Source organism: Candidatus Flexifilum breve, assembly GCF_016713355.1.
In genome coordinates this window covers 807,401-865,071 of the sequence record NZ_JADJPI010000037.1, presented here as the reverse complement: position 1 = coordinate 865,071, position 57,671 = coordinate 807,401, and the positions used below count along the sequence as shown (strand labels likewise).

General features: G+C 58.3%; 46 protein-coding genes and 2 pseudogenes (2 of these 48 running past the window's edge). 27 read left to right on the top strand and 21 right to left on the bottom strand.

From position 1 onward, the window contains the following. The 7 genes in view from IPK17_RS34710 to IPK17_RS34680 are tightly spaced (at most 14 nt apart) and all read left to right on the top strand, a layout consistent with a single transcriptional unit that may run on beyond the window. A protein-coding gene (locus IPK17_RS34710; protein ID WP_343422301.1) for a DUF8034 domain-containing protein crosses the window boundary here: on the top strand, nucleotides 1-818 show its 3' portion. It extends 1,138 nt beyond the left edge of the window; 818 of the gene's 1,956 nt are visible here — the last part of the coding sequence; its start codon lies off the left edge, out of view; the stop codon is at nucleotides 816-818. Between the two features lie 2 nt (nucleotides 819-820). Further along, nucleotides 821-1,792 (top strand): aldo/keto reductase, encoded by a 972-nt coding sequence (locus IPK17_RS34705; RefSeq protein ID WP_343422300.1) that lies wholly within the window; start codon nucleotides 821-823, stop codon nucleotides 1,790-1,792. Beyond that, nucleotides 1,789-2,574: a ribonuclease activity regulator RraA gene (locus tag IPK17_RS34700; protein WP_343422299.1), complete on the top strand. Its 786-nt coding sequence runs from the start codon at nucleotides 1,789-1,791 to the stop codon at nucleotides 2,572-2,574. The genes IPK17_RS34705 and IPK17_RS34700 overlap by 4 nt, the downstream gene beginning before the upstream one ends. Beyond that, nucleotides 2,547-3,377, top strand: coding sequence for an amidohydrolase family protein (locus tag IPK17_RS34695; protein ID WP_343422298.1), 831 nt, complete (start codon nucleotides 2,547-2,549; stop codon nucleotides 3,375-3,377). The genes IPK17_RS34700 and IPK17_RS34695 overlap by 28 nt, the downstream gene beginning before the upstream one ends. Further along, nucleotides 3,374-5,593, top strand: coding sequence for a WD40/YVTN/BNR-like repeat-containing protein (locus tag IPK17_RS34690; RefSeq protein ID WP_343422297.1), 2,220 nt, complete (start codon nucleotides 3,374-3,376; stop codon nucleotides 5,591-5,593). Before IPK17_RS34695 ends, IPK17_RS34690 begins: the two co-directional genes overlap by 4 nt. Then, complete coding sequence (locus IPK17_RS34685) at nucleotides 5,590-6,849, top strand: MGH1-like glycoside hydrolase domain-containing protein (protein ID WP_343422296.1); 1,260 nt, start codon at nucleotides 5,590-5,592, stop codon at nucleotides 6,847-6,849. The genes IPK17_RS34690 and IPK17_RS34685 overlap by 4 nt, the downstream gene beginning before the upstream one ends. A gap of 14 nt (nucleotides 6,850-6,863) precedes the next feature. Further along, entirely contained in the window at nucleotides 6,864-8,957 is a 2,094-nt protein-coding gene (locus IPK17_RS34680; RefSeq protein ID WP_343422295.1) for a glycoside hydrolase family 3 C-terminal domain-containing protein, read from the top strand. An 84-nt stretch (nucleotides 8,958-9,041) separates the two neighbouring features. Here the strand turns inward: IPK17_RS34680 and IPK17_RS34675 are convergent, their stop codons facing one another. The 7 genes and pseudogenes from IPK17_RS34675 to IPK17_RS34645 form a co-directional block, all read right to left on the bottom strand. Next, nucleotides 9,042-10,073 carry a glycoside hydrolase family protein gene (locus IPK17_RS34675; RefSeq protein WP_343422294.1) on the bottom strand — a complete coding sequence of 344 codons (1,032 nt, stop codon included), beginning with the start codon at nucleotides 10,071-10,073 and terminating at the stop codon, nucleotides 9,042-9,044. A gap of 3 nt (nucleotides 10,074-10,076) precedes the next feature. Next, complete coding sequence (locus tag IPK17_RS34670; protein WP_343422293.1) at nucleotides 10,077-11,693, bottom strand: FAD-dependent oxidoreductase; 1,617 nt, start codon at nucleotides 11,691-11,693, stop codon at nucleotides 10,077-10,079. Between the two features lie 6 nt (nucleotides 11,694-11,699). Continuing rightward, a pseudogene (locus IPK17_RS34665) lies at nucleotides 11,700-12,558 on the bottom strand (carbohydrate ABC transporter permease). Between the two features lie 22 nt (nucleotides 12,559-12,580). Continuing rightward, entirely contained in the window at nucleotides 12,581-13,543 is a 963-nt protein-coding gene (locus IPK17_RS34660; RefSeq protein WP_343422292.1) for a carbohydrate ABC transporter permease, read from the bottom strand. 6 nt (nucleotides 13,544-13,549) lie between these two features. Continuing rightward, a complete protein-coding gene (locus IPK17_RS34655; protein ID WP_343422291.1) occupies nucleotides 13,550-14,842 on the bottom strand; it encodes an ABC transporter substrate-binding protein in 1,293 nt (430 codons plus the stop codon). Between the two features lie 103 nt (nucleotides 14,843-14,945). Continuing rightward, nucleotides 14,946-15,995, bottom strand: a complete 1,050-nt coding sequence (locus IPK17_RS34650) for a LacI family DNA-binding transcriptional regulator (RefSeq protein WP_343422290.1) — start codon at nucleotides 15,993-15,995, stop codon at nucleotides 14,946-14,948. A 118-nt stretch (nucleotides 15,996-16,113) separates the two neighbouring features. After that, on the bottom strand, nucleotides 16,114-17,220 hold the full coding sequence (locus IPK17_RS34645; protein ID WP_343422289.1) for a substrate-binding domain-containing protein: 1,107 nt from the start codon (nucleotides 17,218-17,220) through the stop codon (nucleotides 16,114-16,116). On the opposite strand from IPK17_RS34645, the gene IPK17_RS34640 reads away from it, so the two are divergent. Beyond that, a complete protein-coding gene (locus IPK17_RS34640; RefSeq protein WP_343422288.1) occupies nucleotides 17,207-19,372 on the top strand; it encodes a glycoside hydrolase family 31 protein in 2,166 nt (721 codons plus the stop codon). The two genes, IPK17_RS34645 and IPK17_RS34640, sit on opposite strands and share 14 nt — an antisense overlap. Nucleotides 19,373-19,537: 165 nt before the next feature. Here IPK17_RS34640 and IPK17_RS34635 read toward each other — a convergent pair whose 3' ends face one another. Both IPK17_RS34635 and IPK17_RS34630 read right to left on the bottom strand, forming a co-directional pair. Next, a complete protein-coding gene (locus IPK17_RS34635) occupies nucleotides 19,538-19,837 on the bottom strand; it encodes a hypothetical protein (RefSeq protein ID WP_343422287.1) in 300 nt (99 codons plus the stop codon). A gap of 519 nt (nucleotides 19,838-20,356) precedes the next feature. Continuing rightward, nucleotides 20,357-20,716, bottom strand: coding sequence for an NAD(P)-binding domain-containing protein (locus IPK17_RS34630; protein ID WP_343422286.1), 360 nt, complete (start codon nucleotides 20,714-20,716; stop codon nucleotides 20,357-20,359). A 238-nt stretch (nucleotides 20,717-20,954) separates the two neighbouring features. Here IPK17_RS34630 and IPK17_RS34625 point away from each other — a divergent pair, with 238 nt between their 5' ends. From IPK17_RS34625 to IPK17_RS34615, 3 genes are all read left to right on the top strand, one after another. Continuing rightward, nucleotides 20,955-21,188, top strand: a complete 234-nt coding sequence (locus IPK17_RS34625) for a hypothetical protein (protein WP_343422285.1) — start codon at nucleotides 20,955-20,957, stop codon at nucleotides 21,186-21,188. Between the two features lie 668 nt (nucleotides 21,189-21,856). Continuing rightward, a complete protein-coding gene (locus IPK17_RS34620; RefSeq protein WP_343422284.1) occupies nucleotides 21,857-24,022 on the top strand; it encodes an ADP-ribosylglycohydrolase family protein in 2,166 nt (721 codons plus the stop codon). Between the two features lie 381 nt (nucleotides 24,023-24,403). After that, a complete protein-coding gene (locus IPK17_RS34615; protein ID WP_343422283.1) occupies nucleotides 24,404-25,822 on the top strand; it encodes a phytoene desaturase family protein in 1,419 nt (472 codons plus the stop codon). A 244-nt stretch (nucleotides 25,823-26,066) separates the two neighbouring features. Here IPK17_RS34615 and IPK17_RS34610 read toward each other — a convergent pair whose 3' ends face one another. From IPK17_RS34610 to IPK17_RS34590, 5 genes are all read right to left on the bottom strand, one after another. Further along, a complete protein-coding gene (locus tag IPK17_RS34610; protein ID WP_343422282.1) occupies nucleotides 26,067-28,055 on the bottom strand; it encodes a DUF5107 domain-containing protein in 1,989 nt (662 codons plus the stop codon). Nucleotides 28,056-28,057: 2 nt separating this feature from the next. Continuing rightward, nucleotides 28,058-28,945, bottom strand: a complete 888-nt coding sequence (locus IPK17_RS34605; RefSeq protein ID WP_343422281.1) for a carbohydrate ABC transporter permease — start codon at nucleotides 28,943-28,945, stop codon at nucleotides 28,058-28,060. Nucleotides 28,946-28,956: 11 nt separating this feature from the next. Then, nucleotides 28,957-29,844: a carbohydrate ABC transporter permease gene (locus tag IPK17_RS34600; RefSeq protein ID WP_343422280.1), complete on the bottom strand. Its 888-nt coding sequence runs from the start codon at nucleotides 29,842-29,844 to the stop codon at nucleotides 28,957-28,959. 132 nt (nucleotides 29,845-29,976) lie between these two features. Next, nucleotides 29,977-31,281 carry an ABC transporter substrate-binding protein gene (locus tag IPK17_RS34595; protein WP_343422279.1) on the bottom strand — a complete coding sequence of 435 codons (1,305 nt, stop codon included), beginning with the start codon at nucleotides 31,279-31,281 and terminating at the stop codon, nucleotides 29,977-29,979. 76 nt (nucleotides 31,282-31,357) lie between these two features. Beyond that, on the bottom strand, nucleotides 31,358-32,431 hold the full coding sequence (locus IPK17_RS34590; protein ID WP_343422278.1) for an SIS domain-containing protein: 1,074 nt from the start codon (nucleotides 32,429-32,431) through the stop codon (nucleotides 31,358-31,360). A 218-nt stretch (nucleotides 32,432-32,649) separates the two neighbouring features. Here IPK17_RS34590 and IPK17_RS34585 point away from each other — a divergent pair, with 218 nt between their 5' ends. Beyond that, complete coding sequence (locus IPK17_RS34585; protein ID WP_343422277.1) at nucleotides 32,650-33,426, top strand: DeoR/GlpR family DNA-binding transcription regulator; 777 nt, start codon at nucleotides 32,650-32,652, stop codon at nucleotides 33,424-33,426. Between the two features lie 24 nt (nucleotides 33,427-33,450). Beyond that, nucleotides 33,451-34,524, top strand: coding sequence for an amidohydrolase family protein (locus IPK17_RS34580; protein WP_343422276.1), 1,074 nt, complete (start codon nucleotides 33,451-33,453; stop codon nucleotides 34,522-34,524). 63 nt (nucleotides 34,525-34,587) lie between these two features. Here IPK17_RS34580 and IPK17_RS34575 read toward each other — a convergent pair whose 3' ends face one another. Beyond that, a complete protein-coding gene (locus IPK17_RS34575; protein WP_343422275.1) occupies nucleotides 34,588-35,541 on the bottom strand; it encodes an ROK family protein in 954 nt (317 codons plus the stop codon). A gap of 5 nt (nucleotides 35,542-35,546) precedes the next feature. Next, the gene (locus IPK17_RS34570) at nucleotides 35,547-36,581 is read right to left on the bottom strand and encodes an SIS domain-containing protein (RefSeq protein WP_343422274.1); all 1,035 of its coding nucleotides are present in this window, start codon (nucleotides 36,579-36,581) and stop codon (nucleotides 35,547-35,549) included. A 436-nt stretch (nucleotides 36,582-37,017) separates the two neighbouring features. On the opposite strand from IPK17_RS34570, the gene IPK17_RS34565 reads away from it, so the two are divergent. The 4 genes from IPK17_RS34565 (at nucleotide 37,018) to IPK17_RS34550 (ending at nucleotide 40,047) form a co-directional block, all read left to right on the top strand. Next, nucleotides 37,018-37,614 (top strand): TetR/AcrR family transcriptional regulator, encoded by a 597-nt coding sequence (locus tag IPK17_RS34565; protein ID WP_343422273.1) that lies wholly within the window; start codon nucleotides 37,018-37,020, stop codon nucleotides 37,612-37,614. After that, nucleotides 37,615-38,016: an ABC transporter permease gene (locus IPK17_RS34560; RefSeq protein ID WP_343422272.1), complete on the top strand. Its 402-nt coding sequence runs from the start codon at nucleotides 37,615-37,617 to the stop codon at nucleotides 38,014-38,016. Nucleotides 38,017-38,055: 39 nt separating this feature from the next. Continuing rightward, entirely contained in the window at nucleotides 38,056-38,895 is an 840-nt protein-coding gene (locus tag IPK17_RS34555) for a DUF6544 family protein (RefSeq protein ID WP_343422271.1), read from the top strand. 303 nt (nucleotides 38,896-39,198) lie between these two features. After that, nucleotides 39,199-40,047: a hypothetical protein gene (locus IPK17_RS34550; RefSeq protein ID WP_343422270.1), complete on the top strand. Its 849-nt coding sequence runs from the start codon at nucleotides 39,199-39,201 to the stop codon at nucleotides 40,045-40,047. A 290-nt stretch (nucleotides 40,048-40,337) separates the two neighbouring features. Here IPK17_RS34550 and IPK17_RS34545 read toward each other — a convergent pair whose 3' ends face one another. The 4 genes from IPK17_RS34545 to IPK17_RS34530 all read right to left on the bottom strand — a co-directional run bounded on the left by IPK17_RS34545 (nucleotide 40,338) and on the right by IPK17_RS34530 (nucleotide 44,675). Continuing rightward, nucleotides 40,338-41,651: an ABC transporter substrate-binding protein gene (locus IPK17_RS34545; protein ID WP_343422269.1), complete on the bottom strand. Its 1,314-nt coding sequence runs from the start codon at nucleotides 41,649-41,651 to the stop codon at nucleotides 40,338-40,340. 90 nt (nucleotides 41,652-41,741) lie between these two features. Next, the gene (locus IPK17_RS34540) at nucleotides 41,742-42,587 is read right to left on the bottom strand and encodes a carbohydrate ABC transporter permease (RefSeq protein ID WP_343422268.1); all 846 of its coding nucleotides are present in this window, start codon (nucleotides 42,585-42,587) and stop codon (nucleotides 41,742-41,744) included. A 1-nt stretch (nucleotide 42,588) separates the two neighbouring features. After that, entirely contained in the window at nucleotides 42,589-43,635 is a 1,047-nt protein-coding gene (locus tag IPK17_RS34535) for a carbohydrate ABC transporter permease (protein WP_343422267.1), read from the bottom strand. Nucleotides 43,636-43,640: 5 nt separating this feature from the next. Further along, nucleotides 43,641-44,675, bottom strand: coding sequence for a LacI family DNA-binding transcriptional regulator (locus IPK17_RS34530; protein WP_343422266.1), 1,035 nt, complete (start codon nucleotides 44,673-44,675; stop codon nucleotides 43,641-43,643). Nucleotides 44,676-44,846: 171 nt separating this feature from the next. On the opposite strand from IPK17_RS34530, the gene IPK17_RS34525 reads away from it, so the two are divergent. Then, nucleotides 44,847-47,564 (top strand): alpha-L-rhamnosidase, encoded by a 2,718-nt coding sequence (locus tag IPK17_RS34525; RefSeq protein WP_343422265.1) that lies wholly within the window; start codon nucleotides 44,847-44,849, stop codon nucleotides 47,562-47,564. Nucleotides 47,565-47,613: 49 nt separating this feature from the next. Further along, nucleotides 47,614-48,915 carry a Gfo/Idh/MocA family protein gene (locus IPK17_RS34520; RefSeq protein WP_343422264.1) on the top strand — a complete coding sequence of 434 codons (1,302 nt, stop codon included), beginning with the start codon at nucleotides 47,614-47,616 and terminating at the stop codon, nucleotides 48,913-48,915. Nucleotides 48,916-49,508: 593 nt separating this feature from the next. Here IPK17_RS34520 and IPK17_RS34515 read toward each other — a convergent pair. Next, nucleotides 49,509-50,267, bottom strand: coding sequence for an SDR family oxidoreductase (locus tag IPK17_RS34515; RefSeq protein WP_343422263.1), 759 nt, complete (start codon nucleotides 50,265-50,267; stop codon nucleotides 49,509-49,511). Nucleotides 50,268-50,329: 62 nt separating this feature from the next. Here IPK17_RS34515 and IPK17_RS34510 point away from each other — a divergent pair. From IPK17_RS34510 to IPK17_RS34475, 8 genes and pseudogenes are all read left to right on the top strand, one after another. Beyond that, nucleotides 50,330-50,689 (top strand): annotated as a pseudogene (locus IPK17_RS34510) (PAS domain S-box protein); the annotation flags it as partial. Between the two features lie 112 nt (nucleotides 50,690-50,801). Then, entirely contained in the window at nucleotides 50,802-51,014 is a 213-nt protein-coding gene (locus IPK17_RS34505) for an aquaporin (protein WP_343422262.1), read from the top strand. 523 nt (nucleotides 51,015-51,537) lie between these two features. Next, on the top strand, nucleotides 51,538-52,266 hold the full coding sequence (locus tag IPK17_RS34500; RefSeq protein WP_343422261.1) for a GntR family transcriptional regulator: 729 nt from the start codon (nucleotides 51,538-51,540) through the stop codon (nucleotides 52,264-52,266). A gap of 14 nt (nucleotides 52,267-52,280) precedes the next feature. Then, nucleotides 52,281-53,390 (top strand): aminotransferase class I/II-fold pyridoxal phosphate-dependent enzyme, encoded by a 1,110-nt coding sequence (locus IPK17_RS34495; RefSeq protein ID WP_343422260.1) that lies wholly within the window; start codon nucleotides 52,281-52,283, stop codon nucleotides 53,388-53,390. Between the two features lie 6 nt (nucleotides 53,391-53,396). Further along, nucleotides 53,397-54,548 carry a pyridoxal phosphate-dependent aminotransferase gene (locus IPK17_RS34490; RefSeq protein ID WP_343422259.1) on the top strand — a complete coding sequence of 384 codons (1,152 nt, stop codon included), beginning with the start codon at nucleotides 53,397-53,399 and terminating at the stop codon, nucleotides 54,546-54,548. Nucleotides 54,549-54,706: 158 nt separating this feature from the next. After that, nucleotides 54,707-55,699: an Ldh family oxidoreductase gene (locus IPK17_RS34485; protein WP_343422597.1), complete on the top strand. Its 993-nt coding sequence runs from the start codon at nucleotides 54,707-54,709 to the stop codon at nucleotides 55,697-55,699. A gap of 65 nt (nucleotides 55,700-55,764) precedes the next feature. Next, a complete protein-coding gene (locus IPK17_RS34480) occupies nucleotides 55,765-56,772 on the top strand; it encodes a succinylglutamate desuccinylase/aspartoacylase family protein (RefSeq protein ID WP_343422258.1) in 1,008 nt (335 codons plus the stop codon). 13 nt (nucleotides 56,773-56,785) lie between these two features. Then, nucleotides 56,786-57,671: the 5' portion of a TolB family protein gene (locus IPK17_RS34475; protein ID WP_343422257.1), read on the top strand. It continues 377 nt past the right edge of the window; 886 of the gene's 1,263 nt are visible here — the first part of the coding sequence; its start codon is at nucleotides 56,786-56,788; its stop codon lies beyond the right edge, outside the window.

Below are 57,671 nucleotides of genomic sequence, written 5' to 3'. Positions count from 1 at the left end.
TTGTCGTCCCCTACCGCTACCGCGATTCCGGATGGTTCGACTATCAATCTCCGTCACCGATTTATCCGGTCGCGTTGTGGGTGCTGTCGCACGCTGCGGCGGATTGGGAGCGGATAGAGCTCATTCGGCACAACAGCCGGGAGGACTGGCGCGAGGTCAAGCCGTTCCGCTCGAAAGAGGACGCGGGCCATGAACAGCCTTGGCTGTGCTATCTCCAAGGCGACAACCCATCTTACCCGGAAGCCATTCTAAGCGAAGCCTACGCAAAAGTTGGACGGCGCATGGCGTTAATCCGCGGTGATCAGAGCGATCTCGCACAGGTGAGCATCCATCACTGGCAGGAACTCAACCCGGTCACAACAGAAGCCCTCGTGCAGTTGACGCTCGGCGCGCCGCAGATTATCTACAACGGCGGTTTGCTCCATGCACAAGTCCGCTATTTTGATGTTGATCGCCGCCGTCCCGGTTTACCGCTCGACGTAGCGGCACTGGTCGAAAAGATTGCTCCGAATCACGTCATCGTGCATCTGGTTAACCTCAGCGTGTTCGGAGTGCGAACGCTGCTCATTCAAGCGGGCGCCTTCGGAGAGCACCAGTTTATCAGTGCGACTTACGAACAGCGGATCAGCGACTATCCCGGTGTACAGGGGCCCGGTGGCTATGCCGCGCCGCCGCTCCAAACCGAAACGCACACCATCCCGATTGATGATTCACTGCTGCGCGTAGAGCTGCCACCAACCAGCGAAATCACGCTCACGCTCAAGGTAGCGCGCCATGTCAACCCACCTTCGTACCGTCTCCCGTGGGATCGGCTGTAGCCATGCCCGACCTGCACAGCCGAACCCGTGTTGGCAAATCAACGCTTGAAGTGCCGCTGCTGGCCTTCGGGACAGCCCCACTCGCCACTGCGCCTGCCTGGAATCCCGGCGATCCGATCTCCGAAGCGCAAAGCCGCGCAGCGCTCACTTATGCGTATGAGCAGGGAATCCGCTGGTTTGACACTGCGCCGAATTACGTACACGGGCTGGCAGAAACCCGCTTAGGGCAGGTTGTTTCCGCCCTGCCCCGCAATCAGATTGTCATCGCCACCAAAGTCGGCTTTGACATCAGCGGCGCGGAGAGTATGCGCGATTACACCCGCGACGGCGTGCGGCGCAGTCTGGACAGCAGTCTCAAACGACTCGGCGTCGATGCGGTTGATCTGCTGTATGTGCATGACCCCGACGATTACACGCAGCAAGTCTTGGACGTAACCTTCCCCGCGTTGGCCGAGTTGCGCGCGCAAGGTGTCATCAAGGCGATTGGCGCGGGCATGAATCAATGGCGGGTACCCATGGAATTCGCCCGCCACGCCGATTTCGACTGTTTCATGATCGCAGGACGCTGGACGCTGCTCGAACAAGAGGCTTTGCCCCTGCTCGACCTGTGCCAGCAGCGCGGAATCGCCGTCTTCGCCGCCAGCATCTATAACAGCGGCATTCTGGCGACCGGCGCCGATCATCCGAACGCGCGCTACAACCACGCCCCGCCGAACCCGGCTGTACTCGCCCGCGTCCGTGCCCTTGAAGCAGTGTGTCGCCAGTTTGAGGTTCCGCTGCATACTGTCGCTACCCAGTATCCGCTGGCACACCCGGCAGTGAAGGCCCTTGTCGTCGGTTTTCAATCAGTGCGGGAAATTCAGGCTTGCCTCCAGGCGCTCGACCAGCCCATTCCGGCGGCGCTGTGGGAACAATTACGCGACGACAGGCTAATCGTATCCGAAGCACCCTTACCAAAGGTTGTCACTTCATGACCGCAAATATCCTCCCCCGACCGGACAATATCACGCTGCCCATCAACGGCGGCGCCTTCTCACGCCCGGATCCGCTGTTGATCGAGCAATTACGCGGGGTCAGCAGCGCGACCGCCAGCGCCATGCTGCATCGCATGGGCATCCGGCAAACCTTCATCGAAGGCCCCAAGTCTGCCGCGCCGGGGACAAAGATCGTCGGCAGCATCATCACGCTGCAATTCATGCCGCAGCGCGAAGATGTGGCCTCCGGCATCGCGCAGGAATATAGTGAGAAGTACAGCGCGCTGTGGGCGGTCCTGGGTCACATTCACGCGGGCGATGTGCTGGCGATTCAAGCCTTTGGCGACCCCTATACCGGCTGCTTGGGCGAAATGTTGATCACGTATTTCAAGGCGCAAGGCGGCGCAGGCATCGTAGTTGATGGCTTCATCCGCGATGCGCCGCGTGTGCAAAAAATCGGCGTCCCGTTGTGGGTGCGCGGTTTCACGCCGAATTACGCCTCACAGGCGACGTTATTCCCATGGGCGTTCAACGTCCCAATTGCCTGCAGCCGGGTACTGATTTTGCCGGGCGACATCATGATCGCCGATGACGACGGCGCGGTGGTCATCCCCTGCAAAGTGGCGCCAGAGATCGCGCGGCTGACGCTCGAACACGAGGATTGGGAAGCCTTCAGTCGCATGAAGATCACGGACGGAGGCGCGCTGCTCAAATACTATCCCTTGAGCGAGGAAGGGCGGCAGGAGTACGAAGCATGGCGGCAGCAGCAGAAACCGGAGTGATCGACGCGCATGTGCATATCTGGGATCGGTCACGGTTTCACTACCACTGGCTGGCTCCCGGTTCGCCGCTGGATCACGATGTCAGCCTCGAGGATATCCGCGCCGAAATGTTAGCTCGGAATGTACAGGGCGGAATCCTGATGGAAGCGACTAACACAGCAGCTGAAATCGCATGGTTGTTGGACACCGCCGACGCTGACTCACTGAATTGGGGTGTGATCGGCTGGCTAAATTTGGAGCATCCTCATTCAATCCTTCAGATAGACCAATTTTCGCAGCATCCGCGCTTCAAAGGGGTGCGCCTCAACTGCCTGACGCCGCGCCCTGAGCCCGAAAGTCTCTATCCCACGCTAAGGGCACTGGCGGCGCGCGGGTTGGTCGTGGAGGTGCTAGCCGAGCCGGATCAATTGGGAACAGTTGCGGAACTGGCGCGGCGCTTTCCCAACCTGACCTTTGTGCTGAATCACTTCGGCGGTTGGACGCTGAACCAAACCAGCATCAGCGCGTGGTGTGCTGCCCTGCAACCGTTGGCGGTGCTCCCCAATGTGACGCTCAAACTTAGCGGCTATGCGGCATCTGATCTAGCCACGCTGCGCGCCTACACTTATGCTGCCGCTGCCCTATTCGGTGGGCAGCGCTTGATCTTCGGCAGCAACACCCCTTTTTGCCCGCACGGTTACAGCGCGGCGATTCACCTGCTGATGGCCGCCTGCGCCGATCAATCCGAAGCGTGGCGCGGCGCAGTCTTGCGCGACAACGCCCGCGCCCTGTATCGCCTGTTCCCCAACGGAGTTTCAGTATGAGCGGTTACCAGTGGCAGCAATCCACCCTGAATGGCGGCGGTTTCATCGCTGGCCTTCTGCAAGACCCGATCAACCCTGACATTTTGTACGCCCGCGCCGATGTCGCAGGCGTATTCAAAAGTGTGGACGGCGGTCAGTCGTGGACGGCGAAAAATAACGGTATGATGGAGTGTCATCAGCACGATGTGCGCAGTTTCGCTCTCAGCCCCCACGATCATCACCTGTTGTTTCGCGGATCGGGGTCGGTGCGCGGCGGCAGCTGCTTCGGGACGATCCACAAAAGCATCGACGCCGGCGAGTCGTGGTTTCCGGTTTGCCGTGAAGTCAATTTTTACGGCAACGGTGAAACCCGCCAGTATGGTGAAGTCCTCCAGGTTGATCCGCACCGCGCGAACGTGGTGCTTGCAGGCGGCTATTCAGCAGGATTATGGATCAGTCGGGATACAGGCAATCAGTGGAGTTATCTCGGCCTCAAAGATGAACGCATCGCCTGCGTCTACTTCCATCCCACCCATGAGCAAGTGATTTACGTCGGGACAATTGGCAAATTCGACAGCGATCCCATGTTCGTCGCGCAGCAGTACGACTTCGTCCGCCCGAACCCACCCCGCCTCTACAGCTCAAACGATGATGGCGCGACCTGGGAAGTGCTGCACGAAGGGACGGACATTGGCGAGCTCGCGTTTGTACCCGGCGTACCGGACACACTCTACGTGGCTGGTCTGCATGATGGTGTGCTGAAATCGAAGGACGGTGGGCGTACATGGACAGCTACGGCGCTCTCCAAGTATCCGATTGGCACACTCACCGTCGACCCGCACGATCCGACGCACCTGCTCGCCGCCGCCGAAACCTTCCCCAATTTTGACCAGGAAGTCCCGCCGATTGGCATTTATGAATCGCTCGACAGCGGTGACTCGTGGCGGCTCATCCGCTGGCACACCGACGCGGATATTCGCAACTATCCCAGCTATATGACGCTCCCGTATGCGGGCTGGGCGATTTCTAAGATCCGCGTGGATGTCCGCCACCGTCACCGCCTCTACCTCAGCAATTGGTACGGTGTCAGTATTAGCGAGGACGGCGGATACACATGGGATGCGCATCAGTTCTCCGGCATGGAGAACATCTGCATCGAAAACATGGTGGCGCATCCGACACAGGTGGATACCGTGTTCATGGTCATGGCCGACCATGCACCGAAAGTCAGTACCGACGGCGGACGCACCTTCACTGCCCTGCCCCGTCCCCGCGTTGAAAAAATCCAGCCAGACAGTACCGCATTGGTCGCCTCCCGGTTTGACCCAAATTTTATCCTGTACGGGATCAAAGGCTCCGGCGGCTGTTCGATTGTGCGCGCGCTCGGTAATGACAGTAATCCCCAGATCGTTTTTCAGAACTTCACCCCGCCAGATACTGACGAGGGGCGGCTAGTGTTCCAGTCACGCGCGGCAGGTGTCTCGGTTCAAGCACTCGCGGAAGACCGGTTCCACCCTGGCAAGTTCTACGCCTATCTTGATGGCATTCTCGCGGCCGGCGCGGGAGTCTATCACACGCTTGATTGGGGCGATCACTGGGAACGACTGGCGAACCCGTTTCCACCGCCGATTCAGCGCGTCCCCCATCAACGCGAATGGATTGAAAATGAGCTGCTATCGGTCGTCATCGCGCAGACCAAAAACGTCTGCGGGACTAATCAACTGTTATGCGTTGACCCGCACCGCCAAGAAACACTCTATGTTGGCGAATGGACGGAAGGGTTGTTCCGCACGAGTGACGGGGGTCAGACGTGGCAGGACATCGGTCAGGCGCTGCCTTTCAAACGAGATCGCGCCTCCGTCCTCAATGTGATCCGCGCGGACGAACAACAAGCGGGCGTGATCTATGCCGGCTTTATCCGCGAAGGACTGTGGCGCAGCCTTGATTACGGCGAATCCTGGGAGAAGCTGTACCCGACGGAAGATCGGATTTTCAACGCCACCTCAATAACCGCGAATGGCCATTTGATCGCTGCGGTCTGTGAGCCGCTGTACTGGTCGAACTGCCCGTCGGCGGTGCTGATCAGCCGGAACGCGGGCGCGACATGGACGGACGCTTATGATCCGCAATTGGGCGCAATCCGCTGGAAAACGGTCACGCTTGACCCGCAGCAGCAGCGGCTTTATGCCGGATCATGCGGCAACTCTGCCTTCACACTGTCACTGGATCTATCATGACAACCCTCGGCGAGTACAGCGTGCTCATCCGCCAGAACCTGCTGGCGAACTACAACGGCATGTTTCGTGAGGCGGGCGGCAACCTGCCTTACCCATTCATCACACCGGGGAGTCAGCAGTACGCCGATGTGCTTTGGGACTGGGACTCGTGGCTGTCAAACGTCGCTCTGCGACAAATTCTGCTCGAAGCGAGCGATCCAGCGGCGTCAGAAGAGGCGCGGCGTTTTGAACAGGGCTGCATTCTCAACTTTTTGCATTGGGGCGGCATGCATGGCTGGACGCCGATTGTCATCTACCGGAACGGTGAGGTCTACCGTGCAGAGAATCCCTACGGCGAGAACATGCACAAGCCGGTGCTGGCGCAGCATGCGGCCTTCATCACGTACTTAAACGGTGGTGATGCAGAATGGCTGCGCGATAAATTTTACTATCTGCTCACCTTCCTGAATAACTATCGTCAGCATCATCGCCATGCCTGCGGCGTCTATTTCTGGCAAAGCGATCTGATGATCGGCGGGGACAATGACCCTTGCACATTCTCGCGCCCGCCGCGCAGTTCCGGCGCAATCTTCCTCAACTGCCTGATGTTCAAGGAGTTCGAGGCTGCGGCGTATCTGGCCGATCGCCTCAATCTGGACGAGATCGCCGCGGATCTGCGCGGGGCAGCAGAAAATCTCCGCGCTGCCGTACTCGAACACTGCTGGGACGAGCGCGACGGTTTCTTCTATAGTGTCGACCTCAACCTGCTGCCACCGCCGAGCACCGGCCTCCACGCGGGCGATCCCCGGCACTGGCACTGCCTCATCCAGCGCATTGGCGTATGGTCTGGTTTTCTGGCGCTGTGGGCGGGCATCGCCACACCGGAACAAGCCGACCGCGTGGTCAAGGAGCATTACCGCAATGCGCGCACTTTCAACGCGGACTACGGGGTGCGCACGCTCTCCAGACTGGAAAAGATGTACACCATTCGCGCTTCGGGGAACCCGTCATGCTGGCTAGGTCCTGTGTGGGGTATCTCCAATTACCTTACATTTCGGGGATTAGTGCGCTACGGCTACCTTAACGATGCGCGTGAGTTGGCCGAAAAAACGATCCGGCTGTTTGGGCGCGATGTTGAACGCTTTGGCGCGCTGCACGAGTACTACCAACCGGAAAACGGCGAACCGATCTTGAATCGGGGGTTTCAGAACTGGAATTATCTCGTTCTCAACATGATCGCATGGATCGAAAACAAGCCCACCATCGTTGAATTTTGATAAGGAAGCTTTTCATGAGCACATTTGAAGAACGCGCCCGCACCCTCGTCAGCCAAATGACGCTGGACGAGAAGATCAGCCAGATGATGAACGATGCCCCCGCGATTGAGCGTTTAGGGATCGCCGCACACAACTGGTGGAACGAATGCTTGCATGGTGTGGCGCGGGCTGGCGTCGCGACCGTTTTCCCTCAGGCGATTGGCCTCGCAGCGACATGGAATGTCCCGCTGCTGCATCAAATTGCTTCCGTTATCAGCGACGAAGCGCGTGCCAAACATCACGAAGCGGCGCGAAATGGCATCTTCTCCATCTATACTGGGCTGACCTTCTGGACACCGAACATCAACATTTTCCGCGACCCTCGGTGGGGACGCGGGCAGGAAACCTACGGCGAAGACCCGCTCCTCACGGCGCAGTTGGGCATCGCCTTCGTCAAAGGCTTGCAAGGCGATGATCCGAACCATTTAAAGGTCGTTGCGACGCCAAAACACTTCGCCGTTCACAGCGGACCGGAAAGTATCCGGGCGGAGTTCGACGCCTATCCCAGCGAGCGCGATTTGTGGGAAACGTATCTTCCCGCCTTTGAAGCCACTGTCCGCGAAGGTGGAGCGGCATCCGTCATGCCCGCCTACAACCGCTTACGCGGCGAACCCTGCTGCGCCAGCCCTACCCTGCTGCAATCCATCCTGCGTGACCGCTGGGGTTTCGACGGTTATGTCGTCTCTGACTGCGGCGCGGTCTACAACGTGTGGAAGTTTCACAAAGTTGCCGCGGATGCGGCGGAAGCGGCGGCGCTGTCGGTTAATGCGGGCTGCGATCTGGAATGCGGCAGCGAATATCGAGCGCTCGGTGAAGCCCATGCGCGTGGACTGATCGACGAAGCCACACTCGACCGTTCGCTCGTGCGCCTGTTCACAGCGCGTTTCCGCCTCGGCATGTTCGACCCACCCGAACAAGTCGGCTATGCGCAAATCCCGTACAGCGTCAACGACTCGGAGGAGCATCGCGCCCTAGCCCTCCGCGCGGCACAGGAGTCGATAGTGCTGCTGAAAAACGCCAACCACACCCTCCCGCTCGCAAAAACCCTTGCGCGCATCGCCGTGATTGGGCCGAACGCCGATAACCCCACTGTACTGCTCGGCAACTACAACGGTACACCATCAAGCAGCGTGACGCCGCTAGCAGGTATTCGTGCCAAAGTTTCCCCAAATACCGAAGTCGTCTATACGTCGGGCTGTGGTGTTTTTCTCAGCGATCCGGCAGCGCTTGACGAAGCGGTCGCCTTGGCAAGAGACGCTGATGCGGTTATTTTCGTCGGTGGTCTGTCTCAGGCGCTGGAAGGCGAAGAAGGTCAGAAAGAAGGACTGCCCGAAGGACTGATCTCGAAGGGGGATCGGCTGACCCTCGATCTCTCCGACGCTCAAGAGCAGCTGCTGCGCGCGCTCCATGCAACCGGCACGCCGATCATTTTAGTGCTGCTCAACGGCAGTGCGGTGGCGATCAACTGGGCGCACGAGCATCTGCCCGCTATCGTCGAAGCCTGGTATCCCGGCGAAGAAGGCGGCACCGCGCTGGCCGATGTTCTGTTCGGTGACTACAACCCGGCGGGCAGACTCCCGGTCACCTTCTACAAATCGGTGAGCGATTTACCCCCGTTCGAAGACTATCACATGCAGGGGCGCACCTACCGGTACTTCACAGGCGAACCGCTGTATCCGTTTGGTCACGGCTTAAGTTATACGCGCTTCGTCTACAGTCAGCTTGAATTAAGTTCCCTCGAGTTGTCTGCAGCAGATTCGCTTGGAGTCTCTGTGACAGTGACCAACACCGGAGAACGCGCCGGAGATGAGGTCGTGCAGATCTACCTAAGCGCAGGGCGCGAAGGTTATCCGCTGTGCCAACTTGCCGCTTTCCAGCGTATTCATCTTGCGCCGGGACAAGCGCAAACCGTCACCTTTGTGCTGACACCATCCCATTTTACGCGGGTGCGTGACGACGGTCAGCGCGTACATGAGGCAGGCACGTTTACGGTTTGGAGCGGCGGGGGACAGCGTGATTGGGCAGACGGGCAAGCAGCAACCATCAATATAATCGAAAACGTCTGTTGAGAATGCTCGTTGTTGATGGAGGATCTATTAGGCAGTTGCCGTTCGCTACGCTGCAATTTCAAAATCAATCGTTTCGGCAGAGTTCTATTCTGACGCCAAGGGGATAGTGGCTATCCAGGTGCGCGTCGCATCAGAGAAACCGCGTGTGCCATCGCCGGCCGCGACAAAGAGGCACTTGGGCGTCCCGTCTTCGAGAAAGAGGAAGGGACGTTCCATACTGCCCAGTTGTCGAGCTTCGCCATCATCCCATAATAACCGTCGCGAGTAGGCTTTGACGGTTTCGCAGAGACTCCACTCCAATCCGTGGACTGAACAGGCATGAATCGCCGCATTCTTCTCACCCGTAACCGATCCTGTCATATCTTTGGCGATCAATTCATAATGACCGTCTTGCCACCACAGATGTGGATCTTCAATTTCAAATCCACCGCCAATCTTTAGGGGTACTTGCGTGAGACGAAGAAATGATTTGGAGAAATGATCCGCATAAGCGACTCCAAGCTGCTGTGGCCCCCAACGCTGCCCAAGTACCGGGCGGGACTTGTACATGAGCAAGACTGATCCATCGGCATGGACCCAAGGAGCCGGATTGGACACCAGAGCACTGTCGAAATAATCCGGTCGGATGTTGAGGATTGGCGTCTCTGAGCGTGTCCATGGACCTGCAGGAGATGATGCGACTGCCAATCCGATTCGCTTGTTCAACTGCGCAGTGACGTACCGCTCGTCTTCCCCGCGGAGGTTGTCTGGGGTGATTTCAGCATAGGGATAAGTTGTGCCGGTGTAGAACATAAGATAGATGTCCCCGACCCGGCGGACACAAGCATTGAAGGTCGCTTTTCCGTCCCAATACGTCGATCCCCGTTCGGTGAAAACCACGTCCGCGAAGGTATACGGTCCGTTGAGGGTTGCCGAAGTTGCGCGCACGATTTCCGATTTAAAGATCCACCCCGGATGCATCGGAAACGCCTTCGACCAACGGGAGGCGAACAGGTGGTAAATACCGTGATCGTCCCGGACGACCGAGCCATCCCATACCCAATGATCAGGCAGACTGAATCCACCCGGCGTGACGAGGGGCAGCAGTCGTTTGGAAATGTCATGACAGTGAAGCACGACCTAAATTCCTAGTGGATTCAGCTTGTGGCGTGGTGTCAAGCGCACGGCTTCCGACCACTGTAGTTGGAAACCGAGTTGGCTCACCAGCAGCGACTGAAAGCTCGCCAAATGGTCGGACGAGTGCAAGACTTGTCGGGGTTGAGTGTTTTGGAGCAGGCAGTAAGCTGCCAACGCCCCCGCTGCCTCGCCGATGTTCCATTCGACGGGGTGCAACCGATAACAGCCATTGGTAATGTGAGTCGTGCCGATGTTCTTGCAGGCAGGCAGCAGGTTTTCAACCCGTATAGGAATGAGCGCCCCCAAAGGGATTTGGAACGGCCAGGTCGAAATATCGACATAGTTCCGGCGGTACGTCGGGTGGAGATCGATGCGATAGCTGCCAACACCGACGCTGTCTGGGAAATTTTCTGCTCCGAGCAGACCGCTGCGCGCCTCGTAACCGACATGCTGTTCAAGAATGGTAAACTCCGCTTGAATCCGCCGACTCTCGCGAATATACGGCGCCTGCGCCAAGCCATGTGGTGTGTTTCCGAACACATCGCCGCGCAACCGCAAGCCCGGATAGCCGTAACCGCCTGCGGGCCGTGGCGCTTCAGTCTGCATCCAATACAGGAACGACAGACTCAATTGTTGCGCTTCATATAAGGCCACTGAACGTTCAGACTCGGTGACACCGACGAGTGGCTTGAGCCAGTACTCCATCTGCACCCAGTTCACAAGCGTGATATCGCTGTCCAGATAGTCCTTGGCGAAGTGACCGGCGTACAACAAGCGGCGAAAGTGCCATAGATCATCACCGTCAACACTCGTCGGCGGCGCTGTGAAAATTGGTCGAACCACGGGCTCAAGTGTGGTCGGCTCGGCATACACCCAACGGAGATGTTGTGCTGGCCAGAACGCCGCGCGATATCCACGCCAGAACTCGTACATGGCAGGTTTAGCGATACGATGATCCGCTTCAGGATGATAGCTCAGGGCATAACACCAGCTAAAGCCCTGTTGACTACGTGGATCGGGCGCATCCACCAGCGCGTGTAGTTCGCCCGTCTGCTGCTGACTCTCTGCGCCGATCACATGCTCGACACCGCCGAGCTCCAGCAGATCGCCGAGTTCGGTCGCGTCTAGCACGTATGATGCCTGGATACTCACCGTTCGCTCGCCGGATCGCAGCGTGACCGCTCGAACTCGATCTCCAGCGGTTTCGACGGTGACGGGGAAGTACGCTTGCAGCAAAATCAACTGCTGGTTCGACAGATATGGCTGCAGCATGTTACGCAGCACGGCATCGCCGACGATCGGTTCGTGACAGAGTCCACTCACCTGCCCTTGACCAGGGTTCAAAGCGCGATCCGCGCGCGCCGCGGGTGTCAGTGGATAATGCTCACGATAGTAGGCCCGCACTCGCTCACGCATGGATCGGTAGCTGTTTGTACATCCTTCGCTTTCAATCCACATATGTTCATCAGGTGGCACGCCTTGGGCGGTCATCTGCCCACCAAGCCAGCGATTTTCGTCGGTCAAGACGACCCGCTGTCCCAGTCGCAGCGCGGCCAGCGCGGCCGCGACTCCCCCTAATCCGCCGCCAACAATGAGGATATCCGTCCTGAGTTCTGTCATGCTAACTTACCCTTTGAGCCCGGAGTTGATAAAGCTGTTAATCACGTAGCGCTGTGCAAAGAAGTAGACAATCAACACCGGCAGTACTGAGACGGTCGTGGCTGCTAATTGCAAATGCCAGAGCGGCGTGCCGTAATGATCGACAAAGTTGCCGAGCGCGAGCGGGATGGTAAATAATTCGCGGTCGGAGAGGAAAACGAGTGGTTCAATAAACCCGTTCCAACTGGAAAGGAACGTCAGGATTCCCACGGTCGCGAGCGTTGGCCCTGCCAGAGGGAGCGCAATACGCCAATAGATCCCAAACCGCCCCAATCCATCAAGCATCGCTGCATCTTCGAGGTCTTGGGGAAAGCTCAGGAAAGACTGGCGCATAAGAAATGTGCCGACAATCGCATTCGCGCCGAATAAGGGGATAACGATCAACGGCACATGCGAGTTCAGCAGATTGAGCGAACCCATAAGTAAGTAATTGGGGATGATCGTCACTTCGGCGGGCATCATTAAGCCCAGCAGCAGCATCAAAAACAGCAGCGAGCGCAGGGGAAAGCGTACACGCGCAAAAGCATACCCTGCCAATGAAGCGATGATCAGCGTACCAACGGTGACAATCACGGCAATGTAAACGCTGTTGAAGAACTGCCGCCCTAATGGCTGAAATTGAAAGGCTTCGACGAAGTTGTTCCACTGGGGATCGGCGGGAATGAGTGCCTGGTGGGTAGGTAAAAATGTCCAGCGGTGTCTTGAGCGAACTAGAAAACATCCATAGAAATGGGAAGACAAAGGGAATCGCTAGCAGACTCATAATCACATAGAGCGGCAGCTGACGCGCATTCCGCAAAACCAGACTCGACTTCATCGCGGTCATCGGCCAGGTGAGGTTCGCCAATCTACTGTTCATTGTAGACAAACACCTTTCGCGATAGCCACTGCACTAAAGTGAGAACGAGGCTGATCAGGAAGAGGATGACGGCGAGCGCGCTGGCATAGCCCGTTTCAAAAAACTGAAACCCCTGATAGTAGATGTAGTAGATCAAGACCATCGTCGCATTGGCCGGACCGCCGCGCGTCATTAAGACGATGTGATCAAAGACTTTCATCGATCCAATCATAGTGAGGATGACGACGACCAGAATCGTCGGCATGAGGAGCGGCAGTGTAATGCGGGTGAACACCTGGCGATTGTTCGCGCCGTCAACATGGGCCGCCTCGGCGTAATCGTGCGGGATCATCGCGAGGGCTGCGGTAAAAATCACGATGTTCAGTCCAGCGTTTTTGATGACGCGGGTGACAATGACCGACAGCATGGCCCAATTGGCATCGTACAGCCAGTTAGGCCCATCTATCCCAATGGTCGCCAGAAATTGATTGAGCGTCCCCTGCTCGCCTTGCAGTATGAAGCGCCAGACAATCGCCCAGGCCGCGCCCGAAGTCACCACCGGCGCGAAGAACAGGACGCGGTACAGAGTGCGCGCCCGCCCCAACTGCATCAGCATGACCGCCAGCACCAGCGACAGGATCACATTGAATACGACTGTTCCCAGCATGAAAACCAGGCTGTTCACAATCACTTTGCCGAACAGCGCGTCGCGCTCGAACATATAGACGTAGTTATCAAACCCCGCGAAGTCGCTTGTCCCCGTCAAAAGACTCTGATTACGAAAACCGTAGTAGAAGACGGCAATCAAGGGGACGAGAACCAAGATGAGAAAGCCGATGACCTGCGGGGAGATGAACAGGTATCCGAACAGCGCATCACGCATGCGATTTGATATGCGCGGCTGGGCTGCGGCCGAGGGGCGCGCCGCCTCGATTGACCCCGACTGGCGTGGCTGTAATCGAAGTCTTTGCATGGCACTCTAAACCTTTACTTTCACAACCGGGACAGGAGCGGCGGAAGGCAGGTGCCTTCCGCCGTACATGCTGCTCATCACAGCCGCGACATCGGCATCGGGGGCTAAGAAGGTGTCGAAAACTGCTTGCGCTGCGAGATTAATCTTGGGGAATTCCGGATGCGCTGGTAGCACACGCCCCGCATTCGAGCTGGCGATGACCACCGAACGCATTTGCTCGGCGTCAAGGACTGGATGAGTGGTCACAAACGCTTCCGAATCCAGCACCGAGAGGCGCGCCGGGGGGAAGAACTGCGACATGGTGGCGACGCCCGCCGCGTTGGTCATGAAAGCGATGAAGTCCTTAGCCTCTTCCGGGTGGCGGCTCTGGTTGAAAGCTGCGATGGCAGCCTGCCCAATCACCGGAAGGAAACCAGCTGGACCTGCTGGCAGCGGCACGACACCCCATTCAAAACCAACATCTCGTAATTGCAGCGTCTGACCGAGGTTGCCGCCCGTCATGGCTGCTTGACCACTCAGGAAATCGACCTGTTCACCGGGCGGCGGAATCACGTGCGATTCGAAAATCAAATCGTGCAGCACTTGCATACCCGCGACCGAACCTTCAGAATCCAGCAAGCATTCGCCGTCACTGGTCCACGCATCACCGCCGTAGGCCCAGATATATGGCATGACCGCACCCCAGAATTCGCCCACATAGAGATTTTGCTGGAGCGGATAGAATCCCGCAGGAGCATCTTGAGTAAGCTCTGCCCCAATTTCGGCTACGCTCTCCCACGTCCATTCACCCTGGCGCAGGAGCTCATCCGGCGCAGTCACGCCGGCAGCGGTGAAGATGTCCCGGTTGAAGATGATAAAGCCGGGCGAGGTCGAGAACGGAACACCGTAGACAGCGCCATCTGCAGACCATAACTCAAGGGCGCTGGGCGAGAAATCGGCGAAGTCATACCCTTCCGTCGCTTCCAGAGTCGGCAACAGATCCGACAGCACGCCCGCATTGATGAAGGTCAACGCGGTCCGCTCGGCTAACCAGCCCGCGTCCGGAGGATTCGTTCCAGCGAGGCGCAGCGTCAGCGTCGAAGCGTAATCGGCAAATGGGATCGTTTCAAACACGACCGTAACGTTAGGGTGAGTTTCCTGAAAAGCAGTGGCAAAGCCGTTCAGCATTGCCAGATGCGCCTCGTTACCCGTCCACACCGTGAAGTGAAGTTCGACAGGCGCTTGATCTTGCGCAAAACCAATCGACAGATTGAGCAGCAGGCAGGACAAAACGATGATGAAAAGCAGTGCTTTTTTCATGAGAGTGAAAAGCTCCTTTGTAAAAAACTGATGTGGATGTGAGGTATTGAGCTAATTGTCTCTGGCCCGCTTCGCCTCCTTCATACGCTGTGCGTCCATATGCCTAGTCACTTTCCGTGAGGTTGCGCACGGTCGAGCCGGGAATAACCCCGCAGTCCACCAGCTCGTGGATCGGTTCAAGCGTGGGGTCCTCAAGCAGTTGGAGGAGGACACGCACAGCCAGTTCGCCTAACTCGCGGAGCGGAATTCGCAGGGATGTGCATCCAGGGATCGCATCTTTGATATCGAGTGGTTCGCCCGCGATCACCAACGAGAAGTCTTCGGGAATGTGGAGATTGAGTTTCTGGCTGATGACATAGATTTGCTTCCCAAGCTCAGCCTCAGCGATGAGCGCAGTCACACCTGTCTCCAGCATCTGTTCCAGATCCACATCTGTCAGGGCATCACGGGTGGAAAAATGGAAAGTCGGCACAGGTGCTGGCGCAGAGAATTCTGCCTGCGCCTGGAGATAGCCGGTCAAGCGGTCTTCGGCGGGTTCATTACGCTGAACGCCATGCACATAGCCGATATGTGTATGTCCCTGCTGCTTGAGATACTGCACGAGGTTGCCCATGCCCGAAATATAGTCCGGCGCGACATACGAGGAATCTCCAGCACTGAACTGACGGCGTCCGATGTAGACGAACGGGTAGCCATCTTCGATCAGTTGATTGACATCCTCTTTGTCTTCGTTCAACCCGAGCAGGATGGCACCATCCGCCACCATCAGGCGATTGGTGCCGTTCCGGAAGATTTTGCGGCGTCCCTTGGTATCACCGGCACTCGTGATCAGGAGTAAGTCGTTGTCCCCTAGGCGCGCGGCTTCTTCCTCAATGCCGAGAAAGATCGGGTAATAGAAGTTGCTGTGTTCCGCCGGGAACAGGAGTTCGTACGTGAAGACGGCTAGAATGTTATTGCGGCCACGCTGCAAAGACCGTGCCAGCGGGTTCGGCACATAGCCTAACGCTTTGACAGCGTTCCAGACGCGTTCTTGCGTTTCCGGCCCCACCCGCGTGTTATCCCCGATCCGCCCATTGAGTACAACGGACGCTGTGGTTGTCGAAACCCCAGCTAGTTGGGCTACATCCTTAAGCCGTGCTTTCTTCTTCGACATACTGTCTTCCCAGAAATTTGATTAACTGTTTAATCAGGCTTCTCAACAAAAATGGACTTTTGATTAATCCTTTAATCAGCATACAAAACAAGTTTGCGGTTTGTCAAGTAGTCAAAATTTACTCAATTCCTAACCCGGTCAACCACGTTAACTTATTATGACTATCTAAATTTACTTTGGTGACAAGGCTGTGATCGATGTACTGCAGTTCTGGCTCTGGTTTAGTCCCGGTTTCCAGATAGCGAGCCAAAGCCAGAACGGTGGCGAACCCCTGCAGCATGGGATTTTGACTAATCTCTAGCGTCAAGAGGTTACGGGTCAAATAGGTTCCAATTTCCGGTGACAGATCGGGAGCGATAAGCTTGATCGCGTTGGTCAGCCCTTTCGCCTCAATGACCGCGCACAATTCTGCGTGGATCGGTGGTATACAGTAGATCGCTGACAATTCGCCCTGATAGCGCTCCAGCAAGTCATCGATTTGCCGTGTAATTTCCGTCGACGCTGCCGCAAACGGAATTGCCACCACAAAGTGTTCAAACTGCGGATACTCAGCGGCCAAATGCGTGGCGAATCCGCCCAGGCGCAGTTCCGAAATCGGCGTCGCATGAGGGTAAGACTGCCCTGTCATATCGTAAACCAGCACGGCAACCTTTTGCCCGGCTGAAAGAAACTTCCCGAACAGCTCCGCAACTAAGCGACCTTCGGCGCGATAGTCAGCTCCCACGAAACATAAGCGCCGCGAGTGCGGGGCATCGATGTTGAAGGTCACGTAGGGAATCTCACGGGTATCTAGCAGTTGAAACACACGCTCCATGTCAAAACGCTCGTGGTTAACGACGCCCACCGCCTGAGCACCATCATCGATTTCGACTTGCAGCGCCTGTAGGTAATCCTCCGTGCGCGCCGACTCAAGTCGATGATACCTGACCTGATAGCCGAACATCGAAATCCGTTCGGCGGCGCGCGTGATGCCCTCACTTATGCTGTCCCAGAAGAAGGCGTGGCGATTCGCCGAGAACAAACTGATCGTCCGCGTCTCATTGCGGACGAGAATCTGCGCCGCACGATCAGGTTTGTAGTTCACCTGCTGCATATACGCGAGAATCCGTTCCCGCATCTCCGGTGAGACGTACCCGCTGTTGTTGAGCGCACGTTGAACCGTGATGATCGAAACGCCCAAGGCGTCCGCAATTTCGCGCTGAGTCATCCGTTTGGGCTTTGGCATCGCAATCCTTCAAGTCGCCGTTGTCGTTGACAACAAGCATAACCTGATATACGATTATCACACAGATGTGATACACGTGTATCACATCAAAGATCGTGCGGCATTATTCAGCTTGCGGAGCAACTTCGTGGACGTTTCCCGGCAGAGCAGCGGCGTCACCTGGCAGCACAAAGGTCAGACCCTCAAGATTGAGGCATGGGGGCGTGGTATTCTCCGCATCCGGGCAACTCTGAATGCGACTTTTGCGCCCATGTGCGATGCGCTGGTCAGGTCTGAGCCGAGCGCCGCCGACTCAAAGTTGGACGGCCAGGGTGTCTGGATTATCAATGGTGACATCCGCGCCTGTCTCAGTGCCCAAGGCCATCTCCGCTTCTATCGCCGGGACGAACCTGAACCTTTTCTCTCAGAAACCTGGTTCGATACCGATCACGATGAATTGTACGTCCCCAGTCGCGTTTTCTACCCCATAGGCGATCAGGTCTATGAAATCAACGCGACCTTCGAAGCCTACGACGATGAACGTTTCTATGGACTGGGTCAGCACAAGAGCGGCCGCCTCGATCAAAAAGGCATGGTCCTTGACCTGTACCAACGCAACGGCGAAATCACCATCCCGCTGCTTATTTCGTCACGCCGATATGGTTTCCTCTGGAACAACCCGGCGATTGGCCGAGCCGAACTGGCCGTCAATCAAACGCGTTGGTACGCGAAACGTGCCCGCCAACTCGATTACTTTGTCTTTACCGGGGACAGCTATGCCGACATTATGACTCGCTACGCCGAACTCACGGGCTTCGCGCCGCAGCTTCCTCACTGGGCTTCCGGTTTCTGGCAGAGCAAACTGCGCTACTCAAGTCAGGAAGAGCTGCTGAGTGTTGCCCGTGAATATCGCCAGCGCGGGTTGCCCCTCGACGCCATCGTGGTCGACTTTTTTCACTGGAACCACTTTGGCGACTGGGATTGGGATCGTGAACATTGGCCCGATCCCAAAGCGATGGTCGATGAGCTGGAAGCGCAAGGCGTAAAGGTCGTCGTTTCGGTGTGGCCCAATGTGAGTCCCAAGAGCGCCAACTTCGAAGCCATGAATAACGCGGGCTATCTCGTGCGCACGGTCCGTGGCAGTAGCGCCCTTTTCAGATTCGTCGACACGTACGACGACCAGGGAATCGATCTCCACCTCTATGATGCGACGAATCCGGAAGCACAACGCTTCGTCTGGCAGGCGATCAAGCGCCAGCACCTTGATATTGGTATCGAAACCTTCTGGCTAGACGCCTGTGAACCTTCATTGACGCGGCGTGAGTACGATAATCTCCAGTTTCATCGGGGCAATGGTGAGGAGATCGCCAATCTCTATCCTCTGGTGCACACTAAAGCGTTTTATGACGGGTTGACGAGTGAAGGCAGCACCGAGATTCTCAGCTTAAGTCGCTCGGCGTGGGCGGGCAGTCAACGCTACGGCACAGCCGTTTGGTCAGGCGATATTCCGTCCACCTGGGAAAGTTTACGTTTGCAGGTGGTCACAGGATTGAACATGATGTTCAGCGGTATTCCCTGGTGGACTACCGATATTGGCGGTTTCCTGTATGGTGATATTCACAGTGAGGATTTCCGCGAATTGATCGTGCGCTGGTTCCAGTACGGAGTATTTTGTCCCCTATTCCGTTTACATGGAAATCGCAACCCGCACTACAGTCAGGCTAATCTCAGTGCTAGTGGCGACCCAAATGAAGTATGGTCGTTTGGCGAAGAAGCCTATAAGGTGATCAGTGGGCTGTTGTATTTCCGTGAGCGGCTGCGCCCCTACGTCGAACAACAAATGCACGCTGCCAGCGTAAGCGGTCTACCCCCAATGCGCCCATTGTTTTTTGACTATCCGCACGACGAAAATGCCTACCACATCACGGACCAATTCCTGTTTGGAAGCGATATTCTGGTGGCACCAGTTTTGCATATGAGACAACATAAACGCCGCGTCTATCTACCGGTGGGCGAACAATGGCACGATATTTGGTCAACAGATGTCCATGTCGGTGGGCAGTGGGTCGAGGTTAATGCGCCGCTTGACGTAATTCCATTTTTCGTGCGAGAAGACTCTCAGCTCAAAATCACACCAGACTGGTTTGCGCCATTTGAAAGCGAGATCATATAGGATGAAATACCTGTGGTAGATGAAAACTTTATCCACGCGAGCAATGAGGCAGTAGTGCAATCGTAGTATTGAAGTCATTCCGATAGGAACGGCAAAATATCTCTAGAGTTAGTAGAGCGCTGAATATCTTCCGACCCTACAACCGTTCACACCGTTCACGAATCCTCAGTTAAGAAGTGAAGGGTGTATAGGGTGTGAACGGTTTTTCGCTTCCTTATATTGACCATCGCGCATCCGATTCGCCGTTTGACCGAGCAACCGAGCGACCCGTTCGCGCAAGTCATTTGCTTTCATCCACATCAATTGGTTACGTCCGCGGGTCAAGAGTTCGAGCGCTTGCAAGACAGCTTCTTCACGATCACTGAGTGCTTTGCCTTCGCAAATATGCTCATCCATCTCAGCGGTCGTCACAATCGCCTCCAGCAACCTCGAGACACCACACTGCTCCTCGAAGAACGCTGCCAACCGCGGGTCTTCGTCACATAGTCAAGCGCAGTCTGTGTGTTCAGCAGCGTCTCGTGCAGTCGCTGGAGCAATCGCCGCTCTGCCCAACTGTGCGTTTTGCGAAAGTCACTCCCCTCCTCGATGAGGACACGTGCCCGCTGGGCGAGATGACGCACCACTTCCATAAACATGGCCGCAGCACGATTGTTCCAGCGTTTGTCATAACCCAAGTGATGGCGTTCCACGAAGTCGAACACATCCCCTTTTTCGCTGCAGGAATTCCAAAAGTACAAGCCAGTCTGCGGGGAAGACAGTGGTCACCCCGCTCACGGGAACAAAGCTGTCTGAGAGTGTCAGACGGCTTTTTTTCTCTCAACTGAGATTCGAATCCTGTCTTCCTCTAGTGTCCAGAAGTGACAGTTCTTGGCTCTATGACTAACCCTGCAGAAGGCCGCCAGCAACACTCGCGAACTTCACAACGGCATCGGCATAGGGTTTATGCCTTCTGAGCTGCACTTGACCAATTTGGTCGTAATTCTGCTATTCCAAGTTGCCGCCCGAACGCACAAGAAGTTTGAAGGCAATTTCCCGTCCGTGTGTACTCCGGGCGAGGTGCACCCACAATCGCGCTAGGTTTTCCAAGAGGACTGCCGCGTCGAGGCCGCCAGCATCGACGACTTCAAACTCGATAGCTGTTGCCAGTTCGGATGCAATCTGCTTGGCTGTGTTATCACCGGCGATGAGCATCGATGCGGTCTGGTTACCGAACTGGGGGTTCAAGTAATGCTCGGCACCGATCGTGTTGAATGCCTTTACGATATGCGCCCCCGTGATGTCGGCGAGTTCCTGCGTTAACGAAAGGCCAGTCTGTGACAAGCGGTTGTTCATGTCGATGAGCACGCTGTCACCTCACTCCCCGTCAAATCGACTATACTTACCCTTGGAGTACGTCTTTCGCTGTAACCGATTGGAGGCGTCTCTTGACTAATCAGCGCCATCGACTGTATGCGCTTATTCCCGTCTTCGCACTTGTGCTGTCCATGATCGCGTGCGCTCAGGACTGTGAGGGCGTATCGTTCACGGTCAAAGGCTATGTACTTGACTCTTCTCAGCGTCCACTAGCGGGGCATCAATCAATGTGCGTAATCAAGGCTCATTCGAACTCCCACCGTTTGAAGTAACGGCGTTATCCGACGAAACTGGCTACTTCGAGACCGAGAGCGTATACAGTTACGCCTGTACGCCGTTTACGGTTGAGATTTCAAGCCTAGGGTATGTTACTCAAACCTTGCGCTATGCGCCGCCATACGAAGCTTTTGCAGACGAACTGCCGGACGAAATTACCATTCAGCTTCAACCTATCAACGACTAAACGCCAGGCAAACTGATCAGTCTTGACCCCATCCCCTGTGATCAGCCGGGTCCAGGCTTGCGCATCGAGGGAGACGGTCAGCAGATCGAAGTCACCTGCTGATCGCGTCGGGTTTCGCCGTACCATTGTGCGGCGAAATGGGGGCGCACCTGAATTTTTTCTTGCTGTATACGCGTACCAGCTTGCACCTTTGCGATTACACTCGAACAAAGTTAATTCGCTACAACCAGAAAATTGGCAACGCTATGGCTGAACTTACCCGCGTTCAAAAACTACATCTGGACTTAATCCGGTGCATCAGCTTCAACGATTTTGATGGTCAGCTTGTGGGCGATGGATTACTTGCTCATGCTGATCTCTGGGTGAGCGCCATTTCAGCCCACTCCTACCAACCACATCCCGTCTATCGATGGTTTGAAGAATTGTCCGATGACATGTGGTCTGATCTGCCCCCTATAACTAGTCCACTGGGAGTGAGAGTCGAGCCTGTTCCGCAAAGACAGCCGGGTCGCCACCAGTCTGTTTGAGATTCCGGTGCCATTCAGCCGGGACTGGGGCTTGACCAGCGTCGGGTCAGTCGTTATGGTCATTCCGCATATTGTGCTTTTCTTGCTCCTGCAACACCGCTTCAGCGCAGGGCAGACACAGGGGAGCTCAGGGATAGGGTCATGCTGCCAACCGACTATCTAGAACGGGTTTACGCAGGCGTACTGGGAAAAATCATCGGGGTGTATCTCGGTCGCCCCTTCGAGGGCTGGTCGTACGAGGCCATCATGGAAAACCTCGGCGAGATCAACTATTACGTGCACGATAAGCTCAACATGCCGCTGATCGTCACCGACGACGATATTTGTGGCACGTTCACTTTCATCCGCGCGCTGGAGGATTATGGCATCACGCGGGATATCACCCCCGCGCAAATCGGGCACACGTGGCTGAACTACATCATCGAGGAACAGACGATCTTCTGGTGGGGCGGCATGGGCAACTCCACGGAACACACCGCCTATCTGCGCCTGAAAGCGGGCATCGAAGCGCCGCGCAGTGGTTCGATTGCGCTTAACGGCAAGGTCGTCGCGGAACAAATCGGCGCGCAGATTTTCATCGACGGCTGGGGCTTGGTCGCCCCCGGCGACCCTGAACTGGCGGCGGACTTCGCCCGCAAGGCCGGGAGCGTCAGCCACGATGGCGAGGCGATCTACGGCGCGCAGGTGATCGCGGCGATGGAAGCGCAGGCGTTCGTCGAGCGCGACCTCAACAAGCTGATCGATACAGCGGTCGCGCTCATCCCCAAAGACTCGGTCATCGCCTATATGATCAACGATATCCGCGAATGGCACGCCAAAGAACCCGACTGGCGCGCGGCGCGCCAGCAGTTGGCCGAACGCTACGGTTACGACAAGTACGGCGGCAACTGCCACATGGTGCCGAATCACGGGCTAATTCTGTTCTCGCTGCTCTACGGCGACGACGACTTCCAGAAATCGCTGATGATCGTCAACACCTCTGGTTGGGACACCGATTGCAATTCAGGCAATGTCGGCTGTCTGCTCGGCATCAAGAACGGCTTAGCGACCATCGACCAGGGTCCCGACTGGCGCTCGCCCGTCGCGGATCGGCTGTACCTGCCGACCGCCGACGGTGGACGCTCGATCAGCGATGCGGTCGCCGAAACCTACCACCTCGTGAACATGGGCCGCGCCTTGCAGGGACAAGCCCCGCTCCAGCCGAAAGGCGGCGCGCGCTTCCACTTCGACCTGCCCGGTTCGGTGCAGGGCTTTGTCAGCGAAGACTCGGCAGCGGTGCGCGGCATCGTGACGCTGGAAAACGTCGCCGGTTTCAGCGAAAGCGGCTCACGGTCGTTGGCCATTCACTGTCAGGGACTCGCGGCGGGACGCGTGGCGCGCATCGAGACGCCGACCTTCATCCCCTCGCGGGAAATCGCCCGCTCCTTTGAAAAGCGCGGCTACCGTCTACTGGCCTCGCCGACGCTCTACTCGGGGCAGACTGTCCGCGCTCGTGTGGTCGCGGCGGACGCGAACAGCGACACGCTCACGGTCAGCCTGTACGCCAAGCACTTCAACGGCACGGATGACCTTTCAAGCTTGCAGAGTGATCCGCGTGAATTGACGCCCGGCCAATCAGCGGTGCTGACATGGCGGGTGCCGGACACTCACTGCTACCCCATCGCGCAGATCGGTGTGCAGGTAACGGGGAACGGCGGTCAAGCGGGCACAGTCCTCCTCGACTATCTGACATGGGATGGCGCGCCCGACGTCGTGCTGGATCGCCCAGCGGAACGTGAACTCAACCGCACCACAGGGACTCCCGGCCCGATGCTGTGGAAAGCAGCGTGGATCGATGGCTTTGACAGCCGCGAACGCCTTGTCGACCTCGACTACTGGCCGGAATCATACCGCCTCATCCAGAACCGCGGACGCGGCTTGCTTATGCAGGGCACGCGCGAATGGACGGATTATCAAGTCACGGCGCGTTTGACGCCGCATATGTGTCAGACGGGTGGCATCGGCGTGCGCGCGCAGGGCATGACGCGCTACTACGCGCTGCTGCTCGATCAGGAGAAGACGCGCCTTGTCCGCGCGTTTGAAGGCCAAGATAGCGTCCTTGCCGAAATCCCGGGCGGCTGGAAATTCGGGCACACCTACGAGTTGAACCTCAAAGTGCAGGGCAACCGCCTCACCGCATCGATCAATGGTCAGGTGGTACTCACCGCCGCCGACCCGGACGCGGCTTACAGCGGCGGCGGCATCGCGCTCATCTCCGAAGTTGGGCGCATCGGCTGTGAACATGTCGAGGTCCGCCCATTGTCGTGATCCAGGGCATTGGAGGGGTGCGGCAGGGTGCGCCCCTCTGATTTCATGTCGTCATCGATTACCCCGCAAGAACCCCTAGTCTGAGATAGCGCACAATCGGACAGAAGCATTCCGCGATCTTCCCGTCTGGTTGCGGTCATTGTCGGTGTCAGACGGGATTTTTCCACCAGACAGGATATCTGGCGGCATGTCCTTAAAGCGCTCGCCGCTTATTTTCAGGAGAATGTAACGGTTGAGATGAGTAAAGTGTGTGTTGATCCGCGCTTGCAGTGGTCGCAGCTTGGGAATGTGCGCCATAATGCGCAGATGTATACACTCATCTATACCGTAACAACGCCCTTCCGTAAGCTGCTCAGGCGGCCAGTGAAATGAAGTGAGTGAATGGCCGAATACGATGCAGTGGTCGTCGGTTCCGGTCCCAACGGGCTGGCGGCGGCAATCACACTGGCACAAGCGGGTTGCAAAGTTCTGGTGCTGGAAGCCAAGACCACCATTGGCGGTGGCATGCGGACACAAGAACTGACGCTGCCCGGCTTCCAGCATGATGTCTGTTCGAGCGTTCATCCACTCGCCTTATCTTCCCCCTTTTTTAGGAGTCTGCCCCTCCACAAATACGGTTTGGAGTGGGTCTTTCCGCCAGCGGAGCTCGCGCATCCACTGGCTGACGGCAGTTCCGTGCTCATCGAACGGTCGGTTGCGGCGACCGCCGCCCGCCTCGGGCGAGACGCGCAGGTCTATCAGCGACTTATGGATGCGCTCGTGCAGCAGCATGATGCCATCATTCAGGAATTTCTCGCACCGCTGCACCGGCCCCAGCATCCGCTGGTCATGGCGGGTTTTGGCCTGCTGGCGCTCGCCCCGGCTGCCGCCTTTGCCAAATTCGCCTTTCGCACCGAAGCGGTGCGCGGACTGTTCGCCGGTCTGGCGGCACACGCGATCATGCCGCTGGAACAACCGGGCACAGCCGCCTTTGGGTTGATACTTGGGATGCTGGCGCACAGGGTTGGCTGGCCGCTGGCCCGCGGCGGATCAGGGCGCATCGCAGACGCATTGACGGCATATCTCCGCGACTTGGGTGGAGCGATTGTCACAGACAGTGAAGTGAAATCGCTTGAGGATCTCCCTCCGGCCAAAATCCGCCTGTTCGATGTAACGCCCCGCCAGTTCGTGCGGATCATGGGAGAGCGACTGCCCTCCGGCTATCGTCGGCAACTTGAAAATTACCGTTACGGACCCGGCGTATTCAAAATTGATTATGCTTTGAGCGAACCGATTCCGTGGCGGGCATCCGAGTGTAAGCGCGCCGGGACGGTCCACCTCGGTGCGAGTTTGGCCGAAATCCGGCGGAGTGAGCGCGACGCCTTCACGGGGCGGGCGACGGATGTGCCATATACGCTGGTCACACAACCCACACTGTTTGATCCGACACGCGCCCCTCCCGGACAGCATATCGGCTGGGCGTATTGCCATGTCCCCCACAATTCAACGGAGAACATGACCGAGCGGATTGAGAAGCAGATCGAACGGTTTGCGCCGGGATTCCGGGACTGCGTGGTCGCACGGCACACCTATCACGCGGCGGCGCTGGAAGCCTATAATCCAAATTACGTGGGTGGAGATATCAACGGCGGCGTACAAGATTTACGGCAGTTGTTCACTCGCCCGACCGTGCGCCTCGATCCATACTCCACTCCGCTCCCAGGCCTCTATCTGTGCTCCTCCTCAACACCCCCAGGTGGTGGAGTTCATGGGCTCTGCGGATGGTACGCTGCCAAAAGCGCATTGCGTCAAAGCAGGTAATTGGAGAATGCCCTCTCCCTGTCGTATTGGCGTATGTCTACGTCATACCGTCATTCGCGCGTTTGCGCCACTCCTCGTCCGACCGAGCAACGGGGTTAGCCGTTCACGCCAGCCTGATCCGCAATTCATCCTTGACTACTTAGTGCAGCTCCCCCTTCTGATCCCTCCACAGATCCGACTGCGAAGTATTTCGGAGGCGATGCCGTATCACTCCTCAGCCAAGCCATACAAGTTTCTCCGCCTATTAGGTTTTCATGCGGAAATCGTAGGCGTTAGGTAACGGATGTTCCCGGTGCACACGCTGCATGAGCGCATCATCTATCGCTGCGTGTTCGTCCCGGCTGATCCGCTGAAGATGATAGCGATCCCAGAGTTCGGTCAGGATTTCATCACCTTCACGGTAGTCCACAATCTCAAATCCGTCCGTGAAGCGTTGACCAGCGCGTTCTATGTCGCCAGTCACAAGTGCCGCTTCGATTTCGAGCAGTTGGATGCGTCCATGTTTCTGCATGGCTTCCGGAAGGTTATCAAGCAGAGCCAAAAACGATTCAGCGCGACCCGCATCGATCAGAGTGCGCGCAGTCTCGACAAGCAGCGGCAGCAAATCTGGGCGCAACCGCTGCGCTTCGAGATAGTATTCAGAGGCTTGATCCCACTGCTGATCTTGCCGCGCCAGCACGGCGAGATTACGTAACGTCCACAGGGTACGCCGCTGCGCGAGCGAAGCCTCCCACGCGGACCGCGCGCCCGCGCGGTCGCCGATGTGCAGGCGCATGATTCCGAGGTGCAGCCATGCCTCCCAGCCAGCGTCAGAGGATCGGGCAACAGCGGCTTCGAGCAGTTCACGCCATTCAGCCTGAACCAACAGCCCCGCCGTGAGCTCGTCAGTGGCAGGAAACTGCCCGGTCTTGAGCAGTGTCAGCCACGGCAAGGTACGCGAGCTCATGGCTGCTCCGAAATCGAGCGCTGCGCTGGCGAAGGGCGGTTCACCCGCTGCTTGTCTCCGCTCTAGTTCCAAAGCGCCCCATTCGGAGCCGCGCTGGAAGATTTCGGTTGGCGGTTGGTCTTTCCACACTTCGCCGCGGGCGTACTCCGCTTCAAAAGCAGTGTGGGGGGCAATTTGTTCCAATTGACGTTCGACTTCCTGCCGCGCTTGTCCCCAATCCGCGCTATGCACCTGACGCTCATCGGCGTTGATGAGACCATAGCCTTCGAGCCATGACCACTCAGCGCGGGGTGGCATGATGGCGTACTCGAGCTGCGTCGGCGCAAGCCCGGCCTGTATCTCCAGGTAATTGTGGTCAGGACCGTTCAGCCATTCCTGCCAGCGTTTCCCGCCCTGACCTGTGCCCCAGAGGAATAGTTTGCGTCCGTATAAGCGGGCCGTCGAGACCTGCAGCAGCCCCGTGCCCCGGCCATCGAGTGCCGTGATCCACGGACGCTGGCCTTGAGGAATGTGGAAAAAGTAATCGGCGGCGCGCTTAAACCGGGTGGTATAGGTCACATCTTCGTTGTCGACCAGCGGAATCGGCACAGTCTGCATATCGGCGACAGACAACGCATAGCGATAGGCACTGTCCGCTGGGACGAGCACCCGCACATCTTCCGCTTCGGGCACGGCGATGTTCGACCACCAGTAGATAGGCAGCGGATGATCAAACGGATTGACCAGACGCACCCGAACATACAGAACGGGCGAGCCATCGGGCAGATACGCGTCAATCTGGTAGGCCGCCTGCCGGATACGCTCCCATTCGTACAAACGCAGGACCGGCGTTCCGTCCGGCGTAATGAGACGAGCAGCAAACAGCGGCGAACAGGTGAACGGCGTATGCGCGATCACCCCCATGTTCCATTCAACGCCTCCGCTGAACCACGCATTGCGCATCGCCAGATTAGCGGGCTGGAGCATGGGGTTGACGTACAGGAGTTCGCGGCCGCTCGGCTTATGCACCAGTGACCACAACCGCGCGCCCCACTCGAGCAGGAACGTGGCACGCAGATGCTCATTCTCCAGCACAGCGACCCGCTGCGGCGTTGGCTGCCGCTGGCGTGTGTAACCATCCTGCATGGTGTAGGGCAGATAATCGGGAACGTAGCCAGCGGCGCGATCCTGCTCCAAATCGCCCGTCAAAAACGGCTGATGATGCGGACGCTCAAAACTGGGGAGCGGATTTTCGGCTCCGAGCGGCGCAGTGGGGATCGTCCAGTGTTCGAGGCGAAGTTCGCTCACAGTTATTTGACCGATCCTAACGTCATGCCGCTGATCATACGTTCCGAAAGGATGACGAACAGGATGATGGTCGGCACGACCACAATCACTACGCCTGCGAACAATCCCGCCCAGTCGCCCGAATACGTCATCGAGTTCTTGAGCGTGTAGAGGCTGAGAGAGAGCGGACGCAAATCTGGCTCCTGAATGAAGATCAGCGCCAGTTGGAATTCATTCCATAAGCCGATGAAGTTAAAAATGGTCGCGGTGAGCAATCCCGGCGCGGCTAGCGGCAGCATCACGCGGGAAAATACTTGAAAGTCCGTCGCCCCGTCGATCACCGCCGCGTCTTCCAATTCCTGCGGGAGTGTGCTGAAGAACCCGGTCAGGATGTAGACCGTGAAGGGAATCGACAAACTGACGTAGATCAGCACTAAGCCCGGTATTGAGTTGTTCATTCTCAAACCGGCCAGCAGAGCGAAGAGCGGAATGAACAGCAGCGGGTAAGGTATCCCGATCCCGGCGATATAGACCATCGTCAGCAGTCCGCGGCCTTTGAACTCCGCGCGGCTGAGGATATATGCGGCGGGCGCAGACACGACCAGAATCAGAATGACGGAGGCTCCGACCGTGATCAGGCTGTTGGCAAAGGCCAGTCCCACCTGTGAGTTTGACCACACCCGATCATAATTCACGAACTGCGGCTCGGCGGGAATCGCGAAGGGTTCGCGAAAAACCTCCCGGTTGGTTTTTACGGAGGCGAGCACCACCCATGACAGCGCGCAGATCGTGAAGATTGACCACGCCGCAAGGAATAAATAGGAGGGAATCTGCCGCCATTGGATCAACGGCTTGCGGACAGTCCGGCTGGCGGCAGCCGCAGGCTCAAGGCTGAACGAACGCTCCGTCATCGCACTTCCTCCTAATATTGATACGTTTCGCGGCGAGTCACCCGGCGCACGACCAGCACCACGAGGATGACGACCAGCAGCAGCATCACACCGACCGCCGTCGCATACCCCAACCGATAGATCGGCTGGCGCTGCCCGAAACCGAGAATATACAGGTACACCGCGACGGTGTACGAACCGGGATTCGGTTCGAGTCCGGTGAATGAAAATGGAAATTCAAAAACTTTGAGCGCGTGGATACTCCACAGAACCATGCCAATCGAGATCACATCGGAGAGGAGCGGCACGGTGATAAAGCGGAACTGTTGGAAATCGCTCGCGCCATCGAGTTTGGCCGATTCATAGAAATCCGGTGGAATCTTATCGACGCCTGCCAACAACAGCACGACGTAGAAGCCGACCTCGATCCACACGATGGCGATCATCATGGCGATGAAAATCGTATCCGGCCCCAACCATGGGAAGCGCGCCAGATCCGTCAGCCCGACCGCGTCGAAGACCGCGGCGAACAAGCCCGTGCGTGGGGTGTACATGTAACCCCACAGGGTTGTCAGGGCGATCACCGCGATGATATTGGGCAGGAAGATGACGCCACGAAAGAACTTCTTGCCGCGGATACCCGACGAGAGCATCATGGTCATCACGAACGCGAGGCCAAAAATCACGATCCCGCCGACGATCAGAATGCCGACCGTGTTCCCCATACTGCGCCAGAACACGCGGTCATTCAGCAGTTCCTGAAAATTGGCCAGTCCGATGAACTGGGGGGCCGCGCCGAAGCCGCTCCAGTCATACAGGCTGTAGAGGAGTGCCTGAAACGTCGGGATCAGGAAGAAGACCAGATACATCACCGACGCCGGAAGCAGTAACAAAATAATGAAGCGATTCGAGATTTTCATAAATTCAGCCGCTTCGAGTCTAAATAGGCCAAACGGTTATTCAAATCGGTCGTAGGGGCGACCAAACACATCGCCCCTACGACTCACATGTTCATCCTGCCATTGGTGAGTGCCCAACAGCCGCATGCTTATTTATGACTGCGGATGATCCGCCCAGTACTGCGCCGACTGGGTGGCCATGGTCTCGACGAAGTCTTCGGGCGTGATCGCCGCCTGCCACAGACTGACATAGTTCGGATACAGGATCGTGTTCAGGTATTCGCTGTACAGCGACGCTACACCATCCACGTCGCCATAGGTAGACGTAGCCGCCGACGCTGCCGCCAGCGCATCGGCGATGATGGGATTCCACTGAATGTATTTGTTGGTCACGCCAACCAGCGATTCGTCGGTGAACTGCTGCTGAACTGCATCCGTCATGAGGTGACGCAGGAAGGCGAACGCCTCATCCGGATGCGCCGTATCCTTGTTGATCATGAACGCCAGCAGCAGGGCGTACACGTCGGTGGTTGAACCAACGCCACCTTCAATCGCCGGGAAGCTGAAGCCGCCCCACTGGAATTCGGGATCGGTCGCGTTCTGGAGTTCGACGGGCAGCCACGAACCGACCAGTTCCATCGCGGCGGTGCCGAAGGCCAGCGTATTCTGCCCCTGGGGCCAGACGTAGCCGAGCGTTTCCGGCGGGATGCAGCCGTTATCCCACAGGGCGCGGGTGCGCTGCGCTGCGTCCAATACTGCCGGATCGCGCCACATTTCGCCCGTCGGATCGGCAGCGGCCTGCTGGAGCCAACCGGGGCCCTTCGTGCGGGCGAGGAGTTCGGTCAGGTAGAAGGCAGCGTAACCGGGTTCATTGCCTTCGGCGGCGATGGGCGCGTAGCCCGCATCGGTCAGCGTAGTACAGGCGGCGAGGAGTTCGTCCCACGTTTGCGGCACGGCGAGACCGACTTCTTCAAAGACGCGCTTGTCATACCAGAACTGCACAGTGTTGTAGATATAGGGCAGTTGGTAGATTTGATCGTCGAGCGAGAACATTTGCAGTGTGCCGGGGAGGAAGACATCCATCAGCGGTTCTTCGTGGTCTTCGGCGGGCTGCGCCAGATAATCGTTGAGCGGCAGCGCGAAACCTTCCCGCATCAAGCCGCCGGCGATCTGGTCGGCGTCCTGATCCATCAGGTCGATCACCTGATTACCGCCGCTGATGGCCGTGCGCACCAGCGTTTGATTCTGGCGGCCATTCCACACGGCGTCGATGGTGACGTTCGGATTAGCGGCTTCAAAACTGGCGATGGCCGCCTGCAGAACGCGGGCTTGCCCTTCGGTCTCGTTCCACATGGACCAGTAGACGAGCGTCACGGGTTCCTGCGCACTCGCCATACCGAAACCGAGCGCCATCACGAGCACGCTCGCCAACACGGTGATGAGTAAAGCCTTCTTCATGCGATTTCTCTCCTCAATAAAGCAAAACTAATTCTTCCGCACCGCCATGCCCACGACGTGCACACGTGGACGACGATCACAACATTGATTGATCCAGCGAAATAACAAACGACAAATTCGCTGGTTGATCCGGGTCTTGTCCATTCGAGAGCGCGCGGTAGTATGCCAACAGTTGTAGCACGGGTAAGTAGGTGACGGGGCGCGCGCTGCGCGGCAGCGTCACACTGAGCCGGACAACCCGCACAGCACGATCCAGCCCTGTCGGCTCATCACGTACGCCGAGCGCCAGCACCTGAGCGCCGCGTCCGGCCATTTCGTTGAGGACGGCGACTTCTTGCGCATACGCTTCTTCGGACAGCAGCCCGACGACTAAACTGTGGTCATTGACCATCGACATCGGCCCATGCCGGAATTCCAGCACATGGAAGGCTTCGCTGTATGAGAGAGACATTTCCTTCATTTTGAGCATCGCTTCACTGGCGATGCCGCGCAGCGCGCCCGAACCGAGGAAAAAGAAGCGTTCGATACGGCGATCCATGCCTAGCGTGCGCGCAAGGTCGCCGTAGTTGGCGATCAGGGTCTGCGCGCTGTCGCCCAAGTCGGCGAGGGCGGCCAGATCTTCGCGGCCACTCAACAGAGCGGCCATGGCCTGTACGACGATCAGCATACTGGCGAACGAGCGCGTCTGAGCCACACTCTGTTCCTGCGCTTCGGGTATTAGCACGGCGAAGTCAGCGGCGGCAGCCAAGCGGCTCTCCGGGTAGCAGGTCACCACGGCAACGGCGCTGTGGGTCCGTTCACGAAACACACGGACGGCCGACAGCGTTTCAGTCGTTTCACCGGAGCGTGAAACCGCAATGAGCAGCGGATGACCACCGGGAGCGAAGACATAATCGGGCAGCAGCGCGATTTCTGACGCGGGATAAGCACAGGCATTGATGCCGATGAGCTGCTGAAACAACGCGGCACCGACTTGCGCCAGATAATAAGTCGAACCGCAGCCTGTGAAGATCACGCGGTCAAAGGATTGGGAAGCATAAAACGACTGGAAAGCCGCGGCGCGCTGCTGGAATGTCGCCACCGTCTGATTCCAGACAATCGGCTGACTGCTGATTTCGGCAAAACTATAGGCTCCAGCTTCCTTACTCATAAACGACCTTTTTCCATAAAATGAGGGCAACATTTCTTTGATCGTACGGAGATTTGAGTGTAACGTCAACCAATAAAATATCATTTTTGCACAAATGCGCAAGTTTCGCGGTACAAACCGGCGATTTTGTGATTGAATGTGATTATGTGTGATTGATTCAAACGTCTGCCGCGCCCTCGTGCCCGAGGGAAGTCTGAGTTGAGGACACAAGACACTGTATGACGAAACACAGCTTTTCGGGACTCGAACGCCGCGAACAACTGATCCGCTTCACCCGGATGCGCGAACGTGTCACCATCGACGAGGTGTGTACACAGTTCAACATCAGCGCCGCAACCGCCCGCCGCGATCTCCAGTTATTAGAAGAAGCCGGCAAACTTCGGCGTTTCCACGGCGGCGCGGTAGTCGCCAAAAGCGCGCCCCCCGAACCCCCCTTCTCCGAGCGAGCAACCGTTCAAGCCACAGAGAAGCGCCGCATCGGGCAGGCAGCGGCAGCGCTGGTCGATGATGGCGATACCATTCTCCTGAGCAGCGGCACTACCGTATTGGAAGTGGCGCGCAGTTTGCGGGGACACCGCGGCCTGACGGTGGTCACAAACTCCCTGCTGGTGATTAACACGCTGGCGGACGTCCCCGATATCAATCTGATCGCGCTCGGCGGGATTCTGCGCCCGACCGAACAGTCTTTCATCGGACACCTGGCAGAACAATCCCTCCATGATCTACGCGTCAGTAAGGCGATCATCGGGATTCGCGCCATCGATCTGGAAACCGGGCTGACCAACGACTATCTGCCTGAAACTCAAACCGATCGCAAGATCGTGAGCATTGCCCGTGAAGTGATTGTGGTGGCAGACCATACCAAGTGCGGACGGATTTCCAGCGTGTTCGTTGCACCGCTGACGGCGGTCAAGACGTTTGTTACTGATAGCCTCGCGCCGCCCGAATTCTTGTCGGCGCTGCGCGAACGCAGCATCGAGGTCTTTGCAGTCTAGTCAGGTAACCAAAGGATAGTCAAAATGGCCGTTATCAAGCGCGATGAGACGCTTTCGCCCCTCTCGCTGTCCGACTTCAAACCCCAGCCGAAACTGGTCACCCGCGAAACGCAGGTCGCCCGCCCGCGCTTCCCCGTGATCGACGCGCACAACCATTTGTCGCTACCGGGCTTCGGTGGTTGGGACACCCGCCCCGTCGCCGAACTGCTTGATCACCTCGATCAGGCGGATGTGCGGGTGTACGTCGATCTCGACGGTGGTTGGGGCGAAGACATTTTGCACACCCATCTGGATCATTTCAAAGCCGCGGCGCCGGAGCGCTTCCGCATCTTTGGCGGCGTCGACTGGACGAAATGGGCGGAACTCGGCGACCGCTTCCCCGATTGGGCGGCAGGACGACTGCGCCAGCAGGCGGCGCGCGGCGCCCAAGGGCTGAAGATCTGGAAAATGCTCGGCTTGACTGTACGCGATCATCAGAACCAACTGGTCGCCGTAGATGATCCGCGCTTGGATGTAATCTGGGCGACAGCGGGGGAACTCAAGCTGCCGATCACCATTCACATTGCGGATCCGGTCGCGTTCTTTGATCCGGTAGATAACACCAATGAGCGATGGGAAGAACTCCACGATAACGTCGATTGGCAATTTCCCAGTCCGCCCTTTCCGACCTTCCTGACCATCGTGAATGGCCTGGCCGCCGCGGTTGCCCGACACCCGAAGACAACCTGGGTCGGCGCGCATGTGGGCTGCTATGCCGAAAATCTGACGTGGGTGGGCGCGCTGCTGGATCGATGCCCGAACTTCTACGTGGACATCAGCGAACGCATCGGCGAATTGGGTCGCCAACCCTATTCTGCACGACGCTTCTTCCTGAAGTACGCCGACCGGATTCTGTTCGGCACGGATCGTCCGGTAGACGAAAACATATACCCGACGTATTTCCGCTTTCTGGAAACCGATGACGAATACTTCGATTACGGGAATGCGGACATCCCCCGGCAAGGACGCTGGCGCATCTATGGACTGTACCTGCCCGATGACGTCCTGCAAAAAGTGTATTACAAGAACGCCGAACGGGTCATGCTCGGCATCGAGTAAAACGACGCACTGCAGGAACATATCGAGAAAAGGAGCAAGGTACGCGCTGCTCCTTTTCTCGCCTTACGTGAGCAAACCCGCCTGTTGGAACAGTTCGACCGCCGCACCTAATGCCCCCGTGTCGGCGCCGCCTTCGCCCAGCACAATCTCGACATTGCGAAAGTTCCCGCCGGTATTTGCAGCCAGATCTCGGAAAAAGTCACCAACCAGCCTATCGAATTCGGCGCGACACGCGTCCAGCAGAACGGCGCCGGCAGAGGCAGTGCCTCCCGTCAACGCAATACGATGCGGATAGAAGATCACGCTCAGGCTGGCGAGCGTCTGTCCCGTCCACGTCCCCACCTGCGTCATGATGGCGACCGCGGTTGGATCACGCTGCTCGCGCGCCGCCGCGATCACCTCGTGCGCTGGGACCGGATGACCATAACGTTCCTGGGCGAGGCGTTCGATCCCCGGTACACCGATCAACCCTTCGGCTGATCCGCGGATGCCATTGGAGTCGCGCGGCGCTGCCGGGTCAAGGATGATCAAGCCCGTGTTACCGGAATTGCCGCCATCGATGATCAGCGGTTTGCCTTCGACGATCAGCGCTGCGCCGAGTCCTGTCCCCATAGCCAGACACATGAAGCGCTCGATGCCATTGCCACACCCGAAGTAGTATTCTCCGAGCGCATGCGCGGTGAGGTCATTGTTCATCACGACGGGCAGCCCGTAACGAGCTTCCAGCGCACCGCGCACATCGACATTGCGCAGTGCAGGGGTATTCCCGGCGATGATCGGTCGGCGCCGCTCACGGTCAACCTCCCCATGCGCCGAAATCCCGATCCCGACCAGCGACTCACGGTATGGTTCGACCAGCCCATCGGCGGCGGCGAACAAGCGCGTGAAGAAAGGCGCTGGATCTATACCGCGCGCCTCTGTCGGGATTTTGTCTCGTTGGATAATTGTTCCGTCCGGTTGTAACACCGCCAGTTTTGTCGCCGTCCCGCCAATATCGATTCCCAAAGCTGTTTTCATCGGGTTCACGCTTGGGGACGATAGGCGAGGTTGTCGGGATCAAAGCCGCGTTCCACCGCTTGCAGCCAACAGATGCGCTGGAGCGGGGGCAAATACAGCAGTCCGCGCCCCCACTCCGGAAGATCGGAGTCCAGGGTGATCACAGTGCCCCCTACCGGGAGCAGCCTGTTCGCATCGCTCAGGGTAAACAACGCGAGGCCGCGACCGTGCAGGATATTGAAGACGCGGAGTTCCTCAGCCCGCGCACCGTCGGAGAGCAGGCCGATCAACTGCGTAGTGGCCGTCGCGGTGTAGTGCGGGCCATGCAGATATTCGAGCGGATGGTAAGCGGCACTGAACAGCTTCGCCATCTCCGTCATCTTGAGCATGGCTTCGCAGGCTAGACCATAGAGCGCGCCCGACCCCAGAAAGACGAACTGGGTGATCGACAGGTCGCGTCCCAGCCGTTCCACCGTCTCGGCGGACGCCAGAGTCAAGCGTTCCAGACGCTCGGGCATACTGGCCAGTATGCGCCAGTCGCGCCCCGTGAACAGGGCGGCCAACGCCGTGACCGCGAGCAGCATGCTGCTAAAGGAGCGCGTCTGCACGCGGCTTTCTTCCTGCGCCGCGTCGATGGCGACCAGCACATCAGCGGTCTGCGCTAACGGACTTTCGCTGCTGCACGTCACCACGACGATGCTGTGCCCGCCATGATTCCGAAACATTTCCGCCGCGGCCACCGTTTCCCGCGTTGTTCCCGACCGCGAGACGCAGATCAGTAAGGTGGTGCGGTGCGCGCTGACGATCATTTCCGGGAACAGCATGAGTTCGGTGGCAGAGACTGCGCGAGCGGTAATGCCGGTTCCAGCTTGTAGGAGCGCTGCTCCGACCATCCCGGCATAGTAGGTCGAGCCGCAGCCGGTAAATATGATTTCATCAAATGATGTAGTTGACCACAGCCTCTGAAGCTCGTCCGCCCGCTGCTCGAACTGTCGTAATGCTTCGGTCCACAGTTGCGGCTGGCTTTCGATTTCAGCAAGGGTTTTTGATCCTAATCCCACAACTGAAGCTCCTATTCTTATGGAATGATTTGCGAGATTGTAGCATGGAAACCTGCTCTTGGGCTCAAGGTACAGGCTATTGCGAACCAATAGATTTGCGACCGACTGTCGAAGAAAAATTCTTACCTAAAGGAAGCGATCAGGCCGTCTGCCTATCTCATGGGCGCGTGGAGGACGGCAGCGTTAAGTGAGCGCCAATAAAGCAGCGCGCCAACGGCTCCCACGGTTACCAAGCTATACAGCAACCTCAGCAGCGAGCTGTTGATCCAGCGCGGATTGGTTCGCGGCACTCCGGCGTTTTTTGGAGTTAAGGCATCAAGCATGGAATGACAAATGTCATCCACTGGGCATGCAAGTAATTACTTGCTTGCAGGCTACGATTGAGCATAGACTCGCCATGTAAGCAAGTACTTGCACACTATATGAAGGAGCTACCATGACCGATAGTCCGATAGGGGATACCAGACAGCGAATCATTGATGCCGCACTCAGTCTGTTTGGTCAGGTAGGCTACACGCGCGCTAGCACCCGGACCATCGCTGAGCAGGCCGGGGTCAACGAAGTGACCCTCTTTCGGCACTTCGGCAGCAAGAAGAACCTACTGATAGCCTGTGTTCATTCGTTCAATCAAATTGGTTTCTCAAAGAATTTCCAAGATCATCTGACCGGGAACTATCCAGCAGACATTCTGACAATGGCCCGGTTGCAGATTGAGGATACTCAGGCACGGTATGAAATCCTGCGGTTGGTGCTGTGCGAAGCGCAGACCGTCCCCGAACTGCGCGAAGCCATTCTCACCGGGGCGGGCGAGAACCGCAGTCATGTCAGCGCATATTTCCAGCACCAGCTCAACGCTGGTGTGATCCGAGCGGACCTCGACGTTGAAGCGCTAACCTACGCCTTCGATAGTCTGTTTTCGTCGTACATTCTTTTCTCCCGACTGCTCGGATCTGCCGAGCAACCGTCCGATGTACACCTCAGAACCCTCGTCAGCCTCTTCGTCCAGGGAACATTGGCCAACCAGGGAGCGTAGATGATGTTAAAGCTTTTACCAGTTGTTCTCGTGATTGGTCTCAGTATTCATGGACTGATCCATCTGATGGGCTTTGTAGCCTACTGGCCGCTCAAAGACGTGCCTGAACTAGCTTACAAGACGGCCTTTTTAGGTGGGCGGCTGGAGTTCGGCGCGAACGGCACGCGCTTGTTCAGCCTACTGTGGTTACTAGCAGCAATCGGTTTTATCGTCGCTGGTATAGCACTGGTGAGTGAATGGTCGTGGGGTGTGCCAGTGCTGGTGCTCGTTACCCTGCTCTCTCTGGTCATCACAGCGCTGGATTGGGAACCCGCGTTTCGCGGCACGCTCATTAATGGGGTAATTCTCGCCGTGCTGCTGCTGGCGCCGCATTTTGCCAGACTTCTGCCCCAGACCAACTGATAGAACATTGAGAGTATCCCACAATGTGGAAGGTGGAACATGCGTATGTTGATCCGTATCCTGATGATCATTATCTCTGTCATTGTTGTGCTCCTTGTCGGTGGTTGGCTCGGCTTACAGATCAAAGCCTCGGCTTTTCCCACTGTTGCGGTTGGCGCTGCCCCCAGCATGATCCCAATTCCGGAAGGTTTGCCAACCCCGGTTGACCGCTTCGCCCGCGCTGTATTCGGTGACAGTCTGCCCGATGTGCAGTCGGCGATGGTATTAGGGCGGGCGCAGCTGGCGCCAACCGGTCTACCAATGCCGACCCGCTTCCGTTTCTACTATGATGCGGCGCGGAGCAGCCACTACCACGATATCCAGGTCACCTGGTTCAATCTGACCTTTATGCGGATTCATGAGCGCAATCTGGAAGGCCATACCCAGCTTGATCTGGCGGTGATCGGTCAGGTGAACGATCAGCCCAAGACCAACCGTGCGGCTATTCAGGGCTATTGGAGCGAAGTGCTGGCCTGGGTGCCTTCGATTGCGCTCACTGATCCACGCGTGCGCTGGGAAGCAGTGGATGACACGACCGTTCGCCTGTATTTGCCGGGTCTGGACGATGCCGAAGCGTTCACCGTGCGTTTTGCTGCGGATACCGGGTTGATCAGCCAGATCGAGACGATGCGTTACCAAAACGAAGACAACGCCGAGCGCTGGCACTGGTTCAATCGCATCCTCGAATGGGGCAGAGTGGATGGGCTGCGCGTGCCGGTACGCGCGCAAACGCAGTGGCGCGCTGACTCGCCTTGGGCAACCTGGGAGATCGAGCAGATAGCTCTGAACGTAGATGTCGCACCGCGCTTGGCACAGTTTGGTGGGGATGTGTCCGGATAAAAGCTCTTCCGACAAATCACACGCTGTTCAGGAAATCCCGAAGTGCCGCGCCCCCCGCTGCTCGTGTAATTGTTTCAGAGCCAGATAACAGGGTGGGCACTGAACAGGTAGATGAACGCACAGCAGTCCTGCTGCTTGGGCATCAGGCTGCCCCCGTTGCACCTGCAATGCTGCGAACAGCGTGTCAGTGGAGAAAATGTTCATTCAGTCTACTTTGAGAATAGACCCACGTTGGTTTCGTCGCGTGGTTGGGATTTGTTGGGTTGCATCGTGCACCCTTTAGGATTGGCTGGAGATGGCTAGATGAGCAACACTCAGCGCCGCTGGTTAACTCTATTCGCTGCAACGGCGGCTATTCTGATGGTTTTTATCATTCGCACCATTATGGCGCGAACTGGCACGCCACCGCGACTATTCGACATTTTTGACACAGCGATTTCGCTGGCTTCACTCGGAGTGGTCGTTGTTGGTTGGCGCACATTATCTCGTACCAATTGGTTGATCAGTGTTGGGGCGGGTTTGCTCGTGGCCATCCTGCTGCCTTTGGCCACTTTGTATAGCCCTTATCCATTTCTTGAGATCGTGACAGACGTACGCGTGCGCGCCGTGATTAATGGCGTCATGATTGTCGTGACGACACTGGGCGGCCTGGTCATCATGCATTGGGGTGGCCCCATTACCCTACAGTTTGCGTCAATGGGCTGGCGCAGAGCAGTGCGCAGTTTACTGTTTGGAGTGGCCGTTGGTCTTCCATTTGCTATCCTGAACGGTTTCGCCAATGCCTGGACGCAGAACCGCCCGATCACATGGCAGAACCCACTGGCGGCAGCGATCGACGCGATGCATCCGGCTGTGCTTGAAGAAGTTATCTATCGCTTTGCCTTTCTCGGCCTGCTCTGGCTGCTGTTTCGTCGCGATTGGCCCAACCGTCACGCAGTAGTGTTGTCCGGGCTGCTCGCTTTGCTCACACACACCTTTAGTCATTACAGCGAGCTATTCGTCACACAACCTCTGACGGCCTTGGCCATGGGAGCCGTGATGGGATTGATATGGGGCATACCTCCCACCCTGCTCGCAGTTCGGCGCGATCTGGAATCGGCTTTGAGTTTCCATTGGATACAGGACGCAATCCGCTTCTGGTTGGGGTTCTAGGCTGGTAACTGAAATGACAACGCAGCGGATACACTTCTGAAATGTCGCGCTCCGGTCGTGAGATTCCTTGCTCGAATGCGTCAGCCGATAGGGGTTTGCCGCCAAACGATCTCCACGATCAAGTAATCACATGCTCTGGCCCGCAGCAGACGAAGAGAATACGCCTATGAGCATGAGAATGGATAGTTTTCGCACCATATCAGGCGAACGGCGCTGAGATCGGCTGAAAACACAAAGGCGCGGGGTAAATTCTCCCCGCGCCTCGCGAACTAACTGGGCTTGGTTGAACCTTACTTGACCGCCAACCGTTCGATCAGCGCCTGAAGTTCCTCCGCGCCCTGTTCGACGCTGAGTTGCCCAAACGCGACCTGCTGACCGAGCAGTTCCAGCTCGTTCACAAATTCCTGATCGTTCGGCAGATTCGGCCCTTGCGGGATCATCCGATCGGCAATCGCGCCGTAGATGCGATAGACCGCCGCATCCGTCACGGTCGCTTGCTCGGCAATGGCTTCGCGCACGACGGGCGACGACGGGACGCCGCGGTTCGTCTGGAGAATCGCGCCCGCTTCGGGGCTGGTGACGAAGAAGTTGATGAACAGCGCCGCCGCTTCCTTGTTCGCGCTGGCATTGTTAATGCCGAGGTACTGGCTCATCTGGATGACGTAGGAATCTTCGCCGCCCACTGGGAGTGTCGTCACGCCGAGTTCCTCGGTCGTCGCCGCCTGATACGCGGCCACCTGATTGCTCCAAATCAAGCCGATAGCCGCTTCACCCGCCACCAACGCCGAGCTATCCGGTCCGTCTTCGGTGTAGGTGTAGGTGGTTTCCGCATCGGGGATCAAGCCTTCGGCGCGCATATCCGCCCACATCTGGAGCCACGCCTGCGCCGATTCGACGGTCGCGTAGGATTTCCCACCATCGTCCAGTGTCCAGAGCTGCGTCCCCTGCTGGGTGTAGAAGTAGCTGAGGTAGTTCGCCTGATTCATGCTGTTGTCGACGAACGGCGCGACACCTTCGGGCAGCGCGGCCTTGAGCGTGCGGCCGTACTCGACCAGTTCTTCCCAGGTCAGGTTGTCCGCGGGCAGATCCACGCCCGCCGCTTCGATCAGGGTCTTGTTATAGACGAGCACGAGCGTGTTCGTGCCGAGACTGACCGCATACAGGTTGCCATCGACGCCGGTCGCGGGGACGAGCGCGGTCTGGTCAAACTGTTCCGGCGTATTGATCATGAGCTGTTCGCCGAGGTAGCTGTTGAGCGGCTCCAAGTACTGCTGGTAGTCCGGCCAGTTACCGCCAAACTGGATGATATCCGGCGCGTTGTTGCCCGCCAACTGCGTGTCGATGATCTGGAAGTGATCCGCCGTGCCGCCGTTCGGTTCGCCCACGACGGAGATGTCCGGGTACGCCGCTTCGAACAGGTCGATGACCGCTAATGTGCGCGCGGCGCGGTCGTCATTGCCCCACCAGCCCATACGAATCTCAGCCGGGCCGCCCGTATATTCAGGGAGTTCAACGGAACTGGTCTGCGCCCCAGCGGGGACGAGGGAGGCTGTGAGCAGCACCACGAGCAGCATTAGCAGAGAGATTGAGTAACGCTTATTCATTCTTAAAGCTCCAGTCTGTAGATTCTATAATTTGCTCGATAAAAACGACTGTCACCGCTGCGGGTCACTTCATAGGCATGTCTCCCTGAGTTACCCCTTGATCCCGGTCGTAGCGATCCCCTGTACGAAATATTTCTGCAGCGCAAAAAACAGGATAAACGCGGGAATGACGGAGAGCGTGGACATCGCCAGTGCCCCACCCCAGTTGGAGACCGCCCCGGCGTCGCCGACGAAGGTGCGCAGTGCGCGTGAGACGGTGAACGATGCAGGTGTCGTGAGGTACAGCAGTTGGTTGAAGAAATCGTCCCACGTCCACAGGAACGTGAAGAGCGCCGTCGTCACCAGCGCGGGCGTGGCGAGCGGCAGAATGATGCGCAGGTACACGCCGATCTTGCTGCACCCGTCGATGATGGCGGCCTCTTCGATCTCTTTGGGCAGCCCGCGCATGAACTGAACGAGCAAAAAGACGAAGAAAGCGTCCACGGCGAGGAACTTCGGCACGAGGATCGGCAGGTACGAGCCGACCCAACCGAACGAATTGAACATGATGTAGCGCGGTACGAGCGTGACGTGTGCCGGGAGCATCAGCGTGATCAACATGATGGCGAACCAGAAGCCGCGCCCCGAAAATTTCAGCCGGGCGAAAGCGTACGCGGCCATCGAGCACGAGATGACATTGCCGACCACGGCGACGGCGCACATCATGAGCGAATTGGCGAAGAACGTCCCGAAAGTCGTCCCGGCGTAGCCGCGCCACCCGCTGATGTAGTTCTCGAGGGTCAGGGCAACCGGGAACAAACTTGGGTTGCTGAAAATCTGGTTGTTCGGCTTGAACGAACTCATGATCATCCAGACAATCGGGTAAATCATCAGAATTCCGAGACTGATGATGAAGATATGGGTCAGACCGTGGCGCAACAAGCTTCCGGTTTTCATGCTAATCCCCGACGCCATAGTCGACCCAGAGACGCGATGACCGGAAGACGATCCCCGTAAGCACGCCGATGATGAGCAGCAGTACCCAGGCCATCGCCGAGGCATAGCCCATCTCGTGATACGCCCAACCCTGAATGTACATATGCAGCGTGTAGAACAGTGTCGAATTCAGCACGCCGCCCCGCCCGCCGCCGATGACATACGCTTGAGTGAACGCCTGGAATGCGCCGATCATCTGGATGACCAGATTGAAGAGGATGACGGGCGACAGCAGCGGAATCGTCACACGGAAGAACTGCTGCACGCTGTTTGCGCCATCCACGCTCGCCGCGTCGTAGTATTCGGACGGAATTTGCTTGAGCCCGGCGAGGAAAATGATCATCGAGGAGCCGAACTGCCACACCGAGAGCAAAATCAGCGTGCCCAGCGCATAGTCGGGGCTGGTGATCCAACCGGGCAGATCGGTGAAGCCGAGCGCCGCCAGTGCGCCATTGATCAAACCATCACGTTCGAACAGCTTACGCCATAACACCGCCACCGCCAGTGACCCGCCGAGCAGCGTCGGAATGTAGTAGGCAGCGCGGTAAAACGGCACCCAGCGCAGTTTTTGATTCAGCAAGACCGCCACGCCCAGCGCGAAAATCAGCTTGAGCGGCACCGACACGAACACATAGTTGAATGTCACCGAGAGCGACTTCATGTAATACGGGTCGACGCGCATCACCTCACCCGAAGCCGTGGTGAATTCGGTGAGGCCGAACAGCGACCCGAACATCTTCATATAGTTGCCGAGCCCGATAAATTGAGTCGCCGCGGGCTGCGTGAAGTCGTAATCAGTGAAACTGAGTACTAAAGAATAAGCCATCGGGTACACGGTCAGCAGGAAGAAGCCGATGAGCCACGGCGTGAGAAACAGGTAGGCGACAGCATTGCGCCGTACATGTTCAGTTAGCCACGTCGTACTGCGCGCGACGAAGCTGACGTTCGTCGCATCGCGCGGATCGGTTAGAGCGGGTGCGGCACTCGTACGGTTAGTCTCGCGCGCCATGCGCCCTAGCCTTTCCCCGGTGGGCGCACCGGGCCAGTGGACTCGCGGATGATCAACTCCACTTCGGCGGCGGTCACCTGCCGCGGGAGATCCGGTTCGGCGAAACGCTGGAGCAGCAAATGCACGGCATCCCGCCCACTCTGCGCCGCCATACCCGACACCGTCGTCAAACGCGGCATGGTATAGGTGGCAAAGGGAATGTCGTCGAAGCCCGCCACCGACAGGTCGCCGGGGATGGACAGGCCGAGATCACCCGCGGCGCGCATCACCGGGATAGCCAGCATGTCGTTGATCGTCAGCAGCGCTGTGGGGCGATCATCTTGCTGCAGCAGGGTATACGCCGCGGTATACGCATCGTGCATCTGATCACTGCAATGCACTTCAAAGCGGCGGCTGTCCGACAAACCAGCTTCATCCAGCATCTGCCGGTAAGCCGTCAAACGATCCACGCCCTGCCCTTCGCTGGTCACCCCGTAGATGAAGCCGATCTTGCGGTGACCGAGGTCGAACAGGTGCTGCATGAGCGCCCGCGTTCCGCTCGAATAACCATGCATGACGACATCGAACTCGGCGGCGCTGGCGGTGATCTCGACAATCGGCTGCCCGGATTTGCGCAGATAGTCACTGAGCATCGGCAGCATATACTTCACTGCCGCCAGCAGAATGAAGCCCTCAACACGCTGGCGCGTGAGTTCGCGCACCGTGTAGAGTCCCTGACGCTCATCCAGCGGGTTGTGGTACAGGTGGAGGCTGTAACCCGCTTCGCGCAGCGCTTCGGTGATGCCCGTCAGCGTCTGCCAGAAGAACGGATTCTCGATGACCGGGATGATCACGCCGACGATATTGGTGTTCCCTCGGCGCAGGGCCTGCGCCCGCGCATCCGGTTCATAGCCCAAATCGGCGATGGCCTGCATCACGCGCTGGCGAGTCTCATCCGAGATCGCGATCTTCAGGTCATCCTGATCGTTCAACACATAGGAAACCGTTGAACGGGAAACCCCGGCTTTTTCGGCAACATCTTTTTGGGTTGGTCGTCTCATAAAATTCAGTGTATTATCTATTGAATCGTGTCGATTGGCACGTGTGAATTCAGTCTAGCGTCACTTTGGAATGCTGTCAAGTCAGTCACCGCCGTGCGACTGGGACGCAGTCTCCTGCCCGATCTGGCAAAGCTGGCGCTGAGAAGTGACAATCCCTGTCCATGGACAAGGATGAAGACGACCGACGAGGTATGTGTGAAGATCAGCCACTTAAAAACCAACCACAGCGCCAATCCTCTGGGGTTCGCGCTCGATCAGCCAACTTTCTCGTGGATCGTCGAGGATACAACCGATCAAATTCAGACTACCGCTCAGGTGCTGGTCAGTCTCGATCCCAACTTTCAGCACGTGATCTTCGACAGTGGTAAGGTGGAGGGGAGCAGCATCGACAGCTTAGCGTTCCGCCCGCCGCTCACGCTCCAACCGCGGACGCGCTATTTCTGGCAAGTCTACGTGTGGGGCGAGACCGAATCCGCTGAGAGCCCGACCGCGTGGTTCGAAACAGCCAAGCTCGATGAGCCGTGGCGCGCGCAGTGGATCACCCCGGATTGGGACGACACTAATCTGCATCCCCTGCTCTACCGCCAGTTTGATCTGCCTGCTCCGGTCGCCGCTGCGCGCACCTACATCTGCGGGTTGGGCTTGTACCACTGTGAGCTGAACGGGCAGAAGGTCGGCAGCGAGTATCTCACTCCCTACTGCAACGCCTACGACCAGTGGCTTCAGTACCAAACCTTTGACATCACCGATCAACTGCACGTTGGCGCAAACCTGATTTCGGTGATGCTGGGCAACGGCTGGTACAAGGGGCGCTATGGCGCGAATGGCGGCGTCGCCGCCTTCTACGGCGATCGCTTTGCCCTGATCTGCGAATTACGCATCACGCTCGCGAACGGCGAAGAAGTGATCGTCAGCAGCGATTCAATGTGGCAAGCCCAACCATCCCCCGTCATCGCCAGCGATATTTTTGATGGTGAAACGTTTGACGCGCGCATCTCGAAAGCGATCAGCCCCAACCAGAGTGTCGGAGTGCAGCCCATCGCGCTCGATATGAGCCGCCTGCAGGCGCGGCGCTCGCTGCCTGTGCGCATCAACGAAGAGCTGAAACCGCTGGATGTACTCCACACCCCAGCGGGCGAAACTGTGCTCGACATGGGCCAGAATCTGACCGGCTGGCTGCGCTTTCGCACCTGTGCGCCCGCCGGAACACGGATTCATCTGCAATTCGGCGAACTGCTGCAGGATGGCAGCTTCTTCCGCGACAATTTACGGACGGCAAAAGCCGAATATGTCTACATCGCCGATGGCACAGAGGCCACAGTCGAACCCTATTTCACCTTCTTCGGCTTCCGCTACGTGAAAATCACGGGCTGGGGGGGCGAAATCAACCTCGACGACTTCACAGTTTGCGTGGTGTATTCGCAGATGGACTTGATTGGCGAGCTCGAAACATCCAACCCGAAGGTCAACCAGCTCATTCGCAATGCGCTGTGGAGTCAAAAGGGGAACTTCCTCGACATTCCCACCGACTGCCCGCAGCGCGATGAGCGGCTCGGGTGGACGGGCGATCTGCAGGTGTTTGCCGGGACGGCCTGCTTCAACATGGATGCAACCGCATTTCTGAGCAAGTTCGCCTATGACCTCGGCAAAGAGCAGGCCAAGCTCGGCGGCATGGTCCCGCACATTGTGCCGATGGTCAACCTGAACAAAGGCGGTTCGACCGCGTGGGGCGATGTCGCGACGATTCTGCCGTGGACGCTCTACCAGTTTTACGGCGACGTTGCCCTACTGGAGGCGCAGTTTGCGAGCATGTGCGCGTGGGTCGATCACATCCAGCGGATTGACAATGCAACGGGCGGGCGGCGCTTGTGGACAGAAGGCGAGCACTTCGGCGACTGGCTGGCGCTCGACGCCTCCGATCCGGCGTCGCGCAAAGGCGGCACGCCGCACGACTTCATCGCCTCCGCCTTCTACTGCTATTCGGCACGCTTGGTGGCACAAGCCGCAGCCGTGCTCGGTCTGCTCGAAACGGCAGAAACCTACACTTGGCTCTCCATCGAAATCAAAACCGCCATTCAGCGCGAGTTCTTCACGCCGACCGGACGCCTCGCCGTCCCCACCCAGACGGGCTATCTGCTCGCGCTGTACATGGATCTCGTCCCGGACGAGCACCGCGACCGGGTGGAGCGTGATTTCATCGACCGGATGCGGCAGGACAACGTGCACCTGCGCACCGGGTTCGTCGGCACGCCGTACCTATGCCGGGTGCTGTCGAACATTGGCGCAAATGACCTCGCCTACCGGCTGCTGCTCAACGAAGATTCGCCCTCGTGGCTGTACGCGGTCAACCTCGGCGCGACGACCATCTGGGAACGCTGGAACTCGCTCAACCCCGACGGTTCGATTCGCTCACCCAAGCCGAATGCGCTTGACCCCGACGGTTCGAGCCGTTCCGCCAAGATGAATTCGCTCAATCACTACGCCTACGGCTCGATTGTCGAATGGATGTACCGCGACATGTGCGGTCTCAATCCGGCGGCGGCGGGCTTCCGTTCCGCGACGATTGCTCCAAAACCGGATCCAGCGCTGCGCTGGGCGAAAGCCCGCTATCGGTCCGCCGCTGGCCTCTATGCGAGCGGCTGGCACCTTGACGAGTCGGGGCTGATCACCATCAACCTCACCATTCCGTTCAATGTCACGGCGCACGTCGTTCTGCCCAATGCCGAAGGCGGCACAATCCTGCTCAACGATCACCCGCTCACAGCGGGTGACCAGATCGGGCAGAACTGGGAAGTCACGCTCGGCGCGGGGCACTTCACGATCATTTACCCCTTTTTGCCAGCAGACGTGCGCACCAAGACAGTCATATCATCCAGCGGCTCAACATAACGAGTCGCTGGATAGACCAACATCATTTTCTTGTCTAAAGGGGGCTTTCATGGCGGAGAAGAAGCGGTATGCGCTGGTGGGAACGGGTTCACGGGCGGCGATGTATATTGATGCCCTGACGACGACCTATGCGGAGGTCGGCGAGCTGGTCGCCCTGTGCGATGTCAGTCAGGTGCGCATGGCGTGGTACAACACCCAGCTAGAGACTCAGGGTTTGCCACCGCTGCCCACCTACCCCGCCGAACAGTTCGAGCAGATGCTCCGCGACACGCACCCGGATACGGTGATCGTGTGCACCATTGACGCCACACATCACCATTACATCACCCGAGCGCTGGACTTGGGCTGTGATGTGATCACCGAGAAGCCCATGACCACCAACCTCGATGCGCTTAGAGCGATCTACGCGGCCATTGAGCGCACCGGCAAAAGCCTGCGCGTAACGTTCAACTATCGCTATGCCCCGGCGTACACGCGCCTGCGCGAAGTCATCGCCAAAGGCACGGTCGGGCGACCGCTCGCCGTCGATTTCTCGTGGCTGCTCGACACGAGTCATGGCGCGGATTACTTCCGCCGCTGGCATCGCGAAAAGGCAAACAGCGGCGGGTTGCTCGTGCACAAGGCCACGCACCACTTTGATCTAGTGAACTGGTGGATCGATTCGTATCCACAGGACGTGTTCGCGATGGGTGATCTGCTGTTTTATGGGCGTGCCAATGCCGAAGCGCGCGGGGAACACTACCCTTATCACCGCTATACCGGGGTCGAGGCCGCGAAAACCGATCCGTTTGCGCTCTCACTGGACGATACCGCCGTCTTTCGTGGCTTGTACCTCGCCGCCGAAACCGAAACCGGCTACCTCCGGGATCGCAACGTATTCGGCGAACCCATCACCATTGAAGATACGATGAACGTGACCGTGCGCTATCAGAACGGTGTACTCCTGTCCTACTGTCTGATCGCCTACAACCCATGGGAAGGACTGCGGGTTGCTATCACCGGGACGCGCGGACGCGTTGAACTGGACATTGTCGAGAATATCAATCACTTGCAGGGTGATGAAGCCGCCAAAGCCAGTAAAGGCGCGTTCAAGTCGGCCACCATGCGCGTGCATCCCATGTTCGGCGAGAGTTTCGAAGTTGAGGTGGATGCGGGCGAAGGTGGGCACGGCGGCGCTGATCCGGTTATGCTGAAGCATCTGCTGTCCCCCAACCCACCGCCGGACCCATTTCAGCGCGCCGCGTCGCACCTTGACGGCGCGGCGTCGATCCTCGTGGGCATCAGCGCAAACCTCGCTATGGAGCAGGGCAAAATGATCCACATTCCGGATCTATTTCCACTCACGAGGTAACCCGTGTACGACTTTTCGGGAGAAGTGGTAGGGCGCGAAAAGCTTGTACTGGCACAGTGCTCAGTTGCAGAGACAGGTTGAGACCGTAATATCACCCCTGGGGGAAAAGGCCGCCGGGGGGGGCGACTTTCGCGCGCGCGCCGTGTGTACCCGACCGGCGGGGGGGGGGGGGGGGGGGGGGGGCCCGGGTGGGCGCGCCCGGCGCGGGCCCCCCCCCCCCGCCTCCCCCTTCGGGGGGGGGGGGGGCCGGTTGGGTGGTTCGGGGGGGGGGGCCCCCCCCCCCCCCGGGGGCTCCGGGGGGGGGGCCCCGCGGGGGGGCCGGGGGGGCGGGGGCGCCCCGCCCCCCTTCCCCCCTCCCGGCGTGATTATCAGGGGCATGAGGCCATGGACTGATCCTGAAATGGTGACACAAGAATTGTCCGCTAGACTGAATGAAAGAGGGGACAGGAAGATGAAAAGACGACAGCAATACACGTAAGCGTTTCGACGTGAAGTGCTGCGATTGGCAGAAGACACGGAAAAGTAGGCGTAGGGTGAATCCTTCGCTTGGAATAGCAAAACACCCTATCCAGCAGCGCCGTTCTTGAGTCAGGCTACCCTCGACCGAGAAATGGCATGCCGCTCGCCATGAGCGTCACAAAGGGCACATTGACATGGAGGGGCAAACTCGCCATATACACGACCGCTTGCGCGGCATACTCAACATCCATGGTCGGCTCAACGGCTGTTGTCCCATCGGCTTGCAGCACACCCCGTTTCATTTGCTCGGTCATGTCAGTAGCGGCATTGCCAATATCAATCTGTCCACAGTGGATATTGAAGGCTCGGCCATCCAGGGCGGTCGACTTGGTAAGCCCTGTGATCGCGTGTTTCGCCGCCGTATAGGGCGCAGAATGTGGTCGCGGAGTGTGCGCAGAGAGAGAACCGTTGTTGATGATACGCCCACCGCCCGGGGTTTGGTTCTTCATGATTCTGAAAGCGTGCTGGGTACACAAAAACGCCCCCGTCACACACGTATCCAATACCAAGCGCCATTGGTCGTAGCTGAGGTCTTCGAGCGGCACAGCAGGCGCGCCGACCCCCGCATTGTTGAACAGAACGTCCAGTCGTCCGAATCTGTCCATCGCTGCTGTGAACAGTTCCGTGACCGCCGTTGGATCGCTCACATCTGTGGGAACTATCAAGCCGCGAGCCGCTGGTACGTCGGCCTCTTTCAGCGTTTGTTCCAAGGTTTCCAGCCGACGGCCTGCCAGCACAACCGAATATCCAGCTTCCCAGAGCAACAACGCGACGCGCTTGCCAATGCCAGTGCCTGCTCCGGTCACAAGGGCAACCCGGTTTGTTGCGTCCATCAGTCTCTACTCCTTATTGATCAAGCGATTCCTTGAGGATCACGGTCAACTTGGCTCTGTCCGTGTCTGCGTCGCAGTTTGATCTATCTCGGCAGCCGAGACAAGTCCGAATTTTCATCTCCCCGACACAAATCACAGTTCAGCCGATTGCATCTTCCCCGGATGCTCCAGCGCGACCGGCACCACGCGCTCATGAACCACGGGCGGGATCTGGTTCCAGAACTGCTGGCGCTGAAGAGGATGGGTTTCGAGCCCCTCCGTCCCACTTGGCGGTAGCGGTAGAACGTGCTGCGCGGAATACCCAACTCTACCAAGGTACGCGGTTTTGGAATGAAGTTTCGGTCACCCCGCTGCGTGATCCACACGGGGTAATTACTTACTACTTCGGAACACAAAAAGATGTCACCGTCCGTGAAGAAGCAAACCGCGCGCTCTCATTGAGTGAGCAGCGTTTTCGCCAAATGTTTGAGAGCAATACTACAATCAAGCTGGTGATCGATCAGGTAACGGGCAACCTCACTGCTGCACGGTATTATGGTCACACTCGCGGCGCTCGACGCCCTGTGGGGCAGCCCGATCAGCGGTGCCTCGATGAACCCGGCGCGCTCGCTGGGTCCGGCGCTGATTGCGGGGTTATGGATAGATCATTGGATTTACTGGACTACACCCATCCTCGGGACATTGACTTACCATGTGATCCGCGAGCCTCAGAGCGCGATACAGACCAGAAGCAGCAGAAAACCCTAATCGCGCACTGTCTCCCATGAGTCAGGCAGCTCAGTAATCGTCATGGAAGACGCCCGCGAGCCGATCGCGTCGTCTGACTCCTCCGCCGGGTGAAACTTCCAGTTGACCCGGGGAAGTCGAAGCCGTGTTGACAATCGTGCTCCCTGCAGACCTCACTCCGCGCTTGTGTCGGATGCACAGTCACATCGGTGATCTGGTCGCGCCGTGCCTCAAGCTCCTTGCAGGCCCGGTTTGAAGGCTCGCTGACGAGCAATCAACCCGCGTCCGAATTCGAGCACTTCTAAAGATGGCGTGATGGAATCGCTCCGCTGGCACAAGTAGATCGAGTGCAAAAACGAAGCCGCCATCACGCTGCGGGGCCGCTCCTCAAACTGCGGCATGACCTCAGATTTCGCCCATCCGCCACATAAACTGAACTTCCCCTAGCAATTACTTGACAACTGCTGATAGCCACTTAAAATATGCGGTCGATGGTCGATGGTCGATGGTCGATTATCTATAATATCTCTGCGAGATGATGAGTATGAGTTCGGAACCCAAAGACCCATCCAACATTTCGTCTCTGGCCCAAATCCAGAATAAGCCGCTGCGCGACCACGTGCTCGCTATCCTGCACGCCGCCATCGTCAACGGTGAGTTGAAACCCGGGCAGATCCTGATCGAAGCAGACTTGGCTGGTCAGCTAGGCGTTAGCCGAGCACCGCTGCGCGAAGCGATCAATATCCTCAACACCCAGGGCTTAGTCGAAATCGTCCCCTACCATGGAACTACGGTCAAGAAGCTCGCGCGCAAAGACATCGAAGAACTCTACAGTGTGCGCAGCCTGATGGAAGGCTTCGCAATCAAACGGATCATTCTGGGCGAAAACACACACGCCGTGATCGACCAACTGCGCGCGATTTGCGACGCCATGCTCACCGCGGCGGAAGCGGGCGATTTACGGGAAGTCAACCAGATTGACCGCCATTTCCACGACACACTCGTCGCATCGAGCGGCAATGACTTGCTCGTGAACCTGTGGAGTATGGTCGCGCTGCGCGTACGGCAGGTGATGTCGCTGCGTAATCGTAAGAAGGGTGACCTCCTCGCCATCGCCCGGAATCACTACGGCATTGTCGATGTCATCGCGCGCAAAGACGTTGAGGAAGCCGTGAGTCTTATCCACTATCACATCGGGTTGAGCGGCGGCGCGATTGCCGAGGACTGGCAAGAAGACAACAGCTCGTCGCCGACTAACCCCAGCACAAAATAGGAGACAGCACCCGCATGGTTCAATCGACTAAAGCCCTGATCCTTGAAGAGCACCATCAGAATACGTTACTCAAGGCGTCTGCCCCACCCTTGATGGCACAGACAGCACATGACCTGAGCGCGGATGAGCTGTTTGCCCCACTGGACGAGCGTATGATCGCAAGCGCGGTCGAAGCGCTGGAAGCCGGGCAAACGCATTATGTCGATGTGCCCGGTATCGCCCCGCTGCGGGCGGCCCTCGCCGATTACCTGCACACCGCGTTCAGTGCCAACTATGCCCAGAGCAATGTGATCGTTACCGCGGGCATGCAGGAGTCGCGCTTCTTGACCATTCAGATGATCGGCGATGCCTTCGGGCGCGTTGCCGTGCCCACCGTCGCACATCCCGGCATGCGCAAAGCGCTCGGCGTGCGCGCGCTCAATGTCGATTTGATTGCGGTCGATGAACGCGCTCTGCCTACGCTTGACGGTCTTCGTGCGACCTTCACTGCTGGTGCGCGCCTCGCCTACCTCGAATCCCCTGCCCGCCTGACCGGAGCCGCGTACAGCGCCGCTGAAGTAACCGCCATTGCGGAGCTGGCGCGCGCATATGACGCCACCATCATCTGGGATCAGGGCCTCGCGCCATGGACCGCCGCTTACACGTCACTGGCGTCGGTGCAGGAAAACGCGGATCGCACGGTTGTGATCGGCGAGACGTTTCCCGGTATGGGGCTGTCGAGCTGGTTCATCGGCTACATCGCCGCGCCCGAGGCGTTGATCGCGCCGATGCAGTCGCAGAAGCAAATCATGGCGATCTGCACGAGCACGCCGGCCCAGTATGCCGCGCTTGAGGCCAGCAAACTCTACGCGGAAGCGCTGCCCGTCCAGCGTGATCGACTGACCAAACTGCGCGCGACGGTGATCACCGAGATCAGCGCCGCGCACGCCGTCATCCCCGGTGAGGCGGTGAATGTGCTCGCGCTGCGCTTGTCGCCAACTACGAAAGCCTCCACCCTCGCTCGCCTCGCCGCCGCGGGCTACAGCGCGGCTGATGGCGCTGACTTCGGCGCGCCCGATGTGGTACGCCTCACCGTTTCGCCTGAGACCAGTGCCGCGCTGGCGCACAGCCTCCAAGGAGCTTAAGGCATTATGACGACCGCACCAAAACAGGGAACCAATCTGCTCTATGCGCTGATCGCGCAGGCGCGGGGTTACAGCGACACGATCATTATGGGACGTGGCGACCCAGACTTTGACACGCCGCCGCACATCATCGAAGCGGCCAAGCGGGCGATGGTCGAACATCACGCCGATTACGTGCCCCCGGAAGGCATGCCCGCGCTGCGGCAGGCCATCGCCGACCGGGTGAAGCGCGTCAACAACATTGACGTTGATCCCGCCACCGAAGTCGTGGTCACCAATGGTGGGCAGGAAGCGCTTGTGCTCATGGTCCTGACCGCGCTCGGCCCCGGCGACGCGATCATCGTGCCGGAGCCTAACTACAACACCTACGCGGATGCGCTCAAGTTTGCCCGCGCGGAAAAGATCAGCATTCCCAGCACCGCTGATACGAACTTTCGGACGGATCCGGAAGCGGTACGCCGCGCCATCACCGACAAAACACGCGCGCTCCTGCTGGTGTCGCCGAATAACCCCACCGCGACGGTGATTGGGCGCGCGGACTTGGAAGCACTCATCGGCATCGCCCATGAGCGGGATCTGATCATCATCGCGGATGACATTTACGACCTGTTCATCTACGACGATTACCAGCACATCAGCCCGGCCTCGCTGCCCGGCGGTAAAGAACGCACGCTCACGCTCAATGCGCTCTCCAAATCCTTCGCCATGACGGGCTGGCGGCTCGGCTGGATCGTCGGTCCGGCGGATCTCATGGCGCGGGTGCGCGAACTCAAGGCGGCAATGACCGGCGGCACCTCGGTCATTTCCCAGTATGCCGGGCTGGCCGCGCTGACCGGGCCGCAGGAACCCGTCAAAATGATGGCGGACACCTATACGCGCCGCCGCAAGATCGTCATGGACGCGCTCGACGACATGGGCATCAAGTACGGCATGCCGCAGGGTGGACAGTTCGTCTTCGCCGATATCAGCTTCACGGGCATGGACAGCGCGGAACTCGCACAGAAGATCCTCACCGATCAGCATGTGCTCGTGTATCCCGGTTCGGCTTTCGACAAAGAGCGCGGGCAGTACATCCGCATGACCTTCCTGCAGCCGGAGGACAAGCTGCGTGAAGGGCTGGAACGGATGCGCGTAGCCATGAAGAACATCACGGGCTAAGGGCTTGTCGTCAAAGAAGCCGTACTGAATCGAATTTTGCTGTCTCTCCGGTGACGGGCAGTCTACGAGTGTTTGAGGGATAGATGTGGCTTACGACATTGGCAAAACAGAACTGATTAATCTGTATTCGCTGGAAACGCTCAAGCAGTTTTCGACCGATTTTCCTCGCGCTCGGCGCGACTGACGAAGAGGCGGCCATCGTCACCGATGGTCTGATGACCGCGTCGCTGTGGTGGCATCCCGGTCAGGGGCAAGGGCTGGAGAAATTCTTCCGCTTCTACCGCCAGATCAAGAATGGCGGCATCGTCCCGAACGCCCCGATGCAGTGGGTGCGCGAAGGCCCGAGCTATGCCCTGCTCGACGCGGCCAAGGGGTTCGGCTATGTGTCGGCGCACCGGGCGATGGCCCGCGCCATCGAAAAAGCCAAAGTCACGGGAGTCGCGATGGTCGGGGTGCGCCACAGCAACCACTTCGGCATCGCCGGGTATCACGCGTTGCACGCCGCTAAAAACGGCTTAATCGGCTGGTCGTTCACGAATGCGAAAGCCGAAATGGCTCCGTGGGGATCGGCGCAGGTAGTCCTCGGGACGAACCCGTGGGGGATCGCCATTCCGCGCAAAGACACGCACGCCATTGTGCTCGATATGGCGCTGACGATGTCCGGCAAAGGCATGATGCGCTGGTACATGAACGAAGGCAAGCAGATGCCCGACAGTTGGGCGCTCACGCCGGACGGCGCGAAGACCACCGACCCCGCGGCGGCGATGGAGGGTCCCCTGCTGCCCATCGGCGAATATAAAGGCTACGGCTTGAGCCTGATCACCGATGTGCTGGCGGGCGTCATGACCGGATCACTGTTTGGGCTGAAGGTGTTTCAGGATGAGAGCCACCACGATGTCGGTCACGTCATGCTAGCAATCGATCCGGGTGCGTTCATGCCGCGCGAAGAAGTCGATGCGCGGTTGGAACAGCTCATCGCGGAAGTCAAAGGCGCGCCGCCGATTGACCCGGCACGCCCGGTGATCTTGCCCGGCGAAGTGGAATTCAAGCGCATGGCGCAGCGTGAACAGGACGGCGTGCCGCTCTCCCGTGAGACGGTCGAGGGGCTGCGGGGACTGGCCACTGAACTGAAGGTCGCTTTTCCGTTGTGATCAGCGGGGCGCAGTCGGCTGCGCTCCGAAAACTTTATTGTGCTTCACACTGAGGAGTATGAGAGATGGCAGCGCCATTGACGATAGGAACCGTATCCGTGATGCCCGGCGAGATGAAGCGCGGCGGCATCCCCATCGGCAAAGATATGTACGCCCGCGACCGTGAAGTGCCCATCATCGTGTATCGCGGTGTGGAAGATGGCCCGATTCTGTGGTTGAACGGCGCAACGCACGGCGACGAGCCGGAAGGTCCATTTTCGATTTTCAAGGCACTCGCCCAGATCGACCCGCAGAAACTGCGCGGCACAGTCGTCGCCGTCCCGGCCATGAACGTGCAGGCGTTCACCGCCGGCACGCGCGGCGACCCGCTCGACACGTTCTCCTATGACATGAATCGCCTCTACCCGGGCAAGGCGGAAGGCTACACGACTGAACGCATCGCATGGGCGCACTGGCAGGCGATGAAAGATCACTGCGACTTGCAGATCGCGACCCACTCCGGCGGCGAACATTCGTACCTCGCGCACATGATCTTTGCCTCGGACAACCCGGCCAGCCTCGAACTGGCGGCGGCGATGGGTCCGAACTGGACGCTGGTGTTCCGCAGCGGAACCGGCGGCGGTAACCCCAGTTCGCAGATCGGCGCGTTGGGCAAAGGCGGCGTGACCGTCGAACTGGGCGGCAACTGCCGCACGCTGACCAGCGATTTCCACGCCATTGCCGATGATCTGGCAGCGGGCTACCTGAATGTGATGCGGCACTACAAGATGATCGACGGCCCAGCGCAGTACGCCCCGGCGTGGCGGATGGGCTTCCAGATCGCGCTGCTCGCGCCCGCGACAGGCATGTTCGTCGGCAACCCAGAACTACCGTTTGAGACGAACATCCCCGCCGGGACCATCATCGGACAAATCTACGACTTGTACGGCGATGTGATCGGCGAAGTGAAAGCGCCGCGTGACGGCGTGATCTTCGGGCTGCGCTCGCGCCCCTCCGTGCTGGAAGGCCAGTGGTGCTGCTTCTTCGGCGTAATCGAACAGACCGTCGACGACCTGATTTCCAAAAAGTCGTGACTGGGAGGTGACATTGAAACCAGCATCGAATGACGCTCGGATTGACCGGCGGCGCGGCCTGATTTCTGAAGACCTGATGCAGTTTCGCTGGTTGGACGACATCGCGCTCGCGCCCGATGGGTCACGCATCGCCTACACCGTGCGCCACCCGCAGGCGGAGACTAATGGGTACACGACCCATGTGTACCTGCGCGATCTCGCCACGGGGTCGGTGCAGCGCCTAAGCTCCGGCGCGAGCACGGCGTTTGCGCTGGCGTGGAGCCGCGACAGCCAGCAGCTCGCTTACAGCTACAGCGAAGGCGGCGCCAACTCGGTGCGCGTGTGGTCGGAAAGCGGCACGCGCAGCTATCCCATCGACGGGGAGGCGTTCACCGGCACGGACTGGTCGCCAGATGGTCGGCGCCTGGTCGGCGTGCGCTGGACGGCGATCCGCAGTGTGGATGATCGATCCTCCGCGCCCGGCATTCCCCCGCCCACGATCAAGGTGGTGCGCCGTCTGCGCTACAAACAGGATGGCAGCGGTTGGGTGCACGACCGCTTCACGCAGATCTGGACGCTCGAACTCGACACGGGCGACCTCGTCCAGCTCACCCACAGCGAATGCGACTATGCCACGCCTAAATGGAGTCAAGCGGGCGACAAGCTCGCTTTCGTCGGAACATCCCGCGAACAAAATATACCGCTCGGCTACGGGCAAATCTTCATTCTCGACTACCCCGGCGGCACGCCGCGCCTGCTCCTGCCTGACTGGCAGGGATCGGCGCTCAGCCCGGTGTGGGGGGAAGACGACCGCTCCATCGCGTTTGCCGGGCACAACCTGCCGCCGCCCGTCAACCGCCGCAATTTCTGGCAGCCGCACATCGCCGATGTGGCGGCGGGGACAGCGCGCAAGCTCGGCG

Coding starts and splice junctions, on each gene's coding strand:
- IPK17_RS34705 (WP_343422300.1), top strand. CDS start 821: ATGCCCGACCTGCACAGCCGAACCCGTGTTGGCAAATCAACGCTTGAA.
- IPK17_RS34700 (WP_343422299.1), top strand. CDS start 1,789: ATGACCGCAAATATCCTCCCCCGACCGGACAATATCACGCTGCCCATC.
- IPK17_RS34695 (WP_343422298.1), top strand. CDS start 2,547: ATGGCGGCAGCAGCAGAAACCGGAGTGATCGACGCGCATGTGCATATC.
- IPK17_RS34690 (WP_343422297.1), top strand. CDS start 3,374: ATGAGCGGTTACCAGTGGCAGCAATCCACCCTGAATGGCGGCGGTTTC.
- IPK17_RS34685 (WP_343422296.1), top strand. CDS start 5,590: ATGACAACCCTCGGCGAGTACAGCGTGCTCATCCGCCAGAACCTGCTG.
- IPK17_RS34680 (WP_343422295.1), top strand. CDS start 6,864: ATGAGCACATTTGAAGAACGCGCCCGCACCCTCGTCAGCCAAATGACG.
- IPK17_RS34670 (WP_343422293.1), bottom strand. CDS start 11,693: ATGACAGAACTCAGGACGGATATCCTCATTGTTGGCGGCGGATTAGGG.
- IPK17_RS34660 (WP_343422292.1), bottom strand. CDS start 13,543: ATGCAAAGACTTCGATTACAGCCACGCCAGTCGGGGTCAATCGAGGCG.
- IPK17_RS34655 (WP_343422291.1), bottom strand. CDS start 14,842: ATGAAAAAAGCACTGCTTTTCATCATCGTTTTGTCCTGCCTGCTGCTC.
- IPK17_RS34650 (WP_343422290.1), bottom strand. CDS start 15,995: ATGTCGAAGAAGAAAGCACGGCTTAAGGATGTAGCCCAACTAGCTGGG.
- IPK17_RS34645 (WP_343422289.1), bottom strand. CDS start 17,220: ATGCCAAAGCCCAAACGGATGACTCAGCGCGAAATTGCGGACGCCTTG.
- IPK17_RS34620 (WP_343422284.1), top strand. CDS start 21,857: ATGCTGCCAACCGACTATCTAGAACGGGTTTACGCAGGCGTACTGGGA.
- IPK17_RS34615 (WP_343422283.1), top strand. CDS start 24,404: ATGGCCGAATACGATGCAGTGGTCGTCGGTTCCGGTCCCAACGGGCTG.
- IPK17_RS34605 (WP_343422281.1), bottom strand. CDS start 28,945: ATGACGGAGCGTTCGTTCAGCCTTGAGCCTGCGGCTGCCGCCAGCCGG.
- IPK17_RS34600 (WP_343422280.1), bottom strand. CDS start 29,844: ATGAAAATCTCGAATCGCTTCATTATTTTGTTACTGCTTCCGGCGTCG.
- IPK17_RS34595 (WP_343422279.1), bottom strand. CDS start 31,281: ATGAAGAAGGCTTTACTCATCACCGTGTTGGCGAGCGTGCTCGTGATG.
- IPK17_RS34590 (WP_343422278.1), bottom strand. CDS start 32,431: ATGAGTAAGGAAGCTGGAGCCTATAGTTTTGCCGAAATCAGCAGTCAG.
- IPK17_RS34585 (WP_343422277.1), top strand. CDS start 32,650: ATGACGAAACACAGCTTTTCGGGACTCGAACGCCGCGAACAACTGATC.
- IPK17_RS34580 (WP_343422276.1), top strand. CDS start 33,451: ATGGCCGTTATCAAGCGCGATGAGACGCTTTCGCCCCTCTCGCTGTCC.
- IPK17_RS34575 (WP_343422275.1), bottom strand. CDS start 35,541: ATGAAAACAGCTTTGGGAATCGATATTGGCGGGACGGCGACAAAACTG.
- IPK17_RS34565 (WP_343422273.1), top strand. CDS start 37,018: ATGACCGATAGTCCGATAGGGGATACCAGACAGCGAATCATTGATGCC.
- IPK17_RS34560 (WP_343422272.1), top strand. CDS start 37,615: ATGATGTTAAAGCTTTTACCAGTTGTTCTCGTGATTGGTCTCAGTATT.
- IPK17_RS34555 (WP_343422271.1), top strand. CDS start 38,056: ATGCGTATGTTGATCCGTATCCTGATGATCATTATCTCTGTCATTGTT.
- IPK17_RS34550 (WP_343422270.1), top strand. CDS start 39,199: ATGAGCAACACTCAGCGCCGCTGGTTAACTCTATTCGCTGCAACGGCG.
- IPK17_RS34545 (WP_343422269.1), bottom strand. CDS start 41,651: ATGAATAAGCGTTACTCAATCTCTCTGCTAATGCTGCTCGTGGTGCTG.
- IPK17_RS34540 (WP_343422268.1), bottom strand. CDS start 42,587: ATGAAAACCGGAAGCTTGTTGCGCCACGGTCTGACCCATATCTTCATC.
- IPK17_RS34535 (WP_343422267.1), bottom strand. CDS start 43,635: ATGGCGCGCGAGACTAACCGTACGAGTGCCGCACCCGCTCTAACCGAT.
- IPK17_RS34530 (WP_343422266.1), bottom strand. CDS start 44,675: ATGAGACGACCAACCCAAAAAGATGTTGCCGAAAAAGCCGGGGTTTCC.
- IPK17_RS34525 (WP_343422265.1), top strand. CDS start 44,847: ATGAAGACGACCGACGAGGTATGTGTGAAGATCAGCCACTTAAAAACC.
- IPK17_RS34520 (WP_343422264.1), top strand. CDS start 47,614: ATGGCGGAGAAGAAGCGGTATGCGCTGGTGGGAACGGGTTCACGGGCG.
- IPK17_RS34515 (WP_343422263.1), bottom strand. CDS start 50,267: ATGGACGCAACAAACCGGGTTGCCCTTGTGACCGGAGCAGGCACTGGC.
- IPK17_RS34505 (WP_343422262.1), top strand. CDS start 50,802: ATGGTCACACTCGCGGCGCTCGACGCCCTGTGGGGCAGCCCGATCAGC.
- IPK17_RS34500 (WP_343422261.1), top strand. CDS start 51,538: ATGAGTTCGGAACCCAAAGACCCATCCAACATTTCGTCTCTGGCCCAA.
- IPK17_RS34495 (WP_343422260.1), top strand. CDS start 52,281: ATGGTTCAATCGACTAAAGCCCTGATCCTTGAAGAGCACCATCAGAAT.
- IPK17_RS34490 (WP_343422259.1), top strand. CDS start 53,397: ATGACGACCGCACCAAAACAGGGAACCAATCTGCTCTATGCGCTGATC.
- IPK17_RS34480 (WP_343422258.1), top strand. CDS start 55,765: ATGGCAGCGCCATTGACGATAGGAACCGTATCCGTGATGCCCGGCGAG.